The organism is Variovorax sp. dw_308, assembly GCF_019207085.1.
Taxonomy (GTDB): domain Bacteria; phylum Pseudomonadota; class Gammaproteobacteria; order Burkholderiales; family Burkholderiaceae_C; genus Variovorax.
This window is the reverse complement of record NZ_JAATOM010000001.1, coordinates 56,385-112,733: the sequence shown is the minus strand read 5'-3', so window position 1 is coordinate 112,733 and position 56,349 is coordinate 56,385. Positions and strand designations below refer to the sequence as shown.

Annotated in this window: 49 protein-coding genes, 1 tRNA gene and 2 pseudogenes (2 of these 52 running past the window's edge); 22 read left to right on the top strand and 30 right to left on the bottom strand. The window is 65.9% G+C overall.

The annotated features are described in order from the left end of the window. On the top strand, positions 1-345 hold the final stretch of the coding sequence (gene galU, locus HCU76_RS00525) for a UTP--glucose-1-phosphate uridylyltransferase GalU (RefSeq protein WP_213954984.1). 543 nt of this gene lie to the left of the window's left edge; only the last 345 of its 888 coding nucleotides appear in the window; its start codon lies beyond the left edge, outside the window; its stop codon occupies positions 343-345. A gap of 39 nt (positions 346-384) precedes the next feature. On the opposite strand, the gene HCU76_RS00520 is transcribed toward galU, so the two are convergent. The 4 genes from HCU76_RS00520 to cysM all read right to left on the bottom strand — a co-directional run bounded on the left by HCU76_RS00520 (position 385) and on the right by cysM (position 3,302). Then, positions 385-1,467 carry an SGNH/GDSL hydrolase family protein gene (locus HCU76_RS00520; RefSeq protein ID WP_213954985.1) on the bottom strand — a complete coding sequence of 361 codons (1,083 nt, stop codon included), beginning with the start codon at positions 1,465-1,467 and terminating at the stop codon, positions 385-387. A 69-nt stretch (positions 1,468-1,536) separates the two neighbouring features. After that, positions 1,537-1,764 (bottom strand): sulfurtransferase TusA family protein, encoded by a 228-nt coding sequence (locus HCU76_RS00515; protein ID WP_213954986.1) that lies wholly within the window; start codon positions 1,762-1,764, stop codon positions 1,537-1,539. An 84-nt stretch (positions 1,765-1,848) separates the two neighbouring features. Continuing rightward, positions 1,849-2,394, bottom strand: coding sequence for an NUDIX domain-containing protein (locus HCU76_RS00510; RefSeq protein WP_213954987.1), 546 nt, complete (start codon positions 2,392-2,394; stop codon positions 1,849-1,851). Positions 2,395-2,399: 5 nt separating this feature from the next. Continuing rightward, complete coding sequence (gene cysM / locus HCU76_RS00505) at positions 2,400-3,302, bottom strand: cysteine synthase CysM (protein ID WP_213954988.1); 903 nt, start codon at positions 3,300-3,302, stop codon at positions 2,400-2,402. 43 nt (positions 3,303-3,345) lie between these two features. On the opposite strand from cysM, the gene HCU76_RS00500 reads away from it, so the two are divergent. Continuing rightward, positions 3,346-3,430, top strand: a tRNA-Leu gene (locus tag HCU76_RS00500). 27 nt (positions 3,431-3,457) lie between these two features. Here the strand turns inward: HCU76_RS00500 and HCU76_RS00495 are convergent. Then, on the bottom strand, positions 3,458-4,393 hold the full coding sequence (locus HCU76_RS00495; protein WP_213954989.1) for an SDR family oxidoreductase: 936 nt from the start codon (positions 4,391-4,393) through the stop codon (positions 3,458-3,460). 35 nt (positions 4,394-4,428) lie between these two features. Between HCU76_RS00495 and HCU76_RS00490 the strand changes: the two genes are divergently transcribed. After that, entirely contained in the window at positions 4,429-5,493 is a 1,065-nt protein-coding gene (locus HCU76_RS00490) for a CDP-6-deoxy-delta-3,4-glucoseen reductase (RefSeq protein WP_213954990.1), read from the top strand. A gap of 131 nt (positions 5,494-5,624) precedes the next feature. After that, positions 5,625-6,596 (top strand): tripartite tricarboxylate transporter substrate binding protein, encoded by a 972-nt coding sequence (locus tag HCU76_RS00485; protein WP_213954991.1) that lies wholly within the window; start codon positions 5,625-5,627, stop codon positions 6,594-6,596. 52 nt (positions 6,597-6,648) lie between these two features. Here the strand turns inward: HCU76_RS00485 and HCU76_RS00480 are convergent, their stop codons facing one another. From HCU76_RS00480 to HCU76_RS00460, 5 genes are all read right to left on the bottom strand, one after another. Next, positions 6,649-7,413, bottom strand: a complete 765-nt coding sequence (locus HCU76_RS00480; protein ID WP_213954992.1) for an ABC transporter ATP-binding protein — start codon at positions 7,411-7,413, stop codon at positions 6,649-6,651. Between the two features lies 1 nt (position 7,414). After that, positions 7,415-8,185, bottom strand: coding sequence for an ABC transporter ATP-binding protein (locus HCU76_RS00475; protein WP_213954993.1), 771 nt, complete (start codon positions 8,183-8,185; stop codon positions 7,415-7,417). A gap of 19 nt (positions 8,186-8,204) precedes the next feature. Beyond that, complete coding sequence (locus HCU76_RS00470; RefSeq protein WP_213954994.1) at positions 8,205-9,398, bottom strand: branched-chain amino acid ABC transporter permease; 1,194 nt, start codon at positions 9,396-9,398, stop codon at positions 8,205-8,207. Positions 9,399-9,410: 12 nt separating this feature from the next. Further along, complete coding sequence (locus HCU76_RS00465) at positions 9,411-10,340, bottom strand: branched-chain amino acid ABC transporter permease (RefSeq protein WP_213954995.1); 930 nt, start codon at positions 10,338-10,340, stop codon at positions 9,411-9,413. Between the two features lie 243 nt (positions 10,341-10,583). Further along, positions 10,584-11,897 (bottom strand): replication-associated recombination protein A, encoded by a 1,314-nt coding sequence (locus HCU76_RS00460; RefSeq protein WP_213954996.1) that lies wholly within the window; start codon positions 11,895-11,897, stop codon positions 10,584-10,586. Positions 11,898-11,911: 14 nt separating this feature from the next. On the opposite strand from HCU76_RS00460, the gene HCU76_RS00455 reads away from it, so the two are divergent. Then, complete coding sequence (locus tag HCU76_RS00455; protein WP_213954997.1) at positions 11,912-12,154, top strand: hypothetical protein; 243 nt, start codon at positions 11,912-11,914, stop codon at positions 12,152-12,154. Between the two features lie 121 nt (positions 12,155-12,275). Here the strand turns inward: HCU76_RS00455 and lolA are convergent, their stop codons facing one another. The 3 genes from lolA to HCU76_RS00440 all read right to left on the bottom strand — a co-directional run bounded on the left by lolA (position 12,276) and on the right by HCU76_RS00440 (position 16,120). Further along, positions 12,276-12,911 carry an outer membrane lipoprotein chaperone LolA gene (gene lolA / locus HCU76_RS00450; RefSeq protein ID WP_213954998.1) on the bottom strand — a complete coding sequence of 212 codons (636 nt, stop codon included), beginning with the start codon at positions 12,909-12,911 and terminating at the stop codon, positions 12,276-12,278. Positions 12,912-12,950: 39 nt separating this feature from the next. Then, positions 12,951-15,344: a DNA translocase FtsK gene (locus HCU76_RS00445; protein WP_213954999.1), complete on the bottom strand. Its 2,394-nt coding sequence runs from the start codon at positions 15,342-15,344 to the stop codon at positions 12,951-12,953. A 101-nt stretch (positions 15,345-15,445) separates the two neighbouring features. Beyond that, a complete protein-coding gene (locus tag HCU76_RS00440) occupies positions 15,446-16,120 on the bottom strand; it encodes a Crp/Fnr family transcriptional regulator (protein WP_213955000.1) in 675 nt (224 codons plus the stop codon). A gap of 162 nt (positions 16,121-16,282) precedes the next feature. Here HCU76_RS00440 and trxB point away from each other — a divergent pair, with 162 nt between their 5' ends. The 3 genes from trxB (at position 16,283) to rpmG (ending at position 17,981) form a co-directional block, all read left to right on the top strand. Continuing rightward, a complete protein-coding gene (trxB, locus tag HCU76_RS00435) occupies positions 16,283-17,233 on the top strand; it encodes a thioredoxin-disulfide reductase (RefSeq protein WP_213955001.1) in 951 nt (316 codons plus the stop codon). Positions 17,234-17,562: 329 nt separating this feature from the next. Further along, positions 17,563-17,796: a 50S ribosomal protein L28 gene (gene rpmB, locus HCU76_RS00430; protein WP_007830293.1), complete on the top strand. Its 234-nt coding sequence runs from the start codon at positions 17,563-17,565 to the stop codon at positions 17,794-17,796. Between the two features lie 11 nt (positions 17,797-17,807). Continuing rightward, positions 17,808-17,981, top strand: a complete 174-nt coding sequence (rpmG, locus tag HCU76_RS00425; RefSeq protein ID WP_007830291.1) for a 50S ribosomal protein L33 — start codon at positions 17,808-17,810, stop codon at positions 17,979-17,981. Between the two features lie 294 nt (positions 17,982-18,275). Here the strand turns inward: rpmG and HCU76_RS00420 are convergent, their stop codons facing one another. The 3 genes from HCU76_RS00420 to HCU76_RS00410 all read right to left on the bottom strand — a co-directional run bounded on the left by HCU76_RS00420 (position 18,276) and on the right by HCU76_RS00410 (position 22,813). Further along, positions 18,276-19,490: a fatty acid desaturase gene (locus tag HCU76_RS00420; protein ID WP_213955002.1), complete on the bottom strand. Its 1,215-nt coding sequence runs from the start codon at positions 19,488-19,490 to the stop codon at positions 18,276-18,278. Positions 19,491-19,630: 140 nt separating this feature from the next. Beyond that, positions 19,631-20,902, bottom strand: a complete 1,272-nt coding sequence (locus tag HCU76_RS00415; RefSeq protein ID WP_213955003.1) for an RsmB/NOP family class I SAM-dependent RNA methyltransferase — start codon at positions 20,900-20,902, stop codon at positions 19,631-19,633. 54 nt (positions 20,903-20,956) lie between these two features. Beyond that, entirely contained in the window at positions 20,957-22,813 is a 1,857-nt protein-coding gene (locus tag HCU76_RS00410; RefSeq protein ID WP_213955004.1) for a M48 family metallopeptidase, read from the bottom strand. A 21-nt stretch (positions 22,814-22,834) separates the two neighbouring features. Here HCU76_RS00410 and HCU76_RS00405 point away from each other — a divergent pair, with 21 nt between their 5' ends. Then, on the top strand, positions 22,835-23,071 hold the full coding sequence (locus HCU76_RS00405; protein WP_213955005.1) for a DUF1653 domain-containing protein: 237 nt from the start codon (positions 22,835-22,837) through the stop codon (positions 23,069-23,071). Positions 23,072-23,200: 129 nt separating this feature from the next. Here HCU76_RS00405 and purN read toward each other — a convergent pair whose 3' ends face one another. After that, complete coding sequence (gene purN / locus HCU76_RS00400; RefSeq protein ID WP_213955006.1) at positions 23,201-23,785, bottom strand: phosphoribosylglycinamide formyltransferase; 585 nt, start codon at positions 23,783-23,785, stop codon at positions 23,201-23,203. A gap of 162 nt (positions 23,786-23,947) precedes the next feature. On the opposite strand from purN, the gene HCU76_RS00395 reads away from it, so the two are divergent. The 3 genes from HCU76_RS00395 to HCU76_RS00385 all read left to right on the top strand — a co-directional run bounded on the left by HCU76_RS00395 (position 23,948) and on the right by HCU76_RS00385 (position 27,800). Continuing rightward, positions 23,948-25,129: an acyl-CoA dehydrogenase family protein gene (locus tag HCU76_RS00395; protein ID WP_213955007.1), complete on the top strand. Its 1,182-nt coding sequence runs from the start codon at positions 23,948-23,950 to the stop codon at positions 25,127-25,129. Between the two features lie 13 nt (positions 25,130-25,142). Beyond that, positions 25,143-26,258 carry an acyl-CoA dehydrogenase family protein gene (locus HCU76_RS00390; RefSeq protein WP_218508146.1) on the top strand — a complete coding sequence of 372 codons (1,116 nt, stop codon included), beginning with the start codon at positions 25,143-25,145 and terminating at the stop codon, positions 26,256-26,258. 162 nt (positions 26,259-26,420) lie between these two features. Further along, positions 26,421-27,800 (top strand): alpha/beta fold hydrolase, encoded by a 1,380-nt coding sequence (locus HCU76_RS00385; protein WP_218508145.1) that lies wholly within the window; start codon positions 26,421-26,423, stop codon positions 27,798-27,800. On the opposite strand, the gene HCU76_RS00380 is transcribed toward HCU76_RS00385, so the two are convergent. Next, positions 27,801-28,358 (bottom strand): HNH endonuclease, encoded by a 558-nt coding sequence (locus tag HCU76_RS00380; protein ID WP_218508144.1) that lies wholly within the window; start codon positions 28,356-28,358, stop codon positions 27,801-27,803. A 172-nt stretch (positions 28,359-28,530) separates the two neighbouring features. On the opposite strand from HCU76_RS00380, the gene HCU76_RS00375 reads away from it, so the two are divergent. The 4 genes from HCU76_RS00375 (at position 28,531) to HCU76_RS00360 (ending at position 34,818) form a co-directional block, all read left to right on the top strand. Continuing rightward, a complete protein-coding gene (locus HCU76_RS00375; RefSeq protein WP_218508143.1) occupies positions 28,531-29,541 on the top strand; it encodes a bifunctional riboflavin kinase/FAD synthetase in 1,011 nt (336 codons plus the stop codon). A gap of 109 nt (positions 29,542-29,650) precedes the next feature. Next, positions 29,651-32,494, top strand: a complete 2,844-nt coding sequence (ileS, locus tag HCU76_RS00370; RefSeq protein ID WP_218508142.1) for an isoleucine--tRNA ligase — start codon at positions 29,651-29,653, stop codon at positions 32,492-32,494. After that, entirely contained in the window at positions 32,494-33,003 is a 510-nt protein-coding gene (lspA, locus tag HCU76_RS00365) for a signal peptidase II (RefSeq protein ID WP_213955013.1), read from the top strand. Before ileS ends, lspA begins: the two co-directional genes overlap by 1 nt. 150 nt (positions 33,004-33,153) lie before the next feature. Then, a complete protein-coding gene (locus HCU76_RS00360; RefSeq protein ID WP_218508141.1) occupies positions 33,154-34,818 on the top strand; it encodes a Na/Pi cotransporter family protein in 1,665 nt (554 codons plus the stop codon). A gap of 97 nt (positions 34,819-34,915) precedes the next feature. Here HCU76_RS00360 and HCU76_RS00355 read toward each other — a convergent pair whose 3' ends face one another. The 3 genes from HCU76_RS00355 to HCU76_RS00345 form a co-directional block, all read right to left on the bottom strand. Then, positions 34,916-35,953: a bile acid:sodium symporter family protein gene (locus tag HCU76_RS00355; RefSeq protein WP_218508140.1), complete on the bottom strand. Its 1,038-nt coding sequence runs from the start codon at positions 35,951-35,953 to the stop codon at positions 34,916-34,918. A 71-nt stretch (positions 35,954-36,024) separates the two neighbouring features. Then, positions 36,025-36,417, bottom strand: a complete 393-nt coding sequence (locus HCU76_RS00350) for a response regulator (RefSeq protein WP_218508139.1) — start codon at positions 36,415-36,417, stop codon at positions 36,025-36,027. A gap of 104 nt (positions 36,418-36,521) precedes the next feature. Further along, positions 36,522-37,508 (bottom strand): quinone oxidoreductase, encoded by a 987-nt coding sequence (locus tag HCU76_RS00345; RefSeq protein ID WP_218508138.1) that lies wholly within the window; start codon positions 37,506-37,508, stop codon positions 36,522-36,524. A 53-nt stretch (positions 37,509-37,561) separates the two neighbouring features. Here HCU76_RS00345 and HCU76_RS00340 point away from each other — a divergent pair, with 53 nt between their 5' ends. Both HCU76_RS00340 and HCU76_RS00335 read left to right on the top strand, forming a co-directional pair. Then, positions 37,562-37,741: a hypothetical protein gene (locus tag HCU76_RS00340; protein ID WP_218508137.1), complete on the top strand. Its 180-nt coding sequence runs from the start codon at positions 37,562-37,564 to the stop codon at positions 37,739-37,741. Then, positions 37,738-38,275, top strand: a pseudogene (locus tag HCU76_RS00335) (nucleoside/nucleotide kinase family protein). Before HCU76_RS00340 ends, HCU76_RS00335 begins: the two are co-directional and overlap by 4 nt. Before the next feature lie 27 nt (positions 38,276-38,302). On the opposite strand, the pseudogene HCU76_RS00330 reads toward HCU76_RS00335, so the two are convergent. Next, positions 38,303-38,413, bottom strand: a pseudogene (locus HCU76_RS00330) (helix-turn-helix domain-containing protein); the annotation flags it as partial. A gap of 118 nt (positions 38,414-38,531) precedes the next feature. After that, on the bottom strand, positions 38,532-39,335 hold the full coding sequence (locus tag HCU76_RS00325; protein WP_218508136.1) for an SDR family oxidoreductase: 804 nt from the start codon (positions 39,333-39,335) through the stop codon (positions 38,532-38,534). A gap of 249 nt (positions 39,336-39,584) precedes the next feature. Here HCU76_RS00325 and HCU76_RS00320 point away from each other — a divergent pair, with 249 nt between their 5' ends. The 3 genes from HCU76_RS00320 (at position 39,585) to HCU76_RS00310 (ending at position 46,510) form a co-directional block, all read left to right on the top strand. Then, positions 39,585-45,218, top strand: coding sequence for a PA14 domain-containing protein (locus HCU76_RS00320; RefSeq protein WP_218508135.1), 5,634 nt, complete (start codon positions 39,585-39,587; stop codon positions 45,216-45,218). Between the two features lie 279 nt (positions 45,219-45,497). After that, a complete protein-coding gene (locus HCU76_RS00315) occupies positions 45,498-45,944 on the top strand; it encodes a hypothetical protein (RefSeq protein ID WP_213955021.1) in 447 nt (148 codons plus the stop codon). Continuing rightward, the gene (locus tag HCU76_RS00310) at positions 45,941-46,510 is read left to right on the top strand and encodes an SCO family protein (protein ID WP_213955022.1); all 570 of its coding nucleotides are present in this window, start codon (positions 45,941-45,943) and stop codon (positions 46,508-46,510) included. The genes HCU76_RS00315 and HCU76_RS00310 overlap by 4 nt, the downstream gene beginning before the upstream one ends. A gap of 189 nt (positions 46,511-46,699) precedes the next feature. Here HCU76_RS00310 and HCU76_RS00305 read toward each other — a convergent pair whose 3' ends face one another. The 3 genes from HCU76_RS00305 to HCU76_RS00295 form a co-directional block, all read right to left on the bottom strand. Then, positions 46,700-47,575: a DMT family transporter gene (locus HCU76_RS00305; RefSeq protein WP_218628198.1), complete on the bottom strand. Its 876-nt coding sequence runs from the start codon at positions 47,573-47,575 to the stop codon at positions 46,700-46,702. A 128-nt stretch (positions 47,576-47,703) separates the two neighbouring features. Continuing rightward, positions 47,704-49,317, bottom strand: coding sequence for a gamma-glutamyltransferase family protein (locus tag HCU76_RS00300; RefSeq protein WP_213955024.1), 1,614 nt, complete (start codon positions 49,315-49,317; stop codon positions 47,704-47,706). A 230-nt stretch (positions 49,318-49,547) separates the two neighbouring features. Further along, on the bottom strand, positions 49,548-50,510 hold the full coding sequence (locus HCU76_RS00295; protein ID WP_213955025.1) for a tripartite tricarboxylate transporter substrate binding protein: 963 nt from the start codon (positions 50,508-50,510) through the stop codon (positions 49,548-49,550). Positions 50,511-50,642: 132 nt separating this feature from the next. Here HCU76_RS00295 and HCU76_RS00290 point away from each other — a divergent pair, with 132 nt between their 5' ends. Next, on the top strand, positions 50,643-51,545 hold the full coding sequence (locus tag HCU76_RS00290; RefSeq protein ID WP_213955026.1) for a LysR family transcriptional regulator: 903 nt from the start codon (positions 50,643-50,645) through the stop codon (positions 51,543-51,545). Positions 51,546-51,696: 151 nt separating this feature from the next. Here HCU76_RS00290 and HCU76_RS00285 read toward each other — a convergent pair whose 3' ends face one another. From HCU76_RS00285 to HCU76_RS00270, 4 genes are all read right to left on the bottom strand, one after another. After that, a complete protein-coding gene (locus HCU76_RS00285) occupies positions 51,697-53,214 on the bottom strand; it encodes a tripartite tricarboxylate transporter permease (protein ID WP_213955027.1) in 1,518 nt (505 codons plus the stop codon). 13 nt (positions 53,215-53,227) lie between these two features. Beyond that, a complete protein-coding gene (locus HCU76_RS00280) occupies positions 53,228-53,716 on the bottom strand; it encodes a tripartite tricarboxylate transporter TctB family protein (RefSeq protein ID WP_213955028.1) in 489 nt (162 codons plus the stop codon). A gap of 180 nt (positions 53,717-53,896) precedes the next feature. Beyond that, positions 53,897-55,699 (bottom strand): GspE/PulE family protein, encoded by a 1,803-nt coding sequence (locus HCU76_RS00275; RefSeq protein WP_213955029.1) that lies wholly within the window; start codon positions 55,697-55,699, stop codon positions 53,897-53,899. A gap of 112 nt (positions 55,700-55,811) precedes the next feature. After that, positions 55,812-56,349: the 3' portion of a spermidine synthase gene (locus HCU76_RS00270; RefSeq protein ID WP_213955030.1), read on the bottom strand. It continues 218 nt past the right edge of the window; the window shows 538 of its 756 coding nt (coding positions 219-756); its start codon lies off the right edge, out of view; the stop codon is at positions 55,812-55,814.

Genomic DNA, 56,349 nt, shown 5'->3' with positions numbered 1-56,349 from the left:
GGCGACGCCGTCGAAGCCGGCCTGACCAAGATCACGCGCATGGTCGAGAAGCCCAAGCCCGAGGATGCGCCTTCGCGCCTTGGCGTGGCCGGCCGCTACATCCTCACACCGGCCGTGTTCGACGAAATCCGCAACCAGCCCACCGGCGCCGGCGGCGAGATCCAGTTGACCGACGGCATCGCTTCGCTGCTGAGGAAGGAATCGGTCTACGCCTACGCCTACCAAGGCACGCGCTACGACTGCGGCAGCAAGGAAGGCTTCCTGCAAGCCACCGTCGAACTGGCCCTGGCCCACCCCGAGGTCGGCAGCGAATTCCGCGCCTACCTCAAGAGCCTGGCGCTCTGACTGAAACGAGCTGGGCGACACGGCCCGGCGACCACCGCCTCAATGCGTGAGGAACTCGATGACTTCCTCGTCGCTGATCGGCGTCAGCTGCGCGCCGGTCAGTTCGCGCAGGCGCTCGACAAGGTGCTGCGCCCACAAGGTGTTCATCGCGGTGCCGGCATGCCCGTCGCCGAGCCACGCGTTCTCGGGTCCATCGCCCGCGGTGTTGGAGATTTGCAGGGGGCCGATCGCGACCGTGCGATAGGCAGGCTCGCCCCCGGGCCCGCGTTCACCCCAGAGCCGCCTGAACCAGGTGCCGAAATCGACATAGGCGACCCTGGCCGGATGGCGTGTCGCAATGCCGCGCAATGCGTCGTCGAAGTTTTTCAAGGCTTTGCCGATGTTGTCCCTCGCCGCGGCGCTGCGGTACTTGTCGAAGGTGCCGGGATCATCGGCGTCACTGGCGGCGCCCACCACCAGGATGCGCGTGTCCGGATGCGAGGCCAGAATCGTGTCGACCGCCCGCTCGATCTGTCCGCTGCAGTAATCGATGGTTGCACGAAGCTCGGGTGCGGCGGGATCGCTCGCCTGGAGATCCAGCAGCCGGTTCCAGTCGTTGGCGCCGACGTTGATCACCACGGCACCCCGGCGCCAGCGCTCGGGCTCCCGATCCATCAGCGCCACCAGCCGCGGAACCTGCCGATAACGCTGCCCGAGGCGGTCGCCCATGATGTTCTTGCAAGCCGCGCCGGTGTTGGCAAAGTTGTAGAGATAGTCTTCCTTCCTCGGTGCGCGCCCGCCCCCCAGGCCCATCTCGTCCCGCAACCAGGCGGCAATGCCGTTGCGCCCCCAGCGCACCCACGGACCCAGGTCGATTTCCGATCCGCGCATGCGCGCAAGCACCTCGGTCCACTGGAAGGTGCGCTCGCGCAGTGCGGCGTCGCGCAGGCCGCCACCTGGCGGAAAGGTGATCTGGTCCTGGTAGGAATGACTCCCCGAATCGCCGATCACCGCCAAGGGCATCGCCGACGTGATCGGCCGATGGCGTGCATCGTCAGGCAGGTTATCCGGCCACAGTACGGCGCCCGCGAGCAAGCCCACCATGCTCGTCACCAGCGCGATCAATATCAGCCTTGCAATCACCTCACAAGCCTCCCCAGGCAGTCTTAACCCATGCTGACCGGCGAAGGCCCGCGGGTTGAGCGGACGGACTCAGCGCCTTCGCAACACGTGAATGAAATCGTCGCCCTGCGTCTGCTGCTCCACCAGGTCATTGCCGGTCTGGCGGGAAAACGCCTGGAAGTCGCGCACCGAGCCGGCGTCGGTCGAAACGACCCTCAGCAACTGGCCGCTCGTGAGTTCGTTGAGCGCCTTCTTGGCCTTGAGGATCGGCAGGGGGCAGTTGAGGCCGCGGGTGTCGAGCTCTTTGTGGATGTGCATGCGAATCCTTGATCAGACCTGGATTCTAGGTTTTGTCGGCGCTGTTCGCTGTGTCGCGAGGCATGCCGCGGCACGCCGAACGACCTATGCAGCCGCAGCGGGATTCGCAGGCCTCGGCCATTCCACGAAGGTCGGTTCATGGCCGCGGGTGCGCAGCCAGTCCGCCAGCGCATAGCCGGTGCCGGCCGGCCAGCAGCGAAGGTCCGGCAGGTCGTAGAGCCGGTAGTCGACCAGTTCCGGCGACAGGCTCACTTCGCCGTCCGCTACCGCGTGGTAGGCGATGATGATCTGGTTCATGCGCTGGAAGTCGTAGACCCCGACCAGGTTGAGTTCGCTCGTATCGAGGTTGGTTTCCTCCTTGATCTCGCGCGCGATGCCTTCCTGCGGGGTTTCGCCGGCCTCCATGAAGCCGGTGATCAACGCGTACATCTTGTGCGGCCATGCGGCATTGCGCGCCAGCAGCACCTGGCCCCGGTACTCGATGATCGCCGCCAGCACCGGGGTCGGGTTGTTCCAGTGCGTGTGGCCACAGGCCGGGCAACGCAGGCGTGACTTCGGTCCGCCATCTTCATGGAGCGCGATCCATTCGAGTGGCGTGGCGCAGGCGGGGCAGAACTTGGGATCGGGCATGGTGTTCAGGCTGGAAAGACGCCGGTGGAAAGATAGCGGTCGCCCCGGTCGCAGACGACAAACACGATCGTCGCGTTTTGCACCGTCTTTGCAATCTCCAATGCGACCCAGAGCGCCCCGGCGGCGGAGATGCCGCCAAAGATGCCCTCTTCGCGCGCCAGGCGCCGGCACATCTCCTCGGCGCTGTCCTGGCTCACGTTGACGACCTGGTCGACACGGCTCGGGTCGTAGATCTTCGGCAGGTAGGCCTCCGGCCACTTGCGGATGCCCGGGATGCGCGAGCCCTCGTCGGGTTGCGCGCCGACGATCTGGATGGACGGATTCTTTTCCTTCAGGAAGCGCGAGACGCCGGTGATGGTGCCCGTCGTACCCATCGCGCTCACGAAGTGCGTGATGCGCCCGCCGGTGTCTTCCCAGATCTCGGGGCCGGTGGTTTCGTAGTGGATGCGCGGGTTGTCGGGGTTGGCGAACTGGTCGAGCACCCTGCCCTTGCCCTGCACCACCATGCGGTCGGCCAGGTCTCGGGCGTACTCCATGCCGCCGCTCTTGGGCGTGAGGATGAGTTCGGCGCCGAAGGCCTTCATGGTCTGCGCACGTTCCACGGAGAGGTCCTCCGGCATGATCAGCACCATGCGATAGCCCTTGATGGCCGCGGCCATCGCGAGCGCGATGCCGGTGTTGCCCGAGGTCGCCTCGATCAGCGTGTCGCCAGGCTTGATCTCGCCACGCTCCTCGGCGCGCTTGATCATCGACAACGCGGGCCGGTCCTTCACCGAGCCGGCGGGGTTGTTGCCTTCGAGCTTGCCAAGGATCACGTTGCCGCGTTTGTCGTTCTCGGCGGCATCGATGCGCCGCAATGCAACCAGCGGCGTCTTGCCGATCGCGTCTTCAATCGTCGGGTAATTCATGGGGAGTCACTGTGCCATAATTTCGGGCTGCACTTCTCCCGATGCCCGGGTGGTGAAATTGGTAGACGCAGGGGACTCAAAATCCCCCACCGAAAGGTGTGCCGGTTCGATTCCGGCCCCGGGCACCAGCCGATCCCAAGCGGTCCGCTGGCAACTCATCCAGACGCTCCCCCGCTTCGCAACCCGCTTTCCACTGTCGGATAGCGCAGTCGCACGCGCAGTTCGCGCTTCATGCGCGTGTTGTCCAGCCGCCGCGATTCGCCCATGAAACTCAGCAATTGCCCCGGCAACTGCTTCTGCGCGTCGTCGCGCGAAATCCGCGGCGGGCGCGCCATGCCGTAGAGGTCGGCCGCCAGGTCGACGTAATCGCCCATCCGGATGTCGCTGTCGTCGCTCACATGGAAGACACGCTGCGGACCGCCGCGCCACAGCGCCGCGACACAGGCCCGCGCGAGATCGTCGGCGTGAACATGGTTCGTGAAGACATCGTCCTCGCGCCGCAACACCGGCGTGCCCTTCTTCAGTCGTTCGCGCGGCGTGCCGCCTTCACGGTCGGGCGCATAGATGCCGGGAATGCGCAGCACGCGCACAGCGGGACCCAGGCGTCCGAACCAGCGCACGGCGCGTTCGGCATCGACGCGACGGTGCGCACGCGGGGTCCCGGGCCTCACCGCCCGCGCCTCGGTCACGCGCGCGCCGCCGCAATCGCCATAGACACCGCTGGTCGAACCGTAGACCAGCGCCGCGGGCAAGGAGCGCACCGCCAGTGCACGCACGAGCGCGGTGGTACGCGCATCGCGCCACCAGGGCGCGCCTTCCCGCACGGGTGGCGCGAGATGCAGCACGCGCGTAGCGATGCCCGCCAGGCGTCGCAGCGTGTCAGGCGCGTCGAGGTCGCCCGTGATCGGCCTCACGCCGGCATCGCGCAACAGCTGCAACCTGGCAGGCGAGGAAGTCAGCGCCATCACCTGCAAACGTCCTCTCATTTCACGCGCGGCGCGCAATCCGACATCGCCGCAACCGACGATCAAGACACGTTCGCGGCGGAAGCGCGCTGGCAGCGCGCCGAGGGGGCTCTGGTTTGAGGGCAAAATCCGGTTCCTTTTCGCGATTCCGAGAATACCCAATGACGAGCGCAGCCCCGCACGAGGCGGGCTTTCACATCACCGTCGAGCCCAGCGGTCGCCACTTCACGGCACACAGCGACGAAACGATCCTTTCGGCCGCGATACGCCTCGGCGTGGGCTTGCCTTATGGCTGCAAGGACGGCGCCTGTGGCTCGTGCAAATGCAAGAAGCTTTCGGGCGAGGTCACCCTCGACGCGCACCAGAGCAAGGCTCTGAGCGCCGAGGAAGAGCTCAAGGGCTACATCCTGACCTGCCGCGCCCACGCGAAGACCGACGTCGTGCTGGAGTCCCGCCAGGTCACCGAGGCCGGCGCGCATCCGATCCGCAAGATGCCGGCCCGCGTCTTGGCCCTGCAGAAGAAATCGCACGACGTGGTGCTGCTGCGACTTCAGTTGCCGGCCGGCGAGCCGCTTCAGTTCCATGCGGGGCAGTACGTCGAGTTCATCTTGCGCGATGGCGCGCGCCGCAGCTACTCGATGGCCAACGCACCGCACACCCTGGCCACGCCCGGAACCGGGCTCGAACTGCATATCCGCCACCTGCCCGGTGGCAAGTTCACCGACCACGTCTTCGGCGCCATGAAGGAGAAGGAGATCCTCCGCATCGAGGGGCCCTACGGCAGCTTCTTCCTGCGCGAGGATTCCCCCAAGCCGATCGTGCTGCTGGCCTCCGGCACTGGCTTCGCGCCGATCAAGGCGCTGCTCGAGCACATGAAGTTCAAGGGCGTCGATCGGCCGGCCACGCTCTACTGGGGCGGCCGCCGCCCCGAAGACCTCTACATGGACGACTGGGTGCGCGACCATCTGGCCGAGTTGCCGAACCTGCGCTATGTGCCGGTGGTGTCCAATGCCGTGCCCGAGGACAACTGGACCGGCCGCACCGGCTTCGTCCACCGCGCCGTGCTGGAAGACATCAAGGATCTCTCGGGCTATCAGGTCTACGCATGCGGCGCACCCATCGTGGTGGATTCGGCCAAGCATGACTATGTGGCAGAGGCCGGCTTGCCTGAGGAAGAGTTCTTTGCCGACGCATTTACCACCGAAGCCGACAAGGCCCTCCCCTAGAAGTGGTGAATAAACCTACTGCGCGACCCGATCTCGCGCCTGCGGTGCTCACCGTACGTGAGTGCGGTTCCGCTCCTCGACGCGACCTCGGGTCGCTCGCTACGGTTTCTTCGCCACTTCTGCCGCCGCTTATGAAAACCAGACAGATTCTTCTTTCGACATTTGCCGCCTTCGCTTTGCTCGGCGGCGGGCACGCCTTGGCGCAGCAGAAGCCGATACGGCTGATCGTCCCTTACGCGGCGGGTGGTCCCATCGACGTCACGGCGCGTGCGCTCGCGGAGCGCGTGCACGATTCGCTGGGCACGGTGATCATCGACAACAAGCCGGGCGCGGGCGGCAACATCGGGGCCGACATGGTTGCCAAGGCGGCGCCGGACGGATTGACGATCGGCATTGCGGCCACCGCCACCAACGCAGTCAATCCGTGGCTCTACAAGAAGATGCCGTTCAACGCGGCGACCGACTTCGCGCCCATCACGCAGATGGTCCGCGTGCCCAATGTGCTCGTGATGAACGCGCAAACAGCCGAGCGCCTGAACATCCACAACCTGCCCGAGCTGATCGCCTACGCGAAGAAGAATCCCGGCAAGCTCAACTACGGCAGCGGCGGCAACGGCAGCGCCGGCCACCTGGCAGGCGAAATGTTCAAGAAGGAAGCCGGCATCTTCGCGCTGCACATCCCGTACAACGGCGGCAATCCGGCGCAGCTTGCGCTGCTGTCGGGCCAGGTGGATTTCAACTTCGACAACCTCGCCACCGCCGCGCCGAACATCCGATCCGGCAAGCTGAAGGCGATTGCCGTGACCACCGTGCAGCGCAACGCCGCGCTGCCGGACGTGCCGCCCATGGCCGACACGCTCAAGGGATTTTCGATCGACACCTGGTGGGGCCTGGTCGCACCCGCGGGCACGCCACGCGAGGTGGTCATGAAGCTGAATCAGGCCTTCGTGGCCGCACTCAACGCGCCGGAGACCAAGACCCGTTTCGCAGTCCTGCTGGCAGAGCCGGTGCCCACCACGCCTGAACAGTTCGGCGCTTTCATGAAGAGCGAACTCGGCAAGTACGAAAAGGTCGTCAAGGCCACCGGCGCCCAAGTCGACTGACCAGAAGGCGTGAGGAGCGGCACGAAGTGCCGCAGAACCTGGTGACGAGCCTCTATTCCCCGAGGTACGCCGCGCGAACCTTGGGGTCGGTCAGCATGACCCGCGCGTTGCCGTTCATCGAGATCACGCCCGACTCCATCACATAGCCCCAGTCGGCCAGTTGCAAGGCGCGGTTCGCGTTCTGTTCCACCAGCATGATGGTCACGCCCTGCGCCGCCACCGTCTGCACCACCTCGAAGATCTTGTCGCACATGATCGGCGACAGGCCCATGGTCGGCTCGTCCAGCAGCAGGACCTTGGGTCGCGCCATCAGCGCGCGGCCCATGGCCAGCATCTGCTGCTCGCCGCCGGACATCGTGCCCGACAGTTGATCCTTGCGTTCACGCAGGCGCGGGAAGGTCACGAAGACCTGCTCCATGTCCTCGGCAATGGCCGCCTTGTCGCTGCGCAGGTAGGCGCCGATCTGCAGGTTCTCGGTGATCGTCATGCGCGTGAACACGCCACGGCCTTCCGGCACCATGACCAGGCCTTCGCCCACCAGGTCCCACGCGCCACGGCCCTTGATGCTGCGGCCGAGGAATTCGATCTCGCCGGCCACGGCAGGCTGCGTGCCGGTGACGGCCTTCATGGTGGTCGTCTTGCCGGCGCCGTTGGAGCCGATCAACGAGACCAGCTCTCCTTCGCGCACTTCGAAATCCACGCCCTTGACGGCCTGGATCCCGCCATAGGCCACCTTCAGGCCCTTGACCTGCAGCAGTACCTTGCCGGTGCTGCGAGCGGGGGTGGCCGTCGGCGCTGTCATTTCTGCGGTCGTCATCTCAATGCCCTCCGGTGCCGAGGTAAGCCTCGATCACCTTTTCATTCTTCTGCACGTCGGCGGGTACGCCTTCTGCAATCTGCTTGCCGTAGTCGAGCACCGTGAGGCGGTCGCACAGGCCCATGACGAGCTTCACGTCGTGCTCGATGATCAGCACCGTGCGGTTGTCGGCGCGGATGCGGCTGATCAATTCGCGCAGCTGCAGCTTCTCGGTCTGGTTCATGCCCGCGGCCGGCTCGTCCAGCGCGATGAGCTGCGGGTCGGTGGCCAGCGCGCGCGCAATCTCGAGGCGGCGCTGGTCGCCGTAGCTCAGCGTGCGCGCCTTGAAGTCGGCGTACTTGCCCACGCCCACATAGTCGAGCAGTTCCTGCGCGCGCTTCTTGATCGCGGCCTCCTCGGCCTTGAACGCACCCGTGCGCAGGATCGCGCCGACCACACCCGAATGCGTGCGGATGTGGCGCCCGACCATGACGTTCTCGAGCGCCGTCATGTCCTGGAAGAGGCGGATGTTCTGGAACGTGCGCGCGATGCCAGCCTTGGCAACCTCGTGCACCGCCGTCGGACGGTAGGGCTTGCCGGCCAGTTCGAAGGTGCCGCTGTCGGGCGTGTAGAGCCCGGTGATGACGTTGAAGAAGGTGGTCTTGCCGGCGCCGTTCGGCCCGATCAGGCCATACACCTGGCCGCGCTTGATGGTGATGCCGACGTCCGAAAGCGCCTGCAGGCCGCCGAAGCGCTTGGAGATGCCGCGGACATCGAGGATGGTGTCTGTCATAAGTGTTTTCTCGTGCCGCTCAAGGGTTGATCGACATCGGACGGCCGGGTTCGCCCGGCACCTCGTCGGCGGGTGCGTCCAGGATCACGCCGGCGTGGTGATGGGCCGGTGGTGGGGCCGCGCCGCCGCCGCCATTGCCGTTCTTGCGCACCTTGCCATGCTCCGGCGAGGGCCAGAGGCCGCGCGGGCGGACCAGCATGATCACGATCATCGCCAGCGCGATGAACAGCTGCCGCAGGATCGACGAATCGAGCCGCCCGCCGGTCATTTGCTGCAACGGTCCCGCCACGTAGCGCAGTACTTCCGGCAGGGCCGACAGCAGCACGGCGCCCAGGATCACGCCCGGCAAGTGCCCGATGCCGCCAAGCACGACCATCGCGACGATCATCACCGACTCCATCAGGCTGAAGGACTCCGGCGAGACGAAGTTCTGGAACGACGCGAACATCGCACCCGACACGCCGCCAAAGCTCGCGCCCATGCCGAAGGCCAGCAACTTCATGTTGCGCGTGTTGATACCCATCGCCTTGGCTGCGATTTCATCCTCGCGAATCGCCATCCAGGCGCGGCCCACGCGCGACAATTGCAGGCGATGCGAGATGATCACCGTGAAGATCACGAGGATCAGGAACAGGTAGTAGTAGAGCGACACCGACGAGATCGAGAAGTCGCCGAACAGCTTGTGCGGCTTGCCGAAGCTGAAGCCCAGGATGCCCACCGGATCGATCGCGTCGATGCCCTTGGGACCGTTGGTCACATTGACTGGATTGTCCAGCGTGTTCAGGAACACACGGATGATTTCACCGAAGCCGAGCGTCACGATGGCCAGGTAGTCGCCGCGCAGGCGCAAGGTCGGCGCACCGAGCAGCACCCCGAACAAGGCGGCCAGCACCAGCGCCATCGGTATCACGGCAAACAACGAGACGTGCAACCCGCCAGGGAACATGGCCTTGATGGCCGGGAAGGTATCGGTCAGGTGCGGCGAAGCCAGCAGCGCGTACATGTAGGCACCGATGGCGAAGAAGGCCACGTACCCCAGGTCGAGCAGGCCGGCATAGCCCACCACGATGTTGAGGCCCAGCGACAGCAACACGTACAGCAGCGCGATGTCGACGATGCGGACCCAGGCATTGCCCTGCGTCTGCAGCAGCAAAGGCAGGATCAGCAGGCCGAGCCCAGCGACCAGGAACCAGATGAAGTTCTTGTTTTTCATGATGGCGGCTCCTTATGCGCGGTCCGCCACACGTTCGCCAAGCAGGCCAGCAGGCCGCACGGTGAGCGTCAGGATCAGGATGACAAAGGCAAAGATGTCGCTGTGCTGGCTGCCCAGCACGCCGCCGGTGACGGTACCGAGATAGCCGGCGCCGATGGCTTCGATGAGGCCGAGCAGGATGCCGCCCACCACCGCACCGGCGAGGTTGCCGATGCCGCCGAACACCGCGGCCGTGAAGGCCTTGAGGCCGGGGCCGAAGCCCATGGCATGCTGCGCAATGCCGTAGTTGGACGCATACATCACGCCGGCGAGCGCAGCCAGCACGGCGCCGATGATGAAGGTCGCGGAGATCACCATGTCGGGCCGGATGCCCATCAGCGATGCCACGCGGGGGTTCTCGGCAGTGGCGCGCATCGCGCGGCCCAGCTTGGTGTAGTTGACCAGCCAGGTCAGGATCGCCAGCGAGATCGCGGTGAGCACCAGGATCATGATCTGCGTCGGCGATATCGAGGCGCCGCCGATGATGATCGGGTCGCTCGGCAGCAAGGTCGGGTAGGCCTTGTTGGTCGGCCGCCAGACGATCATCGCGATCGTCTGCAGCAGGATCGACATGCCGATGGCCGTGATCAGCGGCGCCAGCTTGGGGCTGTTGCGCAGCGGCCGGTAGGCCACCTTTTCGATCACGAAGTTGAGCGTGGCGGCGACCACGCAGGCAATGATCAGCGCGATGAGCAAGATCAGCCAACCCGGCATTCCGGGCGTGGCGTCTCGGATCAGGCCAATGATCGTCCAACTCGTCAACGCACCAACCATCAGCACTTCGCCGTGGGCGAAATTGATGAGGTTGATGATGCCGTACACCATCGTATAGCCCAGGGCTATCAAGGCGTACATGCTGCCGAGAACCAGACCGTTGATGATCTGCTGCAGCAATATTTCCATAAAGAATCCCTTTTTTAAAGCGCCTGTTGTCAGCGCCGCTCGTATTGCGCTGCACCGATCAGGTGCCATGCACGACTAGCAAAAAGTCAGCCAGCCTAATGAGTTGGCGACGGAGTGGGCGGGATTTTAGTCACGCTCATTCCCCGAATCGGTGCGCGCTTACCCGCGGATGTCCCTGCACCTTGGTCGGGATTTACTTCGCAATCTGCGCGCGGCGCTGGAAGACGGCCATCCGGTCAGCTTTCAATCAGCCTGGCCGTCGTTGAGACGGCGCAATTCGCGCAGCTTCTCGCCAATCCGAATCTCAAGCCCGCGCTCGACGGGCTCGTAGAAACGCTGGCCTTGCAATCCCTCGGGCAGGTAGCGCTCACCGGCCGCGAAACCGCCCTCCTCGTCATGGGCATAGCGGTATCCCTTGCCGTAGTCGAGCTGCTTCATGAGCTTGGTCGGCGCATTGCGCAGGTGCATGGGCACCGGCCGTGTGGTGTCTTGCTTGATCAACGCGCGCACCGCGTTGTAGGCCTTGTAGACCGCATTCGACTTGGGCGCCATCGCGAGATAGATGACGCATTCGGCCAGCGCCAGTTCGCCTTCCGGCGTGCCAAGTCGCTCATAGACCTCGGCGGCATCCAGCGCCAGCCGCAGCGCTCGCGGATCGGCCAGCCCGATGTCCTCGCTCGCCATGCGCACGAGCCGGCGCGCCATGTAGCGCGGATCCGCACCGCCATCGAGCATGCGCACGAACCAGTACAGCGATGCATCCGGGTCGCTGCCGCGCACCGACTTGTGCAGCGCGCTGATGGTGTCGTAGAACTGCTCGCCACCCTTGTCATAGCGGCGCATGCGCTCGCCGAGCACGCGCAAGAGCCATTCATCGCTGATCTGCGCCATCTTCTCGGCGGACGCCGCCACAGCCAGGGTTTCGAGCGTGTTGAGCAGGCGCCGCGCATCACCGTCGGCGTAGGCCACGAGCCGATCGATCGCCGTGTCGTCGATGCCCGGCACCGCATTGATCTGCTGCGCCCGCGCAATGATCTGCTTCAGGTCGTTGTCGTTGAGCGGCTGCAGCACGTAGACAGCGGCACGCGAGAGCAGCGCCGAATTCACCTCGAAGGACGGGTTCTCCGTCGTCGCGCCGATGAAGGTGAACAGCCCCGACTCCACATGCGGCAGGAAGGCATCCTGCTGGCTCTTGTTGAAACGGTGTACTTCGTCGACGAAGACGATGGTGCGTTGCTGCTCCAGTCCGTCGCGGGCGGCAACGGCGCGCTCGACGGCCTCGCGAATGTCCTTCACGCCGCCGAGCACCGCGCTGATGCTGAGGAATTGGGCGTCGAAGGCATCGGCCATGAGCCGGGCGATCGTGGTCTTGCCGGTGCCCGGCGGCCCCCAGAGGATGCAGGAATGCGGTTGCCCCGACTCGAATGCAATGCGCAGCGACATGCCCGGGCCGAGCAGATGCTGCTGGCCGATCACCGCGCCCAGGGTTTTCGGGCGCAGGCGCTCGGCGAGAGGTTGATGCGATGCCGCAGCAGCGGCTCTGGAATTGACGGCCATGGGATCATTTTGCGATGCCGCGCTACAAGAACCTCGAAGGAACTTCCGGCGTCGTCGCGTACGAATGCGCGCCGGGTGCGATCGCGGTCCGCTTCACCGATGGCGATGTCTACATCTACACGGATGCGAGCACGGGTCGCGCCACAGTGGAACAGATGCAGGCGCTGGCGCGAAGAGGTCGCGGCCTCAGCACCTTCATCTCGCGCTACGTGCGCGAACGCTACTTCGAGAAGGTGCCGCGCGAGGAAGGCGGCTGATACAACTTCGCGATCAAGCGCAGAACAAGGCGCAGCGCCGCAGACAGTGCTGTAGCACGGCAAGGCGATCCAGCGCAGTTGTGCGTTTGATTGCGAAGTCGTGTGAGACCGATAGCGCGGACTACTGCTTCAGCACGTCCGCGCCTTTGGGCACCTTGAAGTTGAAGGTGTCGGCGCTCAATGCCGGATTGACTTCGACCTTGCTGAACTTCAGCACCGAGCGCTGACCGAAGCTGTCAAGGATCTCCAGCGCCGAGAGGCTTTGCCCATCGAAACCGACGATCACGCTCTGCAACTGGCCATCCTTGTTCTTTGGCGTGGCCTTGACCCATTCAAGCCCGTCATGTGCAGGCGCGCCTTCGAGCATGAAGTCCGCCTGCAATGCGCGAAGGTCCGGTGCAGCCGCGATCACGGCCGCGGGTGTCGAACCCAGCGCCTGGGCCTGCGCCCGCTGCGTCACCTGGTTCAAGTCGGCGTCGTAGAGCCACAGCGTCTTGCCATCGGCCACGATCAATTGCGCAAAGGGCTTCTGGTAATCGAACTTGAATTTGCCGGGACGCTGGAATTCGAAAGTCCCGGTCGAGGTCTTGCTGCGCGGGGCCGCGCCGTCCTTGGACGGTGAAGTCACGGTCTGCGTGAACTCGGCGCGGCCGGACTTCACGCCCTTCACGAACGCTTCGAGGCTTTCCATGCCGCCGGCCCACGCGGCGCCTGCCGCCAACATCCAGCCCAACGCCACTGCCAACTGTTTCTTCATTCGACTTTCCTGTTCGCCAACTCGGCGATCAATCGGCGATCACTCGGCGCGCGCCGGCACCAGGATCTCGCGCTGGCCGGCGCCGCTCATCGCGCTCACCAAGCCGGCCTTTTCCATGTCCTCGACCAGGCGCGCGGCGCGGTTGTAGCCGATCTTCAGGTGGCGCTGCACCAGCGAAATGCTGGCCTTGCGGTTCTTGAGCACGACCTCGACCGCCTGGTCGTACATCGGGTCCTTCTCCGCATCGCCGCCGCCCTCGCCCATGAAACCGTCCTCGCCATCGACGGTTCCGCCTTCCAGCACGCCATCGATGTAGTCCGGCTCACCCTGCGACTTCAGGTAGGCCACCACGCGGTGCACTTCCTCGTCGCTCACGAACGCACCATGCACGCGAATTGGCAAGCCCGTACCACTCGGCATGTAAAGCATGTCACCCATGCCCAGCAGGGCCTCGGCACCCATCTGGTCGAGGATGGTGCGCGAGTCGATCTTGCTCGACACCTGGAACGCGATACGCGTCGGGATGTTGGCCTTGATCAGGCCGGTGATCACGTCCACGCTGGGACGTTGCGTCGCCAGGATCAAGTGGATGCCGGCCGCACGCGCCTTCTGCGCCAGGCGGGCGATCAACTCCTCGATCTTCTTGCCGACCACCATCATCAGGTCGGCGAGTTCGTCGATGACCACCACGATGTGCGGCTCGCGCTGCAGTGGCTCCGGCGATTCGGGTGTCAGGCTGAACGGGTTGTAGACGAACTCCTCGCGCGCCTTGGCCTCGTCGATCTTGGTGTTGTAGCCTGCAAGATTGCGCACGCCCAGCTTGCTCATGAGCTTGTAGCGGCGCTCCATCTCGGCCACGCACCAGTTCAGGCCGTGCGCTGCCTGCCGCATGTCGGTCACCACGGGCGCGAGCAGATGCGGAATGCCTTCGTAGACCGACATTTCAAGCATCTTCGGGTCGATCATCAGCAGGCGCACGTCGCGCGCCTCAGCCTTGTAGAGCAGGCTCAGGATCATCGCGTTGATACCCACCGACTTGCCCGAACCGGTGGTACCGGCCACCAGCACGTGCGGCATCTTGGCCAGGTCGGCCACCACCGGATTGCCGATGATGTCCTTGCCCAGACCCATGGTCAGGAAGGACTTGCCGTCGTTGTAGATCTGTGAGCCCAGGATCTCGCTGAGCTTGATCGACTGGCGCTTGGCGTTCGGCAATTCGAGCGCCATGTAGTTCTTGCCCGGAATCGTCTCGACCACACGGATCGAGATCAGCGACAGCGATCGCGCCAGGTCCTTCGCCAACCCGACGATCTGCGAACCTTTTACGCCCGTCGCCGGTTCGATTTCGTAGCGCGTGATCACCGGCCCCGGCGAGGCCAGCACGACGCGCACCTCCACGCCAAAGTCCTTCAACTTCTTCTCGATCATGCGCGAGGTCATCTCCAGCGTGTCGGCCGAGACAGTCTCCTGGCGCACCAGCGCCGCGTCGAGCAGATCGACCTGCGGCAGCTTGCTGTCAGGCAGTTCGCGAAACAGGGGCTTCTGGCGCTCCTTGGCCACGCGATCGCTCTTGGGGACGTCGGCTACGGCCGGCTCGATCTTCACCGGTGGCGACGCCGCCCGGCGCTTCGGTCTCGGCTCGATCCGCAATTCCTCGTCGGGCGCTTCCACGCCATCGGGTTGTAGCGCGCGCTCGTCGGACGTCAGTTCGCGCCGCTCGCGCACGGCCTTCTTGCCCAGTGCGATGTCTTCGGCAATCTCGCGCTTTTCGCGGCGCGATTCAAAGAGTGAGTAGACCCTCGCGCCGATGCGTTCGGCCAACTGGCTCCACGAGAAGCGGAACACGAGCGCCGTGCCGATCACGAGCACGGCGATCGCGATCAGCGCCGAACCCGTGAAGCCGACCCACTTGACGAAGAACGGCCCCAGTACGGTGCCCAGCACGCCACCGCCGTGGCCGCCCGGCAGCCGGAATTCCTGCGAGTACAGGCGCGACCATTCGAGCACCGCGCTGGCCGCCAGCAGGAGCACCAAGCCCACCCAGAAGGCGATGCGGCTGCGATTGAAACGCCCCGGCGGCGGTGCATCGGGCGCCCCCGCCTCGCCGCCGCGCAGCCAGGAGGCCAGCGACGAAAGCCAGACGCGTACCCCGGCGGCAAAGCACCACCAGATGGTGAAGCCCGCAAGGAAATAGCTGCCGTCGGCCAGCCACGCGCCGAAGCGGCCGCCCCAGTTCTTGATGTCGCCACCCGTGCCCGATGTGGACCAGGCCGCATCGGACGAGGTGTAGCTGAACATCGACAGCAACCAGAACAGCAGGACGGCAAAGCCGGCGATCAGGCTGATTTCTTGCGCGAAGCGCATGGCGCGCAGGCGAACCGGCTGGCTGTCGGCCGCCGACGAAGAGTGGAGTGTGTTCAACGAATAGGTCATGCAGTAGAGAGCGCCTGCGCCGCACCAGCACGCAGGCAGCAACCCATGACGATAACGGAAACTGGCGCGGCTGCGTTGTCAGTCCGGCGCCCGCAACACCATCAGGTGAGCGAAGAGAGACGGTCCTTGACGATCATCGAGCCATCTGGCTGTGTCTGGACGAAGCCCCGCTCTTCCAGATCCTTCATGACGCGGCTGACCATCTCGCGCGACGCGCCGACCATCTTGGCCAAGTCCTGGCGCGAGATCTTGTCGCGCACCTTCAGGTTGCCGGCACCGTCGTCGACTGCGAACTCCAGCAAGGAGCGGGCGACACGGCCGTAGACGTCCATCAGCGCCAGGGATTCGATCTTGCGGTCCGCATGGCGCAGCCGCCCGACCAGGCCGCGCATGATGTTGTATGACATCGAGGCGTTTTCCGGGAGGCAACGCGAGAAGGCCTCACGTCCCAGCGTGAGCACGTCGGTTTGCACTTCAGTGCGCACGGTCGCGGAATGGGGCTCGTCGTCGATCAGGCTCATTTCGCCGATATAGTCGCCCGGGTGCAAGGTGGCCAGGATCACTTCACGGCCACGGCTGTCGGTGCTCATGACCCGTGCCCTGCCGGTAAGGATGATGTAGAGCGCATCGGATTTCTTGCCCTGCTCCACTACCACCTCGGCACGCTTGAAGCGCTTCTTGATGATCGCATCCGCAATGCTTGCCGATTGCGTGGGCGTGAGCGCGGCGAAAAGCGGCACTCGCCTCAACAATTCAAGATTCGAAAGCATCGACATTCATTAACCCCCGTAGGCCCGCGTCGCATCCCCAATTCCATGGATTCATACAATCGCGCGCATTGAAAACACCATCCCGCGCGGTGAGTCCGAACGGTGGTACTTTTGTTTATCACCCCAAAATGTACACGCTAAGACCGTGTAATTCATAGGCTTTCTATCATGTCTTCCACTCAACACGCCAAGGTCCTGATCCTTGGCTCCGGCCCTGCCGGCTACACAGCGGCCGTCTACGCGGCCCGCGCCAACCTGCAGCCCATGCTGATCACGGGCATCGCACAGGGCGGACAACTCATGACCACCACCGAGGTCGACAACTGGCCCGCCGACGTGCACGGCGTGCAAGGCCCGGAACTCATGCAGCGCTTCCTGGAACATGCGGAGCGCTTCAAGACGCAGGTGGTGTTCGACCACATCAACAAGGTCGATTTCAGCAAGCGCCCGTTCACCCTGACCGGCGATAGCGGCACCTACACCTGCGACGCGCTCATCATCGCCACCGGCGCGTCCGCCAAGTACCTGGGCCTGCCCTCGGAAGAGACGTTCATGGGCCGAGGCGTTTCGGGTTGCGCCACCTGCGACGGCTTCTTCTACCGCGAACAGGAAGTCTGCGTGGTCGGTGGTGGCAACACCGCCGTCGAGGAAGCGCTCTACCTCTCCAACATCGCGAGCAAGGTCACGCTGGTCCACCGCCGCGACAAGTTCAAGGCCGAGCCGATCCTGGTCGACAAACTCAACGAGAAAGTCGCCGAGGGCAAGATCGAGCTCAAGGTGCACAACACCCTCGACGAGGTGCTGGGTGATGCCTCCGGCGTGACCGGCATCCGCGTGAAGAGCACGCTGAGCGGCGCCACCGAGGACATCGACCTCAAGGGCTGCTTCATCGCGATCGGCCACCATCCGAACACCGACATCTTCGAAGGCCAACTCGACATGAAAGGTGGCTACATCGTGACGCGTTCCGGACTGCAGGGCTTTGCCACGATGACCAGCGTGCCCGGCGTGTTTGCGGCGGGCGACGTGCAGGACAACATCTACCGCCAGGCCATCACGAGTGCCGGCACGGGCTGCATGGCGGCGCTGGACGCGCAACGCTTTCTCGAACAAGAGTAATTGCGCGCCCCGCCAGGACTGCGCGTCACTTCGCTACGCGTCTCCCACCCCTATCGTGGGCAATACCAGCAGCCCGGCATAGTTCTGCGGTGTTTCCGGCAAATTCGCGGGCCCGCGGAAGGCACGAGGCCTGCGAGCGCCCAGCATCGCCGGGGGTTTCGCGCTATAATCTTTGGCTTTGCTGAATTTGACGCCTTGGCGTCGTTGCGGCAAGCCGGGGTACCGCCACCCGATTCTTGGCGAGGTCAAGCTGCAAAACACCCCGCGACGCCCTGTTGCGAGAGCCTCCCGGTTCATTGGGTGCCAGCTGTTCATGAAAGAGTGTCCACATGGCACGCGTATGTGACGTAACGGGCAAGGGCCCGATGGTCGGGAACAACGTTTCCCACGCCAACAACAAAACCAAGCGCCGGTTCCTGCCGAACCTGCAATACCGTCGTTTCTGGGTCGAAACGGAAAACCGCTGGGTTCGCCTGCGTGTTTCGAGCGCTGCCCTGCGCCTGATCGACAAGAACGGCATCGACGCCGTGCTCGCAGACCTGCGCGCACGCGGCCAAGCTTAAGGAGCTGAATCATGGCAACGAGCAAAGGCGGACGCGAAAAGATCAAGCTGGAATCCACCGCGGGTACCGGCCACTTCTACACGACCAGCAAGAACAAGAAGACGATGCCTGAAAAGATGTCGATCATGAAGTTCGACCCCAAGGCGCGCAAGCACGTCGAATACAAGGAAATCAAGCTGAAGTAATTCGGCCTGTTTGTTTCCCAAAAGCCCGCTGTGATCCAGCGGGTTTTTTGTTGCCCAGGCCTTTTCGCCGTCCCATGAAGCAACGCTCGACTTTCTTGACTCCAGCTCCGGTCGACAAGGCATTGCCTTGTCGACTTGTTCGCTTGATTGCTTGATCCGCGGAGCGACTGGGGCCGGGGCCGGGCCGCGGCTTGAAAGCAAGGTAAATGGCGCGCAGCAAAAAGCCGGCGCTGGGCCGGCTTTTCTGGGCAAGGGCAGCGGTCGTGCCGCTTCGCTTGCGTGTCTTCTCGCCTGTCAGCCGCGCGCAGCGCGCAGGCGAATCGAGAACTCGCGCAGGGCAGCGATGCCACTGGCTTCCGCACGGCGGCACCAGCCTGCCAGGTCAGCCGCGAGTTGCTCACGAGACTGCGTGGTGTTGAGCCAGAGCTGGCGCAACTCTTCGCGCATCGTGACCATCTTGTCGATCACCGGAGACGCGGCACGGGCCTGCACCAGGTTCGGACGGGCATCCGCCGGCACCTTGTCGTCGTCGCGATGCAGCCAGCGATTGGCCGCCTTCAGCACCGACAGGTCGGCGCCCTTGGCCTTGAGCTGGGCCAGTTCATCGTTGACGGTACGACGCATCTGGCTGGCATAGCCGGCCATGACTTCGTATCGGTTGGCGATGACTGCCTCAAGCGTCTTCTCGTCGGCCACGGGCTGGATGTCGCCAATCAGCATCTTCGGCGGAACCTTCTTGACCTTGGCCCAGCCGATCTTCTGCATCATCTGGATGTAGACCCAGCCGATGTCGAACTCGTACTTCTTGACCGAGAACTTGGCCGAGGTCGGGTAGGTGTGATGGTTGTTATGCAGCTCTTCGCCGCCGATCAGCAAGCCCCATGGCGAGATGTTACGGCTGGCGTCAGGCGCCTCGAAGTTGCGATAGCCCCAATAGTGGCCGATGCCGTTGATGACGCCGGCGGCCGTGACCGGGATCCAGAGCATCTGGACCGCCCACACCGCCATGCCGAGCGCACCGAAGAGCGCCAGGTTGAGCACCAGCATCAGGCCGACGCCCTGCCAGCTGTAGCGGCTGTAGAGGTTGCGCTCGATCCAGTCGTCCGGCGTGCCATGGCCATAACGGTCGATGGTTTCCTTGTTCTTCGATTCCGCGCGATACAGTTCGGCGCCGCGCCAGAACACTTCGTCGATGCCCTTGACTTGCGGGCTGTGCGGATCGTCCACGGTTTCGCATTTGGCGTGGTGCTTGCGGTGGATGGCGACCCATTCCTTGGTCACCATGCCGGTGCCGATCCACAGCCAGAAGCGGAAGAAGTGCGACGGGATCGGACCCAGATCCATGGCGCGATGGGTTTGCGTGCGATGCAGGAAGATGGTGACCGCGGCAATGGTGATGTGCGTGGTGGCGAGCGTGTACAACACGATTTGCCACCATGTGAGGTCCCACAATCCGTGTCCGAGCCAGTCGATGGCCGCGCTCAGAACGGCAGAGTCAGGAAGCATCATTGATTTAATTACTCCGTAGCCACACGAAGGTGCGGCTTGCTTGGTAGCCTTCTATTTTAAGGGTTTGTGCCCAAAAAAGGGGCTAAATCCTTGATCTGTCAGACGTTTCCCGCGTCTTTGGGGTTACTTCCCTAACACGGCTACTTGCGCTCCCACACCGCCGCAAAGAAGCCGTCCGTCGAATGAACGTGCGGCCAAAGGCGCAGGTAACGCAGGCCGGAGTCGCCACCTGAGCACAGGTTGGCCGCGTTTTCCACCTTGAGGCCGGCGAGCAGTTCACCTGCCTCCTGCACCATGAAATCCGGGTTGGCCGCGGAGAACGCCTCGGCGATGGCCTCGTTTTCCTCCGGCAGTACGCTGCAGGTGGCATAGATCAGCCGGCCGCCAGGTTTGAGCAGTCGGGATGCGCTTTGCAGGATCGCTGTCTGCTTGGCCGTCAATTCAGCCACCGACTTGACCGATTGACGCCATTTGAGGTCGGGATTGCGACGCAGGGTTCCAAGCCCGGAACACGGCGCATCGACCAACACGCGATCGATCTTGCCGGCGAGGCGCTTGATCCGATCGTCGCGCTCGTGCGCGATCGCTGCCGGGTGGACGTTCGACAGCTTGCTGCGTGCCAGCCGCGGCTTGAGCGCGTCGAGACGGTGGGCCGAGGTGTCAAAGGCATAGAGGCGACCGGTGTTGCGCATGGAGGCGCCGATGGCCAGCGTCTTGCCACCGGCGCCAGCGCAGAAATCCACGACCATCTCGCCGCGGTGCGCGTCGAGCAGCAGGGCGAGCAACTGGGAACCTTCGTCCTGCACCTCGATGGCGCCGCGGGCAAAAGCGTCGATCTTGTTGATGGCCGGCTTGCCGTCGATGCGCAGGCCCCAGGGGGAAAAGTGCGTGGGCTTCGCGGCAATGCCAGCCAGCTTGAGTTCCTTCTGCACATCGGCGCGCTTGTCGTTGAGCATGTTGACGCGCAGGTCCAGCGGCGCAGGTTGCTGGAGGCTTTGCACCAACGGCCAGAAGCCGTCGCCGAGTTGCGCTTTCAGCGGGTTCACGAGCCATTCCGGCAGGTTGTGACGATGGCGCTCGAGCAGGTCCGCCTCGTTGACCGCGTCGCAGTTGTCGAGCCAGCGCTTCTCGGTGTCGTTGAGCGCGCTTTTCAGGAAATCGCGCGGTCCATGAAAGCCGAGGATGGCCATGCGGCGCTCCTTGGCGCCACTGCCCGAAGGCGACAGGTGGTCGAACAGAAGCTTCTTGCGCAGCACGGTGTAGACGGTTTCGGCCAGTGTGGCGCGCTCGCGCGGACCAAACTCCCGGTGCTCGCGAAAGAAGCGCGAGACGACAGCGTCAGCGGGATGATCGAACTTGAGGACGAGGCCGACCAGATCGGCGGTCGCCTCCAACAGGGCTTTGGGATGCATGGGGCGATTGTCCCATTGCGACCCGTTCGCCCCGCTTTCCGCGGATGGGTGATGTCAGAGGCCGCGGGCCCAGACAGGTTCGAAGGCCTGGCGCTCGATCTCGTCGAGCGTGGGCGAGTGGCCGGCCCAGAGCACCAGCGCCGTTCCGGGAAGGCTGGCCGTGCGTTCGAGGGAGCGGCACAGGTCGTAGCGATCGCTGTCGTCCATCTCTTCGGGCAGTTGGAGGAACACGATGTAGCAGCGCCGCCAGGGGAACTCGCGCAGGTTCTTGCGCACCACCCATGCCGTCTGGATCGGTTTGCAGCGCACGAAGTCGGCGCGCAGCTCTCCCAGCTCGAAATCGCTGAGGTCGTGCCGCGCGATCTGGCTGAAGTACTGCGTATCGACGACCTCTTCCCACGCGCGCGTCTCGGCATCTTCCGCATCCTTGCGGCGGGCGCGCCAATGCTTCAGCGCGATGGCATCGTGCGGCCCACCGTCGGGGTTCTCCAGCAGGCCGACCGCGTGTTGCGCGGCCCACCAGCGGCTGGGCGCGTCGGCGGCATGCAGTTCCTCGAGCAGCCGCAGGCCGCCTTCCCGGTCATGCACCGGCAGAAGCTGGATCAGCCCGCGCAGCGCGCCGGCATGGTTGGGCGTGAGGGCCAGTGCGCGTTCGTAGCGGTCGCGCACCGGTGCGTTGCGGTCGAGCCGGCGTTCCAGGTCGGCCCATTCGACCATCTCGTCGGCGCTGTGACGTGCCGCACCGGCGGCCAGCACCGCGACGCGCTCGCGGATGCGACCCAGCCAGGCGCGGTGCTGCTTCCAGTCTTCTGCATGGCGCAGGCACCATTGGCGATCGAAATGGGCGATCCAGCGTTCCGGGTCCGCAAGCAGGTGCAGCGCGGACTTGGCCGACCACGACGGCAGTTCCGGCCGCCGGTCGAAGGCTTCCAGGCGGTCGCGCAGTGCCGGGTGCGTGTCGTCGATGTCGCTCACGCGGCTCAATACATTGCGCAGGGCCTGGCTCGCAAAAGCGGGCGCCGGCGCCCCGGCCATGCGCTCGCGCAGCGCGACGAAGGGTCCGACCACGACGTCGTCCTTCGCAGCGCGTGCCCAGTGCTCGGCCCAGAAGTGATCGGCATACCACTGGCCCTTGATGGCGATCTCCGTCAGCGCATAGGCCGCGACCTTGCTGCCCAGCAGCCAGGAGGAGATGCGGTCGGCTTCATACTCGTCCTGGCGGGCGAGCGCGAAGGTGCGCGCCGCAAAGCGCGGGAAGTACCAGCGGAAAAAGGCCTGCGATGCCAGCGCCATCACGCCTTCGTCGCGTTGCAGGCTGGCGTCGAGTTTCAGCCACGACAGGCGCGTTCGGTAGATCCACGCGCTGAGGCGACCGTGGTTGCCGCGCAGGTGGCCGTATTCGTGGGCCAGCACCGACAGCACCCGGCGCCGGTCCAGCGCCATCAGCAGCGGCAACCCGACGCACAGGCAGTTGACCGCGCCGCCAAAGATCCCGTAGCGCGGCGTCTGGCGGATGCTGGCGTTGAACTGGTCGTCGACGTAGACCTCGTGGATCGGCGGGCCGCCGATCTTGTGGCGGATGCGATCGAGCGCCTCGAACAAGCCTGGGGCATCCGCGCGTTCGAGTCGCATTCCGTCCGGCGCGTCGAAACGCACCCACAGCGCACGCAAGGTGACCCAGAACAGGCCCGCGCCAAACGCCAGCGCCCACAGTCGGCCGACGTGGAATCTTCCATGGACCACCGAGCCGAGCGCCCAGGCGAACACGGCCAAGGCGAGCACCAGGCAGGCGATGACCCACAGGTAGCCGAGCGCCGCGAACAGCGCCACGCCGCGCCGGTAGCGCACACTGTCTTCCGCGCTGGCATGCTCGCTCAGCCGGACGAGGTGAATGAAATCTGCCCGTTCCACAAACCACTTTCACGAAGCTACATGCAAGACGCCGACCTGCCGCCGTTCATTGAAACCCCGCCCGGCCGCTACCGCCACTACAAGGGCGGCGAATACGAGGTCCTCGGCACCGTGCGCCACAGCGAGACGCTGGAGCCCATGACGCTCTACCGCGCCCTCTACGGCAGCCATGGCCTCTGGGTGCGACCGGCGGCGATGTTCGGCGAGACGGTCGAAATCAACGGCGTCGCGCAAGCGCGCTTCGCCAGGATCCCGTGAAGGCGCGGCCGGGACGCCCGTCGGTGCAGGCGAATCCGGCCATGATCTTCCAGGGATGCGATCTCGATGTTTCCCGGTCAACACCCGGTGAGCCCAGTCGGCCCACCGTAGTTGAAACATTTTGTCACATTACCGGGTAGCGAGCCATCCCTCGATCGCGTGAGGGTAGATGCGGTGCTCCTGGGTGAGCACGCGCGCGGCCAGTGTCGCGGCATCGTCGTCTGGCAGGACGGGCACCACCGCCTGCGCGAGGATCGGTCCGTGGTCCAGTTCCGTCGTCACCTGGTGCACCGTCACGCCGGCCACCTTGCAGCCAGCCTCGAGGGCGCGCCGATGCGTGTGCAGGCCGGGAAACGCCGGCAGCAAGGACGGATGGATGTTGATGAGTCGTCCGGCGTAGTGGTTGACGAAGCCCGGCGTGAGAATCCGCATGAAGCCCGCGAGCACGACGAGCGCCGGTGCGTGCTGGTCGATTTCCCTGGAGAGCGCGGCGTCGAAATCCTCGCGCGCTGCGAAGCCACGATGGTCCACCGCTGCAGTGACGACGCCCAGGTCTTTTGCGAACTGCAAGCCGCCGGCCGCCGGCTTGTTGCTGATCACCGCCGCCACGCGCGCATCGAATCGCTCAGCCCAGCGACCCCGAGTGGCCGCGCGCACGATGGCCGCCATGTTGGAGCCGCCGCCGGAAATCAGGATCACGATGTTCTTCTGCATTGGGCCCGGATTATCCCGGCACGGCCTCGGGCGAAGCCCCGGCCTAAACTGCCGGTCCTTGTCGCCGCGCGGACACCTCGCATTCGCACGCTCGTGCTAAAACGCTGGCCGGCACGGAGACAGCCGCCCTTCGGCGGCACCGGACAAATTGGAGAGGCAAGCATGGATTTGAGCTTCACGCCCGAAGAACAGAAGTTCCGCGAAGAGATTCGCGCCTGGGTCAAGGAAAACCTTCCGAAGGAGACCGCCCACAAGGTCCACAACGCGTTGGAATTGACGCGCGACGATCTGCAGAACTGGGCCAAGATCCTTGGCAAGAAGGGCTGGCTGGGCTACGGCTGGCCCGCCAAGTTCGGCGGCCCGGGCTGGACCGCGGTGCAACGGCACTTGTTCGAGGAAGAGTGCGCGCTGGCTGGCGCGCCCCGCATCATTCCCTTCGGCCCGGTCATGGTCGCGCCGGTGATCCAGGCTTTCGGCAATGAGGAGCAGCAAAAACGCTTCCTGCCCGGCATCGCCAGCGGCGAAGTCTGGTGGAGCCAGGGCTACAGCGAACCGGGCTCCGGTTCCGACCTGGCATCCGTCAAGACCAAGGCCGAGCGCAAGGGCGACAAGTACATCGTCAACGGCCAGAAGACCTGGACCACCCTCGGCCAGCATGGCGACTGGATGTTCAACCTCGTGCGCACCAGCAGCGAAGGCAAGCCGCAGACCGGCATCAGCTTCCTGCTGCTCGACATGAAGTCGCCCGGCGTGACGGTGCGCCCGATCAAGCTGATCGACGGCAGCGTCGAAGTGAACGAAGTGTTCTTCGACAACGTCGAAGTGCCGGTCGAGAACCTGATCGGCGAGGAGAACAAGGGCTGGACCTATGCCAAGCACCTGCTCTCGCACGAGCGCACCAACATCGCCGACGTGAACCGCGCCAAGCGCGAGCTGGAGCGCCTCAAGCGCATCGCGAAGCAGGAAGGCGTGTGGGAAGACCAGCGCTTCCGCGACGAGGTCGCCAAGCTCGAAATCGACGTCGTCGCGCTCGAGATGATGGTGCTGCGCGTGCTGTCGGCCGCAACCTCCGGCAAGAACTCGCTCGACGTGGCTGGCCTGCTGAAGATCCGTGGCAGCGAGATCCAGCAGCGCTACAGCGAACTCATGATGCTCGCCGGCGGCCCGTACTCGCTGCCGCTCATCCGCGAAGCGATGGAAGCCGGCTGGCAAGGCAACTTCCCGGGCGGCCATCCAAACCTGGCGCCGCTGGCATCGACCTTCTTCAACATGCGCAAGACCACCATCTACGGTGGCAGCAACGAAGTGCAGCGCAACATCGTGGCGCAAACCGTCCTGGGCTGAGGAGACCAAAACAATGGATTTCAATTTTTCTGACGACCAGGAACAACTGCGCGACGCCGTTCGCAAGTGGGTCGACAAGGGCTACGATTTCGCACGCCGCAGTGCCACCGAAGCAGCGGGCGGCTTCTCCCGCGAAGCCTACGAGGAACTGGCCGGCCTCGGGTTGGCCGGCCTCTACATTCCCGAAGACGATGGTGGCATGGGCATGGGTCCGGTCGAAGGCATGGTCGTGATGGAAGAACTGGGCCGCGGCATCGTGCTTGAGCCCCTGGCCCAGGCGCTGATTTCCGGCGCGGTGCTGGCCGCCCACGGCGACGAAGCCCTGAAGGAAAACTGGTTGCCGCGCATCGCCGGCGGCCAGGCCATCGTGGTGCTCGCCTACCAGGAGCGCAAGGCCCGCTACAAGCTCGACCAGTGCGCCGCCCAGGCCACTGCGGCCGGCAGCGGCTACACGGTGACCGGCGAGAAGAGCATCGTGCCGGTCGGCGACGAAGCCGACGCGTACCTCGTGCCCGCGCAACTCGACGGCAAGATCGCCCTCTTCCTGGTCGAGCGCTCGGCCAGCGGCGTCGAGGCACGCGGCTACGGATTGCAGGACGGCAGCCGTGGCGCCGAAGTGGTGTTCGACAAGGCTGCGGGCACCCTGATCACCAGGGACGGCCTCGCGGCCCTCGAACACGCAGTTGACGTCGGCATCGCCGCCACCTGCGCCGAAGCGGTCGGCGTGCTGGACAAGACGATGGACATCACCGTCGAATACCTGAACCAGCGCAAGCAGTTCGGGGTGACGATCGGCAGCTTCCAGGCCCTGCGCCACCGCGTCGCGGACATGAAGATGCAACTGGAACTGGCGCGCTCGATGAGCTACTACGCCACGCTCAAGCTCAACGCCCCCACGGCCGAACGCCGCCAGGCGATGGCGCGGGCGAAGTACCAGCTTGGCGTGGCCATGCGCTTCGTCGGCGCCAACTCGGTTCAGTTGCACGGCGGCATCGGGGTGACGGACGAGTACATCGGCAGCCACTACTTCCGCAAGCTGACGCAAATGGAGATGACCTTCGGCGATTCGATGCATCACCTGGGCGAGGTGTCGGCACGCATGAACGACACCGCTGGCGTCTTCGCCTGAGGCCTTTGATCGCCCCGAGGATCGCGGTATTGCGTGCCGCTTTCGCTCCTCGGGAAGAGCAAGACCAGCGCGCCGGCAAACCGGTTCCGCTGCACCGTCAAAATGAATCAACGCCCGTTGGCAAATGCTGACGGGCGTTGTTGTTTGCACTTGAGGAACACCATGCACACTCGCCGTCACATCCTCGCCACCGGCCTGGTCACGTCCTTGCTTGCCGCCTGCTCCACCATGCCTTCGTCCGCTGACCGACCGCCCATCGTCTTCGTCCACGGCAACGGCGATTCAGCGGCGCTGTGGCAGACGACGATCTGGCGCTTTGAAACAAATGGCTGGCCGCGCGACCGGCTCATCGCGCTCGACCAGCCGATGCCGCTGGCGCGCGACAACGACAACGTGCCGCAGGCGGGTCGCTCTTCGACAGCCGAGTCGATGGCTTTCCTGCAGGGCGAAGTCGATCGCGTGCTGAAGGCAACCGGCGCCAGCAAGGTCATCCTGATCGGCAATTCGCGCGGCGGCAACACGATCCGCAACTATGTGCAGAACGGTGGCGGCGCGAGCAAAGTGAGCCAGGTCGTGCTGGGCGGCAACCCGGCGCATGGCATCTGGGCGATCCCGGGCTTCAACGAACAAAGCGAGTTTTCTGCGCTGTCGACGTTCATCCTGCGACTCAACGCGCCGAAGGGCCCGAACGGGGACGAGGTCACGCCCGGCGTGAAATGGCTGACGCTGCGCTCCGACAACAACGACAAGTTCGCGCAGCCCGACGGTGTCTGGATCGGCGCACCGGGCAAGGCGACCAACGTGCCCTACGACGGCCCCGCTCTGAAGGGCGCGACCAACCAGGTGCTGCAGCGCGTGGACCACCGCGAGACCTCCTTCTCGCCGGCCGCCTTCGCCGCGACCTGGCAGTTCCTCACGGGCGCGCCACCGAAGTCCATGGACATCGCGCCGGAATCCGCCCTGACGCTCGACGGGCGCGTGACCGGCTTCGGCCTTTCCAGCACTGACCCGGCCAGCGGCCAGTTCACGAACAACCTGCCGCTGGTCGGCGCACAGGTCGCGGTCTACGCCACCGACCCAATCACGGGCGTGCGCCGAGGTGATGCCGCGCATCGCAAGACCGTCGGCACGGATGGCCGGTGGGGGCCGTTCGCGTCACAGCCCGGCACGGCCTACGAATTCGAGGTCATCGCCCCCGGCTATGCCACGACGCACATCTACCGCAGCCCGTTCCCCCGCAGCAGCAGCGTAGTCAATCTGCGCCCGGACCGCATCCTGCCCGCGGACCGCGACGCCCAGGCCATCGTCATCCTGACCCGCCCACGCGGCTACTTTGACGCGCAGCGCGACACCATGCGCTTCGACGGACAGACTGTGCTTCCCGGCGTGCCGCCCAGGGGCGCAGGCGTCTCCAGTTCAAAGATCAAGCTCGACAACGGCGCGCAACGCGCCATCACCGGCGAGTTCAACGGCGAGCGCATCACGGGCCTGACGTGGCCAGCAGCGCAAGGTCACATGACGCTCTTGGAGCTGACCTACTGACTACCCGTGCAGGCGCGAAGACTGCGGCAAGTGCGCCATGAGAAATTCCATCTGGTCCGCCAGGATGCGCCGGTTGCGCAGAATGAAGTCTTCCCACAGGCTGGGCACATAAGGCGCGTAGAGAAGGGGCATGTTGGCCTGCTCGGGCGTGCGGCTGCTCTTGCGATGGTTGCAGGGCTTGCAGGCCGTGACCACGTTCATCCACACGTCGACGCCGTTCTGGGCGAAGGGAATGATGTGCTCTCGCGTCAGGTCGTCTTCATGGAAGTGGCCGCCGCAGTACGCACAGATGTTGCGGTCGCGGGCGAAGAGCTTGCTGTTGGTGAGGCCCGGGCGCTGCTTGAAGGGATTGATGCGCGGCACGCCCTTGGTGCCGATGATGCTGTTGATGACGATCTGCGACTGCTTCCCCGTCAAGGCGTTGTGCCCGCCGCGGAACAACGCGATCTCGCCGCCGGCTTCCCAGCGCACTTCGTCCGCGGCGTAGTGCGTCACCGCCTGTTCGAGCGAAATCCACGATTGGGGCAGCCCTTGGGCTGACAGCTTCAAGACCTTCACCACCACGCCTCCAGAAAAGACGGACCACGGAGAGAGACCAGCTACCGGTGCAAGGAACGGGCCGCGACCGCCTGCTTTCGTTGCACTGCGTCACAATATACCGGCTTTATGACAATATGCCCCGTGTGTGCCCATTCCGCGGGCGCAGCGTGCTATCAAAAAGATACCAACCATGCAGGTTTTCCGCGGGTTCCGGCATCCCGGCATCGCGCCGGCATGCGCCCTCACCATCGGCAATTTCGACGGCGTGCACCGTGGCCACCAGGCCATGCTGGCGCTGCTCGACACCGAGGCGCGTCATCGCGGCCTGCCGAGTTGCGTGCTGACCTTCGAACCCCATCCGCGCGACTACTTTGCCGCGATCATGAAAAAGCCGGACCTGGCGCCGGCCCGCGTCGGCACGCTGCGCGACAAGCTCACCGAGCTGGCCGCCTGCGGCGTGGCGCAGACCGTGGTACTGCCCTTCGATGCCCGCCTGGCCGGCCAGACGCCAGACGAGTTCGTCGACCGCGTGCTGGTCAAGGGCCTGGGTGCGCGCTATGTGCTGGTGGGAGACGATTTCCGCTTCGGCGCCAAGCGGGCCGGTGACTACGCGACGCTCGATACGGCTGGCGACCTCCGGGGCTTCGACGTGGCGCGCATGCAGAGCTACGAGGTGCACGGCATGCGCGTGTCGAGTTCCGCGGTTCGGGAAGCCTTGGGCAAGGGCCGCATGGCCGAGGTTCAATCGCTGCTGGGCCGGCCCTACAGCATCAGCGGCCATGTCGTGCATGGGCGCAAGCTGGGCCGTACCCTCGGTTTTCCCACGCTCAACTTGCGCTTCAAGCACTGGAAGCCAGCCGCCAACGGGATCTTCGCGGTGCTGGTGCACGGGCTGGTCGACCGGCCGATCCAGGGCGTGGCCAACCTGGGCGTGCGTCCTTCGCTCGACGCCAACGACGTGAACGCCGGGCGGGTGCTGCTGGAGACACATTGCCTCGAATGGCCCGCAGAGCTCGCTGCTGAACTTGGCAGCCAGGGGGCCTACGGTAAAATCGTCCGCGTGGAACTGCTGCACAAACTGCACGACGAATTGCGCTATCCCAGCCTCGAGGCCCTGATGTCGGGCATCGCCAAGGATGGCGACGATGCGCGCGCGTTCTTCGCCTCCACCCATCGCCAGACCACGCGCGACCGAATTTAGAGCGGAACCTTCGCTTCCGCCGCGTGCGGCGCGCGCCTTGATCAGACGCGCCTCACGCCCCATCGATTCTTCGAGCGTTGCATGTGCAGCGCAGATTTCTGGAACCCCCATGTCCGACAACAAAACCGCTGGCGCCACCGACTACCGCGCCACCCTCAACCTGCCCGACACCCCCTTCCCGATGCGCGGCGACATGGCCAAGCGCGAGCCGGGCTGGGTCAAGCAATGGGAAGACGAAGGCCGCTACCACCGCCTGCGCGACGCACGCGTCGGCGCGCCCAAGTTCATCCTGCACGACGGCCCGCCGTATGCCAACGGACAGATCCACATGGGCCATGCGGTCAACAAGATCCTGAAGGACATGATCACCAAGGAGCGGCAGCTCGAAGGCTTCGACGCGCTCTACGTGCCGGGCTGGGACTGCCACGGCCTGCCGATCGAGAACGCGATCGAGAAGAAGTACGGCCGCAACCTGAGCCGCGACGACATGCAGGCCAAGAGCCGCGCCTTTGCCACCGAGCAGATCGCGCAGCAGATGGTCGACTTCAAGCGGCTGGGCGTGCTGGGCGAATGGGACCATCCCTACAAGACGATGGACTTCGCCAACGAGGCCGGCGAACTGCGTGCGTTCAAGCGCGTGATCGAGCGCGGCTTCGTGTATCGCGGGTTGAAGCCGGTGTACTGGTGTTTCGACTGCGGCTCGTCGCTGGCCGAGTTCGAGATCGAGTACGCGGACAAGAAGTCGCAGACCGTCGACGTGGCCTTCAAGGCGCACGACCTGGCCAGGCTCGCCGCCGCCTTCGACCTGCCTGCCTTGAGCAAGGACGCCTTCGCCGTCATCTGGACGACGACCGCATGGACGATCCCGGCCAACCAGGCGATCAACCTCAACCCCGAGTTGGACTACGCGCTGGTCGACACCTCGCGCGGCCTGCTGGTGCTGGCCGCCTCGCTGGTCGAGATGTGCATGAACCGCTGGGCGCTCGATGGCGAGGTGCTGGCGACCGTCAAGGGCGAGAAGCTCGGTGGGCTCGAGTTCGAGCATCCGCTGTACGACGTCGATGCCGGCTACAGGCGCCTGTCGCCGGTTTACCTGGCCGACTACGCCACCGCCGACGACGGCACCGGCCTGGTTCACTCCTCGCCGGCCTATGGCGTGGATGACTTCAACTCCTGCATCGCGCACGGCGTGGCCTACGACGACATCCTGAACCCGGTGCAGGGCAACGGCAGCTACGCGCCGGAGTTCCCGCTGTTCGGCGGCCAGAACATCTGGAAGGCGGTGCCAGTCATCATCCAGGCACTGCGCGACGCCGGCCGCCTGATGACGACCGAGGCCATCACCCACAGCTACCCGCACTGCTGGCGCCACAAGACGCCGGTGATCTACCGCGCGGCGGCCCAATGGTTCGTGCGCATGGACGAGGGCGAAGGCGTGTTCACCAAGGACAAGGCGCCGAAGACCCTGCGCCAGACCGCACTCGAAGCCATCGAGCAGACCAGCTTCTACCCCGAGAATGGCAAGGCGCGCCTGCACGACATGATCGCCAACCGGCCCGACTGGTGCATCTCGCGCCAGCGCAGCTGGGGCGTGCCGATCCCCTTCTTCCTGCACAAGGATTCGGGCGAGCTGCATCCGCGCACGATGGAGATCCTCGACCAGGCCGCCGACATCGTGGAAGAAGGCGGCATCGAGGCCTGGAGCCGCGTGACGACCGAGGAGATCCTCGGCGCCGAGGACGCGCCCCACTACACGAAGAGCACCGACATCCTCGAAGTGTGGTTCGACTCCGGCTCGACCTTCTGGCACGTGCTGCGCGGCACGCATCCGACGGTGCATCACGCGACGGGCCCCGAAGCCGACCTGTACCTCGAAGGGCATGACCAGCATCGCGGCTGGTTCCATTCCTCGCTCTTGATCGCCTGCGCATTGGAAGATCGCGCGCCCTACCGCGGCCTGCTGACGCACGGCTTCACCGTCGACAGCCAGGGCCGCAAGATGAGCAAGTCGCTCGGCAACGGCATCGACCCGCAGGAGGTCAGCAAGAAGCTGGGCGCGGAAATCATCCGACTGTGGGTCGCAGCCAGCGACTATTCGGGCGACATCGCCGGCGACGACAAGATCCTCGCGCGGGTGGTCGATGCGTATCGGCGCATCCGCAACACGCTGCGCTTCCTGCTGGCGAACACCAGCGACTTCGACATCGTGAAGGATGCCGTGCCGCTCGACCAGTTGCTGGAGATCGACCGCTATGCCTTGAGCCGCGCCGCGCAGTTCCAGGCCGAGATCCTGGCGCACTACAAGGTCTACGAGTTCCATCCGGTCGTGGCCAAGCTGCAGGTGTACTGCTCGGAAGACCTGGGCGCGTTCTACCTCGACATCCTGAAGGACCGGCTCTACACGACCGCCGCGGGCTCGCACGCGCGCCGCAGCGCGCAGACCGCGCTCTGGCACATCTCGCAAGCCATGCTGCGCTGGATGGCGCCGTTCCTGAGCTTCACGGCCGAAGAGGCCTGGGCGCTGGTGGGCGACGGCCAGTCGATCTTCGCGCAAGTGTTCAGCCGCTTCGACGCGCCGGACGAAGCGCTGCTCGCCAAGTGGAACCGCCTCCGCGAGATCCGCGACGACGTCAACAAGCAGATCGAGGCGGTGCGGGCCGACGGCAAGGTCGGCTCGTCCTTGCAGGCCAACATCGAACTCACGGCCGGACCGGAAGACCATGCACTGTTGGCCAGCCTGGGCGATGACCTGAAGTTCGTGTTCATCACGTCGGCCATCATGCTGGTGGCGGGCAGCGCCGTGCTGACGAAGGTGATGGTCAGCACCGACACCAAGTGCGAGCGCTGCTGGCACTACCGCGCCGACGTCGGCCACGATGCGGCCTACCCGACGATCTGCGGCCGCTGCACCAGCAACCTGCATGGCGCCGGCGAAGCACGGAGCTATGCCTGATGGCCGGTAAGCGTTCTACTTCCTCCGCCTCCGCCTTCGGCGCCGGCGTCTGGCCCTGGCTGGGACTGGCCGCGATCATCCTGATCGTCGACCAGTTCACCAAGACGCTGATCCTCGGCTACTACCAGTACGGCGGCGTGACCGAGGTCACGGGCTTCTTCAACATCGTTCGGGCGCACAACACGGGCGCTGCGTTCTCGTTCCTGGCCGATGCGGCGGGCTGGCAGCGATGGATGTTCACCGCCATCGGGGTGGCGGCCGCCGTGTTCATTTTCTGGATGCTCAAGAAGCACGCGGGGCAGAAGCTGTTCTCCTTTGCGATGGCCTGCATCCTGGGCGGCGCCATCGGCAATGTGATCGACCGCATGATGCACGGCTACGTGGTCGACTTCCTCGACTTCCACCTGGGCGGCAAGCACTTCCCGGCCTTCAACGTGGCCGACAGCGCGATCACCATCGGCGCGGTGTGCCTGGTGCTGGACGAATTGCGGCGCGTCAGGAAGACCTGAGCCCGAGGGGCCGGGTCAGGCCCGGTCCGCACCGCCCGCGCGGCCGACGCCGAAGCGTTGTCGCCGGGCCACTTGCAGCATCGCGTCAGGCGCCGCGGGGGCGGCAAGACACGAGCACGGGGCAGGCGTGCCCTATAGTGGCCCTGCTACATGAAACATTTGTTGAACTTGTTGGCAGCGGTTGCGCTGCTGGTCTGGGGGACCCAACTCGTTCGCACCGGCGTGCTGCGGGTGTTCGGGGCCAACCTGCGCAAGTTCCTCGCGCGCAGCATGCGCAATCGCTTCACGTCCGCCCTGTCGGGCATCGCGGTCACGGCGCTGGTGCAGTCGAGCACGGCCACCTCGCTGATGACTTCGTCCTTCGTCGGGCAAGGGCTGGTGACGTTGCCGGCCGCGCTGGCCGTGATGCGCGGCGCCGATGTGGGCACCGCCCTGATGGCGGTGCTGTTCTCCACCGACCTGTCGTGGCTTTCGCCATTGTTCATCTTCGTGGGCGTGGTGCTGTTCATCACCCGCTCGGCCAGCGCGGCGGGGCGCATCGGGCGTGTGTTGATCGGGCTCGGATTGATGCTGCTGGCGCTGCAGCTGGTGGTGCAGGCGACGGGTCCGCTGTTCTCCGCGCCCGCGGTGCGCGCACTGCTGGCCTCGCTCAACAGCGATGTGCTGCTGGAGATCACCATCGGCGCGGCGTTCGCGGTGGTGGCCTATTCGAGCCTGGCCGTGGTGCTGCTGGTCGCGGCCATGGCCAGTTCGAACCTGGTGCCGCTCGACGTCGCGCTGGGGCTGGTGCTCGGCGCCAACCTGGGCAGCGGCGTCCTGGCCGTGCTGACGACGGCGAAGTCCAGCGTTCCGGTGCGCCACGTGACCGTCGGCAACCTGGTGTTCAAGCTGTTGGGCGTGGCTGTCGCCGCGCCGTTCGTCGGGCTGTATCTCAAGCACGTGAGGCCCTATGTGGCGGACGCGACGCACCTGGTGGTGCTGTATCACCTGGCCTTCAACGTGGTGGTGAGTGTCGGTTTCATCGGGCTGACAAGCCGCGTGGCCGCGCTGGTGACGCGGCTGATGCCGGTGCCGGTGGAGTCCGTTGCCAGGCAGCGGCAGCATCACCTGGACCCGTCCGCGCTGTCGACGCCCAGCCTCGCCATTTCGAACGCGGCGCGCGAGGCGCTGCACCAGGCCGACATCGTCGAGACCATGCTGATCGGCATGCTGAACGTGATCCGGAACAACGACCTGCAACTGGCGCAGGAGTTGCGCCAGCTCGACGACACGGTGGACGAGCTGTACTCATCCATCAAGTACTACATGACGAAGATTTCGCGCGAGGCGCTCGGCGAGGACGAGAGCCGGCGCTGGACCGACATCATCAGCTTCACCATCAACATGGAGCAGATCGGCGACATCATCGAGCGCGTGATCATCGACATCGAGGACAAGAAGATCAAGCCGCAGCGCAATTTCTCCGAGGCCGGGATGGCCGAGATCGCGGAGCTGCACCAGCGGCTGGTGGCCAACCTGCGGCTGGGCATGAGCGTGTTCCTGAACGGCAATGTGCGCGACGCGCAGAAGCTGCTGCAGGAAAAGGCGCGCTTCCGCGACCTGGAGCGCGCCTATGCATCCACCCACCTGGACCGGCTGTCGGAACAGACCGCGCTGAGCATCGAGACCAGTTCGCTGCACATCGACCTGATCAGCGACCTCAAGCGCATCAACTCGCACATCTGCTCGATCGCCTACCCCATCCTCGATCTGGTCGGGGCGCTGACGCCAAGCCGGCTGCGGACGTCGCGGCTGGGCGAACTGGAGGAGTCCTGAAGGGTGCGGAATTTTCGCGATGCCTTCGCCGGTGACACCCACCGGGATTTCGCGCGAGTGGCCGAGGGCCTATGTCACGCCATCAATGGGCCTTATATTAATCAGCCGTGGCCTCTGCAGCCGCTTCCGCCGGACTGACAAGCGGCGCCGCTGAACCAGCCGCCGGCTCGACACGCCGGGCATAGCGCTGCGCCAGCACCGCGCACACCATCAGCTGGATCTGGTGGAACAGCATCAGCGGCAGCACGATGGCGCCGACCGCATGCGACGCGAACAGCACCTTGGCCATGGGGACGCCGCTGGCCAGGCTCTTCTTGGACCCGCAGAAAACGATGGTGATCTCGTCGGCCTTGTCGAAGCCGAGCTTGCGTGCGATCCAGGTGGTGCTGGCGAGCACCACCGCGAGCAGCACCGCGCACACGACGACCAGGCCGGCCAGTGCGCTCAGGGGCACCTGCTTCCACAGGCCTTCGATCACGGCCGCGCTGAACGCGGTGTAGACCACCAGCAGGATCGAACCCTGGTCGACGAACTTGAGCACGTGTGCATGCTTCTTGGTGAAGCCGCCGATCCATGGACGCGCGAAATGGCCGACCGCAAAAGGCAGCATCAGTTGCAGCAGGATGCGGCCGATGGCGTCGAGCGCGCCGCCGGCACCACCGCCGCCGTGCGGAACGACGAGCAGGTTGACCAGGATCGGCGTGACGAACACGCCCAGCAGCGTGGACGCCGAAGCGCTGCACACAGCCGCCGGGATATTGCCGCGCGCCATCGACGTGAAGGCGATGGCCGACTGCACCGTGGCTGGCAAGACGCAGAGGAACAGCACGCCGGTGTAGATCTCGGGCGTGACCAGCGGGGATAGCACCGGCTTGAGCGCAAAGCCGAGCAGCGGGAACAGCGCGAAGGTGCAGGCGAACACCAGCAGGTGCAGCCGCCAGTGCGCGATGCCGGCCAGGATGGCCTCGCGCGACAGCTTGGCGCCATGCAGGAAGAACAGCAGGCCGATCGCGAAGGTGGTCAGTCCTTCGAAGAAGCTGGCCGTCGCCCCGCTGGCCGGCAGCAGGCTGGCAAGCACCACCGTGGTCACCAGGGCGAGCGTGAAGTTGTCGGGGAGGAAGCGTGATCGGGCCATAGGCGCAATTGGAAACGCGCGCCATTCAAAAGTGAAATGGATTTATCTGATAGATATATTCATCGCCCGCATCAATAGGCGCTTTGCGGCTCCTCGCGGCGGCGCAGGCAGAAGTCGATGAGGTCGTCGAGTTCGCTGGCCTTGTCGAACACGGCGTCGGCGCCGAGTTGGGCACACTTGCGGCGCATGTCGGTCGACGTGTGGTTGCTCAGCACGACGATCTTTTGCGCAGGATCGCGGTCGCGGCAGGCCTCGAGAATGCGCAGGCCGGTGCCTTGTTTCAGGAACAGGTCCACGATGGCCAGGTCCCACTCGTCAGCGTGCGCTAGGAGCCAGCGCGCGCCGTCCTCCTCCGAATCGGCCGTGCCGACGGGGTCGACATGCGCCACCACGCGCAGCGTCTCGACGAGGTGATGACGAATCGTCGCGTTGTCCTCGACGATGAATGCTCTGACTGCAGCCATGGGTCTCCTTATCGGGCGGGAGGCTATGACTCGGTCGCACAGCGATACGCCGTCCCTGCGCGCTACCGAAAGTAGGAGAACTCCCCGTGCTCGAGACTACGCTGTCAAAGTGTCAGTACGGTGCAACCGGTGGTCTTGCGCGCTTCGAGGTCGCGATGCGCCTGCTGCACATCCGCCAGCGGGTAGCGTTGCTCGACCGGAATCTTCACGGCTCCGCTCTCGACCACGGCGAACAGGTCGTCCGCCATGGCTTGCGTGGTCTCGCGCGTGGCAATGTGGGTGAAAAGCGTCGGCCGCGTTACATAAAGCGATCCCTTGGACGCCAGCAGGCCCAGGCTGACCGGCGGCACCGGCCCGGACCCGTTGCCGAACACAGCCAGCAGGCCGAACGGTCGCAGGCAGTCGATCGAGCCCTCGAAAGTGTCCTTGCCGACCGAGTCATAGACCACCTTCACGCCCTTGCCGCCGGTGATCTCCCTGACCTGCTCGGCAAAGTTGCCGGTGCTGTAGTTGATCGCATGGGCGGCGCCATGGTCCAGCGCCAGCTTGCACTTGGCGTCGGTGCCGGCGGTGCCGATGAGTTTCAGCCCGAGCGCCCTCGCCCACTGGCAGGCAATCAGGCCCACGCCGCCTGCGGCCGCGTGGAAGAGGATGTGGTCTCCGGCCTGCAATCCTTCCGCGGGCAAGGTCTTCTTCAGCAGGTATTGCGCGGTCAGGCCCTTCAGCATCATGGCCGCGCCAGTCTCGAAGGAGATGCTGTCGGGCAACTTGCAGACGCTCTTGGCCGGCATCACGCGTAGCTCGCAATACGCGCCCGGGGGCTGGCTCGCGTAGGCGGCGCGGTCGCCGGCCTTGAGGTGCGTGACGCCCTCGCCCACCGCCTCGACCACGCCGGAAGCCTCCATGCCCAGCAGCAGCGGCATCTGGAACGGATAGAGCCCGCTGCGTTGGTAGGTATCGATGAAGTTCAGGCCCACCGCCTTGTGGCGAATGCGGATCTGGCCTGGGCCCGGATCGCCCACATCGACCTCGACGATCTTCAGTTCTTCCGGGCCGCCATGGCGGTCGATACGGACGGCTTTGCTCTGCATGTGCGGGAGTCCTCGCAGTGGTCAGGTGAACGGGGGATGGATCGTGCCACGAAATGAAAACCAATGTCGCAGCAGCGAGACAGGCCTGCGGGAAAGTCCTTGCTTCCGCCACGGCGGCGCACGGCCACGCGCTCCGTCCGTACAAGAGCTTCACGGCGCGCGCACAAAAAGCGAAGAACGACGGCGATTTCGGCGAAGCCTGCCGCGGCGCAGCCTGTACGCTGCGTCGATGAACACCCTGCCGACCCTGCCCTCCGTTCCCGCGGATGCCCTGCTGCGCCTGGACGCCCTGCTGGCCAGCGGCCAGCGCAAATTGCTGGGCTTGATCGGCGCACCGGGCTCGGGGCAAGTCCACGTTGGCGGCGGCACTGCTCCAGGCGGTCGGAACGGACCGGGCCCAGGTCGTGCCGATGGATGGCTTCCACCTCGCGAACGTCGAACTCCAGCGCCTCGGCCGCGCCGGGCGCAAGGGCGCCCCCGACAGCGGCGCCATCGCAGTGCTGCCTTCCACGCAACTGGTCATCACCGAAGGCAACTACCTGCTGCATGACGTGGGGCCTTGGGCGGGTGCCGCGCGGCTTCTCGACGAGACCTGGTATGTGGACATCGAGGACACGGTGCGTGAGCAACGCCTGGTCCGGGGCCATCGGCAATTCGGCCGCAGCGCGGAGGCCGCACTGGCCTTGGTGGCCAGCACCGACGCGCCGAACGCCCGGCTCATCGTCGCCACGAAGTCGAGCGCCGACCACGTGCTCGCATGGTCCTGAGTCTCGTTCGCCTCGCCTGCAGGCGCGTCAGCGATCGCCGCCGAACTTCTTGCGAAACGCGGAAGGCGTCATGCCCTTCACGTCGAGGAATCGGCGATTGAAGTTGGCGACGTTGTTGAATCCGACATCGCAGCAGATCGTCGGAGAGGGTTGGCGTGAGGGCATGCGGCGCTTGAATGGTGACGCCGCCGCGCCCTCATCCCAGCCTTCTCCCCGAGGGGAGAAGGAGCAAGACATGGAGCGCAGTCGCAGGCGTTCAGTACGTCCCGGGATACGCCCCGCCATCCGTCAGCACGTTCTGGCCGGTGATGTATCCGGCCTGCATGCTGCACAGGAAGGCGCAGGTCGCCCCAAACTCCTCTGCGTTACCGAATCGGCCTGCCGGAATGGTCCGGGCCCGGGCGGCGCGGATGGTGTCGATGTCCTGGCCGGTCTTCTTCGCGGTGCCTTGCATCGTGCCCTTCAGGCGGTCGGTGTCGAAGGCGCCCGGTAGCAGGTTGTTGATGGTCACGCCCTTGGCGGCGATGGAGGTGCGCGCCACGCCGGCGACGAAGCCTGTGAGCCCGCTGCGCGCGCCGTTCGACAGGCCGAGGATGTCGATCGGCGACTTCACCGAACTGGAAGTGATGTTGACGATGCGCCCATAGCCGCGCGCGGCCATGCCGTCGACCGTGGCCTTGATGAGTTCGATCGGCGTGAGCATGTTGGCGTCCACGGCCTTGATCCACGCGTCGCGGTCCCAATCGCGGAAGTCACCCGGCGGCGGTCCGCCCGCGTTCGTGACGACGATGTCGTAGTCGGCATGCGCGGCGAAGGCTGCGGCGCGTCCTTCGACCGTGGTGATGTCGGCCGCCACATGCTTGACGAAGGGCGCGGCGGCGCCCGTCCCGGCGGCTCGCAGCGCGGACAGCTGCGCCGCTGCCGCCTGCAACGCGTCGGCGCCGCGCGCCACGATCACCACGTTCACGCCCTCGCGCACCAGCGCTTGCGCGCATCCCAGGCCCAGGCCCTTGCTCGCGCCACACACCAGGGCCGTCTTGCCCGCAATCCCGAAATCCATTGTTGAAATCCTCTTGCTCGTTGAAGGGAATAGTTCCGCGCGCCGAAGCCTTGGACACGCAAAAGAGCGGTGATGATCGTCCTAACGTGGTTCTGTGTCGACACTCAATCGATGAACACCGCAATACGTGCGAAACGTATTGGTTGTCCGCGCATTGATTCGATAGCATGTGAAATTAGTCACGAATCGCGGCCTTTGATTGAACAGGCCCGCCGGTTTGGTGCTAACTAAAAGACTCAGGGAGAAAGCGTGAATTTGCGATGGGTAGGCTTGGGCGCCGGCGTGGCCGCGGCATTGTTGTTGGGCTCCTGCGGGGGCTCGTCGGACCGGGAGGGCGGCCAGTTCGGCGGAATCACCGGGCAGCCGGCTTCCGCGGATTTTGCCGCGACCTTCGAGAAGCAGCGCGAACTCCGCCGCAAGATCGCCGCCCCTGCGCAGGCCCAGTGGTCCGCCGTGACCGACCTCTCCCTGGTGCCAGCCTCGGCCTCCGCCCTGCCCGACGGCAAGGTCTTGCTGTGGGCCGGTGAAAGCCGCTTCGCCGTGTCGAGCGACAGCAGCCGCACCTATTCGACCCTGTTCGATCCGGTCGCCATGACCGCGACCGACCGCCTGGTCAGCGAGACCGGGCACAACATGTTCTGCTCGGGCACGACCACCCTGGCCGACGGCAGCCTGCTCGTGGCCGGCGGCAGCGGTGAATCGAACACCAGCATCTACAACCCCGGCACCGCCCAGTGGACCACCGGCCCGGCACTGAAGATCAGCCGCGCCTACAACGCCAACACGATCCTGTCGGACGGCTCGGTGCTGACCATTGGCGGCTCCTGGGACCTCGGCAACGCCGGCGGCAAGGATGGCGAGGTGTGGAACGCGGCCACCGGATGGCGCAAGGTTCCGGGGCTGAAGATCGATTCCATGCTCTCGCCCGGCGGCGCGGAATACTGGGTGTCCGACAGCCACTTCTGGCTGCACCCGGCCGGCAACGGCAAGGTGTTTCATGCCGGTCCGGGCCGGCAGATGCACTGGCTCGACACGCGTGGCGAGGGCTCCGTCGAAGCCGTCGGCCCGCGCGCCGACGATGCGTTCAGCATCACCGGCAGCGCGGTCATGTACGACACCGGCAGGATCCTGAAGGCCGGCGGCGTCGACATGGCCACGACGGACAAGTCCAGCAACCAGAGTTACGTGATCGACCTCAACGCCGGCGTGTCGGTGCGCAAGATCAATCCGATGGCCTACCCGCGCGCCTACCACAACGCGGTGGTGCTGCCGAACGGGCAAGTGGTCGTGATCGGCGGCCAGACCATCGCGCTCGGCTTCAGCGACAGCAATGCGGTGATGGTGCCGGAACTGTTCGATCCGATCACCGAGACCTTCACGCCCATGCCCGCGATGTCGGTGCCGCGCAACTATCACAGCGTCGCGGTGCTGCTGCAGGACGGCCGCGTGATGTCCGCCGGCGGCGGCGTGTGCGGCGAAGGCTGCGCGGCCAACCACGCCGACCTCCAGATCCTCTCCCCGCCCTACCTGTTCAATGCGGACGGCAGCACCGCCACCCGCCCGGTGCTGCTGAGCGCACCCGCACGCGCGGTGTACGGCAGCACGGTGACCGTGAGCACCGACAGCCCGGTCGCGGCGTTCTCGCTGGTGCGCATGTCCTCGACCACCCACACGGTCAACAACGACCAGCGCCGGCTGTCGCTGGCCTTCACCAGCCTCGGCGACAATAATTACAAGATCGACGTGCCGAGCAATCCCGGCTGGGCGCTTCCCGGCGTCTACATGCTGTTTGCGATGAACGCGAACGGGACGCCTTCGGTCGCGAAGATGGTCACCATCGACGGCACCGGCGCACCGCAAATGGCCGCGCCCAACGATCAATTGAGCGCGGTCGGCTCGACGCTGAACCTGCCGGTTCGCGCCACCAATCCGGGCGGCGCGCCGGTCAGCTACAGCGCCGACGGCCTGCCTGACGGCCTGCGCATCGACGCGGCCACGGGCGTCATCAGCGGCAGTCCGAGCCGCATCGGCACCTACGTGGTCAAGGTAACGGCAGCCGCCTCCGGCAGCGCGGTGAGCTGGCAGTTCCAATGGGTCGTCAACGATTCGAATCCGGCTTCGCGCTACGTCAAGCTGGTGTCCAACAGCTCGTTCAACGACAGTCCTCTGGCTTCGATCGCCGACCTCGACCTGTTGAACGAGGAAGGCGCCATCCTGCCCCGGGACCTCTGGACGGCCACCGCAAGCAGTGCAGAGACGCGCGGCGAATACGCGCCCGCGGCATTCGCGATCGACGGGAGCCCCGACTCCTACTGGCTCTCTCAGTGGTCGGATCCGCTGGCGGTGCAGCCGCATTCCTTCGTGATCGACATGGGCACGATGCAGCGCGTCGGCGGATTCGCCTACCGGCCGCGCCAGAACAGCGACAACTCGACGATGGCGCGCTACGAGGTCCATGTCAGCGCCGACGGGGTGAACTGGGGCCCGCCCGTCTCGCAAGGGGATCTCCGCGACTACGGACCCAACCTCGGGCGCAAGACGGTGTACTTCAACAACGTCGCACTGGGCAGGCCGGCCAGCGCGTCGTCCGAACAGGCAGGCGGCGCCGCCGCGCGCGCCGTCGACGGGGTAAACGACGGCAACTGGGCCTTCAGCTCGACCACCCTGACCGAGAGCAGCGCAAACCCGTGGTGGGAAGTGGACCTCGGCGCCGACTTCCGCATCCACGCGTTGCGACTGTGGAACCGCACCGATTGCTGTGCCGACCAACTGGGCAACTTCCAGGTGATGGTCTCGTCTGCGCCGATGTCCGGCAGGAGCTACGAGGCATTGATGGCCGACGACAGCGTGGGCAAGACGCTGGTGCCGGGCACTGCCGGACGCCTGACCACCTTGACCCCCGGCGCGACCGGGCGCTATGTGCGCGTGCAGCTTGCCGGCACTGGCGCCCTGAGCCTTGCGGAGGTCGAGGTGTTCGGCGTACCGGCGGCCAATCGACCGCCATCGCTGGGCGCGGTGGCGCCCCCCGCCACGCACCAGGGCGAGCAAGCCGCCTTCGCACTCGCCGCCAGCGACCCCGATGGCGACCCGCTCGCCTTCGAAGTGAGCGGCCTCCCCGCTGGCGTCAACTACGACGCCGCCAGCGGCATGATCGCCGGCTATCCATCGCAGAGCGGAAACTTCAGCGTGACCGCCACCGTCAGCGACGGCCGCGGCGGCACCGCCTCCAGCCGTTTCGACTGGCGCATCCTGAACCCGCTGCCCGTGATCGAGCCCATTGCCGCACCCGCGGTGGGCGCGGGCCGAAGCGCAAGCTACACGGCCAGCGCGGGCGCTGACGGCAGCCTCCAATACAGCTGGGTGTTCGGCGATGGCAGCCCTTCCACAGGCTGGATCGCCGACGGCGGCGCCAACACGACCCATGCCTTCGCGGCGCCGGGGGTCTACAACGTCACCGTCTCGGCCCGCAGCGCGGACGGCACGGTCGTGACACGCAGCTTCATGCAGGCCGTCATCGGCAGGGAAGGCCCACCGGCGGGCGCGCCGGGGGGCCCACCCGCCGGCACCGGCGCCACCAGCGCCATTGCCAGTTCCATCCTGGCGGTGGAGCCACGCGCGGGCGCCAGCGAGCGCGTCTGGGTGCTCAACCAGGATGCGGACACCGTATCCGTCTTCGACTCCAGCGACGGCTATCTGGTGGCCGAGATCGCGGTCGGGGTCCAGCCGCGCAGCGTGAGCCTCGGCAAAGGCATTGCCGTCGTTGCCAACAAGGGAGCGGCCAGCCTCAGCGTGCTGGGCACCGGCACGCTGAAGGCAGTGCGAACGGTGGACTTGCCGCGCGGGTCACAGCCGTACGGCGTGCTCGTCGCGCCTGACGGCAGCACCTATGTGGCGCTCGAAGCTACCGGTCGCCTGCTCAAGTTCGACAATGCCTGGACCCAGACTGCCGACGTGGCCGCCCCCGGCGTGCGCCACCTCGCCCTGTCGGCTGACGGCAAGCGCCTGCTGGCCACGCGCTTCATCACCGCACCACAGCCCGGCGAAGGCACGGCCAGCGTGCGCGGCGACGTCGACGGCATGAAGACCGGCGGCGAGGTCACCGAATTCGACCCCGCCACGCTGGCCGTGGTCCGCCGCTTCGTGCTGCAGCACAGCGACAAGGCGGACGGCTCGGTGCAGGCGCGCGGCGTGCCCAACTACCTCGGCGCGCCCGCCATCGCACCCGACGGCCAGAGCGCGTGGATCCCGTCCAAGCAGGACAACATCCGGCGCGGCGGCCTGCGCGACGGCCAGCCACTGAGCTTCGAGAGCACCGTGCGTGCCATTTCCTCCCGCCTGGACCTGGCGACGAACACCGAGGACTATCCCGGCCGCGTCGACCACGACAACAGCGGCGTGGCCAGCGCCGCCGTCTACCACCCCAACGGCGCCTACATTTTCGTGGCGCTCGAAAGCTCGCGAGAAGTCGCTGTGCTCGACGCCGCCGGCAAGCGCGAGCTGATGCGCCTGGCGGTGGGCCGGGCGCCGCAGGGCGTGGCAGTGTCGACCGACGGCATGCGCCTCTACGTCAGCAACTTCATGGACCGCACGGTCGGCGCCTACGACCTGGGTCGGCTGCTGCAATACGGCGAGCCCACCATCGGCCTGATCGGCGCCGTGCCTGGCACGACCACCGAAAGGCTGGCGCCCGAGGTCCTGCGCGGCAAGCAGTTCTTCTACGACGCCAGGGACCCGCGCCTGGCCCGCGACGCCTACCTGAGTTGCGCAAGCTGCCACAACGACGCGAGCCATGACGGCCGCACCTGGGACTTCACCAGCCTTGGGGAAGGCCTGCGCAACACGATCTCGCTGCGCGGCCGGGCCGGCGGCCAGGGCCGGCTGCACTGGAGCGGCAACTTCGACGAGCCACAGGACTTCGAAGGCCAGATCCGCAACCTCGCCCGCGGCACCGGGCTCATGACCGATGCCGCATTCAACGCCGGCACCCGCAGCCAGCCGCTGGGCGACCCGAAGGAGGGTCAAAGCGCGGACCTGGATGCGCTGGCGGCCTACCTGCGCTCGCTCAACGCATTCAGCGCGAGCCCGCTGCGCAGTGCAGACGGCAGCCTCACCGCGCAGGCCGTCAATGGCAAGACAGTGTTCGCCGCGCAGTGCGCCACATGCCACGGCGGCCCCGCCTTCACCGACAGCGCGACCAATCGCCTGCACAACGTCGGGACCCTCAAGCCGGGCAGCGGCAAGCGCCTCGGGGCACCACTCAACGGGCTCGACACGCCCACGCTGCGCGACGTCTGGGCCACCGCGCCGTACCTGCACGATGGCACGGCGGCCACTGTCGAGGACGCCGTGCGCGCCCACGCAAACCTGAGCCTGAGCGACGCGGACCTGCTCGCCGTCAGCGCCTTCGTCAAGCAGATCGGCAACGAGGAGACCCGCGCGCCCCACGTCCCGGGCAGCGGCACCGGGCTGTTGGGCAGCTACTTCAACAACATCACGTTGAGCGGGCAGCCGGCGCTCGTGCGCGTCGAACCGGTGGACTTCGACTGGGGCCTGGGCTCGCCCGGCGCGCCGATCGGCGTCGACTTCTTCTCGGCACGCTGGACCGGCATGATCGAGGCGCCCGCCACGGGCAGCTACCAGTTCCGTACGCTGCTGGACGACGGCGTGCGGCTGTGGATCGACGACAAGCTGATGATCGACCACTGGACGTACCACCCGGACTACGACACCACCGCGCCGCTGAACCTGGTGGCCGGTCGCCTCTACCGCATACGCGTCGAGTACTTCGAATGGACGCACGGCGCGTCGATGCGCCTGGAATGGAAGCCGCCCGGCGCGGGCGCGTTTTCGACGACGCCTGCCGAACGCCTTTATCCAGGCTGAGCACCGCGCGGTGAGACTGCCGGGGCGAGATCCTTCGTGCCCCGGCCCAAGTTCGTCACGCAAGTCGCACCGCCAGTCGGTGGCAGCCCTGCAGGTCTTGTTACGATGAAAAGTCATCCTTTCGTTTGCCGCGCGTTGCATCGGCCAGCGATGCCGAAGGTGGGATGAACAAGAAAATCAGGGAGAGGAAGAAGTGAAGCTACGTTCAATTGGCAGGGGGCGGGTGTGGCCTTGCGCAGTGACAGGGCTTGTCCGGCACGGCGTCGACGGGCATCCGTCATGAAGCGCGGCCTGATCCTCCCGGTCGTGGTGCTGGCGATGATCGCCGTGGCGAGCGGACTGTCGTCAGGAGCCGATGCGCCGTTGCCATCCGGTGTCGCCACCGCGGGGCGCAGCGCATTCGTCGGCGAAAAGCCGCTGGTGGCGCGCCTGCCGGGCCACACCTTCGACCTGCCGGCAGAAGCCGTGCGATGCATCAACTGCCACGCGCCCTCCACCGGCACCACCGGGCAGACGGCATTCGCACCGCTCCTCACCTCCAGGTATCTCAATGAGTTGCGCTCCCGGCGCGGCGGCCCCGGCAGCCGCTATGACCCCGCCTCGTTCTGCCGGCTGCTGCGCGAGGGCCTCGACCCGGCCGGCGTGATGGTCAACACCGCCATGCCGCGCTACGACATCTCGCCCCAGGGATGCGACGACTTGTGGGCGCACCTGAGTTCGCAATGAAGCGCCGCGCCATCCTGCGCGCCAGCATGGCCGCGCTCCCCGCGCTGTGCTTCGGGACGGCGCGCGCGCACAACGCGGCCGGCGAAGTGCGCCCGCCGCTGCCGGCGCCCGACATCCAGGTGACATCGAATGGCGGCAGCAAGTCGCAGCTGCGGGACCTGCTCGCAGGCCGGGCCACTGCGCTGCAATTGATGTTCACGGGTTGCAGTTCGGTGTGTCCGATCCAGGGCGCGTTGTTCGCGCAAGTGCAAGCCGCATTGCCGCGCGGCGATGCGCCGCTGCAATTGCTGTCGGCCAGCATCGACCCGCTGGGCGACGACCCCAGGGCATTGACCGCATGGCTGGGCCGCTTCGGGGCGGGTCCGCGCTGGAGCGCTTTTTCGCCCGCGCCCGCGTCGCTCGACCGCTGGCTGGACTTCCTGGCCGGCCGCAGCGTGGGCCCCGACAAGCACACGGCCCAGGTCTACTTCTTCGATCGCCAGGCCCGGCTGGTGCTGCGCACCGTTGATTTCCCCAGGCCCGCCGAGGTCGCGCGCCTGCTGGCCCAGTTGGTCGCACTGAAATGACCAACGTGCCAAGAAGGTGCGAAGATTTCGTAGCGAGGGCGCCGAGCTCGGGTTGAGGAGCGGAACCGTACTCAGGTACGGTGACAACGAAGTTGCGGCAAAGGCTAACAATTGCGCGAAGCGCTTGTTATGCCGGAGTCAACACCGGAGGCCCGGGATCGGTGGCCGCAGTAGAAAGATTCGTACCGTCTAGCGACCGGTGCGCGTGAACACGAAGATGCCAGCGATCACCAGCACCGTGCCCGCCGCGATCCAGACGGTGAAGGGCTCGCCCAGGATGACGATGCCCATCAGGATGGTCGACATCGGCCCGATCATGCCGGTCTGTGCCGCCACCGCGGCGCCGATGCGTTCGACGGCCATCATCACCATCAGCACCGGCACCGCGGTGCAAGCGGTGGCGTTGAGCACCGACAGCCAGATCACCTCGGGCGCCACCGCAAAGGCCGCGCTCACCGGCCGCAACACGGCGAACTGCGCGATGCAGAAGAGGCACGCCACGCTGGTCGCCAGGCCCACCAGGCGCAGCGACGCCAGCCGCTTGACGAATTCGCCGCTGTACACGAGGTAGCCGGCATAGCTCACCGCACTGAGGAAGCAAAGGAACGCGCCCCACGCCGCCGTTCCGCCGCCCGCGCCCGTGCCGCCCCAGATCTCGTGGCCGAACACCAGCGCGACACCGGTGTAGCTGATGGCCATGCCGACGAGTTGCGCGCGCGATGCGCGGCGCCGGTACAGCACCCAGCCGAACAGCAGGACCAGCGTCGGATTGAGATACAGGATGAGCCGCTCGAAGCCGGCGCTGATGTACGCGAGCCCCGCAAAGTCGAGGAAGCTGGCGAGGTAGTAGCCGGAGAAGCCAAGGCCCAGCACGCCGAGCCAGTCGCGCGTCGTGAGCGCGGGCTTGCCGCGCCCCGCCCACCAGGCCATGAGCGCGAACAGCGGCAGTGCGAACAGCATGCGCAGCATGATCAGCGTGACCGCGTCCACCCCATGGCGGTACGCGAGCTTGACGATGATCGCCTTGCCGCTGAACGCGATCGCGCCCACTGTCGCAAGCACCAGGCCGGCTGCGCGGCCGGCGCTCCTGGGCTGTGCGGGGAACGCAAGGCCGACTGCGTCAGTCTGCGGGTGTGGCCCCCTCGAAGGGCTTTGGGGGAGCGACACGAAGGGCGCGGATCCTGTGGGTGGGCCTAGTAACCGGCGGCGAGGCCGTCGCGCCGCGGGTCGCTGGCCGCCACATACCCTTCAACGCCGGGATCGCCCTTGCGCCAGATGAACTGGCCGGCGCCGAAGTCCTGGTACGAATCGTTGATCACGTCCATCTCGTGCCCGAGGTTGCTCAGGCCCTGGATGGTCTGCGCGTTCATCGCGGACTCGACGTTGATGTTGAGGCCCGCATTGAAGCGCCAGCGCGGTGCGTCGCATGCCGCCTGCAGGTTCTGCCTGTAGTCGATCATGCGCACCAGGGTCTGCATGTGCCCTTGCGGCTGCATGTTGCCGCCCATCACGCCGAAGCTCATCACCGGCTGGCCGTCCTTCGTGAGGAAGGCCGGGATGATCGTGTGGAACGGCCGCTTGCCCGGCGCCACGACGTTGGGGCTGTCCGCCTTGAGGCTGAAGCCGTGGCCGCGGTTCTGCAGGCTGATGCCGAACTCCGGCTCCACGCAACCCGAGCCGAAGCCCATGTAGTTGCTCTGGATGAAGCTGACCATCATGCCGCTCTCGTCCGCCGCGGTGAGGTAGATGGTGCCGCCCTTGACAGGGTTGCCCGCCTTGAAGTCCTGTGCCTTGTTCACGTCGATCAGTCTGGCACGCGAAGCCAGGTACGCGTCATCGAGCATTTGCGCGGGGGTCACCGTCATCGACGATGGCTCCGACACATAGCGGTAGACATCGGCGAAGGCCAGTTTCATCGCCTCGATCTGCAGGTGCTGCGACGCGACCGAGTCGACCGGCAGCGAGGCGATGTCGAACTTCTCGAGGATGCCGAGCGCGATCAACGCCGCGATTCCCTGGCCGTTGGGCGGGATCTCATGCAGCGTGTAGCCGCGGTAGTCGCGCGAGATCGGCGTGACCCATTCGGGCTGGTAGGCCGCGAGGTCGGCCACGGTGAGTGCGCCGCCGTGCTCCCTGGAAAACCTGGCGATGGCCTCGGCGATTTCGCCGCTGTAGTAGGCCTCGCCCTTGGTTCGCGCAATCGCCTTGAGGGCGCGCGCGGCGGCGGCAAAGCGGAACAGTTCGCCCACTTCGGGCGCGCGGCCCCACGGCAGGAAAGCCTGCGCGAAGCCGGGCTGCGATTGCAGCAGTGGCGTGGCGGCCGCCCACTTCTGCTGCACCACGGGCGGCATCAGGTAGCCGCGCTCGGCGATGTCGATGGCCGGCGCCATCAGGTCGGCAAACGGCAGCTTGCCGAAGCGGTCGCTCATCGCGACCCAGCCCCGCACCGCGCCCGGCACCGTCACCGAGTCGATGCCGCGCTGCGGCGGCGCGGTCTTGTCGGTGCCGTACTTGTTGATGAAGTAGTCGGGTGTCCAGGCCTTGGGCGCGGGGCCGGAGGCGTTGAGGCCATGCAACTGCTGGCCGTCCCAGAGGATGCAGAAGGCGTCGCTGCCCAGGCCATTGCTCACCGGCTCGACCAGCGTCATCACGGCGGCTGCGGCGATCGCCGCGTCCACCGCATTGCCGCCCTGGTAGAGGATGCGCAGGCCGGCCTGCGCGGCGAGCGGATGCGAAGTCGACACCACGTTGCGCGCGAACACCGGGATGCGGGTGGAAGGATACGGATTGGCGTAGTCGAATTTCATGCAGGGCCTCGTCGATGAGCAACTGATTATTCGGGAAACACCGTAGAACCGGCTTTGCCGGGCCACCGGTGTTGCCCCCGGTGGGGGGTGGGCGGCCTACACGAAGTGAGGCCAACCTGGGGAGGAGCAACTGTTCTTACCGCGGAACCGGCTTCGCTGAGCCGCTGGGGTTGCCCCCGGTCGGGGTGGGAGTCGCGCACGCAGTGCGCAGCGACCTGGGGCGAGCCTACTTATTCGCTCGTGATCTTGCGTTCGACAATGATCTTCTTCCACTTGGCTGTGTCGTCGGCCATGGTCTTGGCCAGTTGCGCCGGCGTGCTGGTGACCGGTTCGATGCCCAGGCGCGAGAGCTTGTCCTTCATGTCGGGATCCGCCAGCGCCGCGTTGGCAGCGGCGTTGATGCGCGCCACCATCTCGGGCGGCATGCCCTTGGGACCGTACAGGCCGAACACGGTGTTGGACTCGTAGCCGGGCAGCGTGTCGGCCACCGCCGGCAGGTCAGGCGCGAGCGGACTGCGCTTGAGCGACGTGACGCCCAGCGCGCGAATGCGCCCGTCGCGCACATAAGGCAGGCCGGTGGGCAATGAATCGAACAGCAGGTCGATCTTTCCGCTCATCAGGTCGGGCATGGCGAGTGCGGTGCCCTTGTACGGGATGTGCGTGACCTGCACGCCGGCCTGCGCCTTGAACAGCTCTGCCGAGAGCTGCACGATGGTGCCGGGGCCGCTGGACGCGTAGTTGAGCTTGTCGGGGTTCTTCTTCGCGTAGTCGATGAATTCCTTCACCGTCTTCGCGGGCGAGCTGGTTGGCACCAGCATGATGCTCGGCGCATTGCCGACGTGGGCGATGGGCGTGAAGTCGGCCACCGTGTCGTAGGGCAGCTTGTTGGGCAGCGCGGGACCGATGGCATGCGTGCTGGTGGTGGCCAGCAGCAGCGTGTAGCCGTCGGCCGGCGCCTTGGCGGCAGCGTCGGATCCGATGGCGCCGCCGGCGCCCGGCTTGTTGTCGATGACGAAGGTGGCGCCCAGCTTCTCGCCCATCTTGTGGGTCAGCGTGCGCGCGAACAGGTCGGTGGCGCCGGCCGCCGGGAAGGGCACGATCAGGCGAATCGGCCTCGACGGATAGTTCTGCGCCCATGCGGGCAGGGTCGACATGAGCAGCGTGGCCGCCAGCGCGAAGCTTCTACGTTTCATTGGAATCGGTTCTTTCATGGACATCTGGAGGGCATGGCGCGCTCGCCTCCCCGCGAGCCGCAGGCTCCGATTGGACACGCCGCCGATTCAAACGGGAAATGGATTTATCTGATAGATATATGATCGTCCCGCATGAATGTGACGCTGCGCCAACTTCGGGTTTTCCTGGCCGTGGCCGAGACCCGCAACTTCAGCCGCGCGGGTGACCAGATCGGCTTGACGCAGCCTGCGGTCAGCCGGTCGATCCTGGAATTCGAAGCGCAGTTCGGTCTCAAGCTGCTGGATCGCACCACGCGTGAAGTCTCGCTCACCGAGGCTGGGCAAACACTGGCGGCGCGGCTCGACCGGGTGCTCGACGAACTGGAGCAAACCCTGCTCGACGTGCAGGGCATGTCGAACGCACGCCGCGGCAAGGTGCGCGTGGCCAGCAGCCCGACGCTGTCGGCCAACCTCATGCCGGCCTGCATTGCGGCCTGTGCGCGCATGGAGCCGGACATCGAACTCGTGCTGCTCGACCGCATCCAGCAGGATGTGCTCGACAGCGTGCGCGCCGGCGAGGTCGACTTCGGCGTGGTTATCGAGCCGGCGTCGCAGGACGACCTGCAGTGCGAGACCATCCTGTCGGACCCCTTCTGCCTCGTAGTGCCGCCCGGCCATCGGCATGCGGAGCGCAAGCAACTGCGCTGGTCGGCGCTCGACGGCGAGGCGCTGGTACTGCTCGACCATGCCTCTGGCAGCCGCCGCCTGATCGACCAGGCGTTGCTGCGTCACGGCGCCAATTGCACGGTGCGCCAGCAGGTCGGCCATCCGACGACCGCCTTCCGCATGATCGAGGCCGGCCTCGGCATCAGCGTGATGCCATCGCTGGCGGTGCCGCCCGCGGGCTTTCGCAACCTGCAGGTGGTGCAACTCATCCCGCGCGTCGAGCGCGCCGTGATGCTGGTCCACCGCCGCAACCGTGCCCCCGCCCCGCTGGCGCAACGCGTGTGGAGCCTGATCCGGGACACCGCCGCCGAGACCCGCCCCGCCCCATAGAAAACGGCGCCAAAGGCGCCGCCGTATTCATCCAGAGGTCACGAGCCCATTCCAGAAACACCGTGGAACCGGCTTTGCCGGGCCACTGGTGTTGCCCCCGGTAGGGGGTGGGAGTCGCGACACGAAGTGGCGCAGCGACCTGGGGGCGAGCTTAGTCCTCTTCTTCGTGGAACGCCTCTTCGCGCTTCGCCTTGATCGACGGCATCAGCACGATGATCAGCAGCAGCGCGGCAGCAGCCAGCAGCACCGCCGAGATCGGACGCAGCACGAACACGCTCCAGTCGCCGCGCGACAGCAGCAGCGCGCGGCGCAGGTTCTCTTCCATCATCGGCCCGAGGATGAAGCCCAGCAACAGAGGCGCAGGCTCGCAACCCAGCTTGTAGAACAGGTAGCCGATGAAGCCGAAGCCGCCCACCATCCAGATGTCGAAGGTGTTGTTGTTGGTCGAGTACACGCCGATCGCGCAGAACAGCACGATCGCCGGGAACAGGAACTTGTAGGGCACCGACAGCAGCTTGATCCACATGCCGATCAGCGGCAGGTTCAGGATGATCAGCATCGCGTTGCCGATCCACATCGAGGCGATCAGGCCCCAGAACAGCTCCGGGTTGCTGGTCATCACCTGCGGGCCAGGCTGGATGTTGTGGATGGTCATCGCACCCACCATCAGCGCCATCACGGCGTTGGGCGGAATGCCCAGCGTCAGCAGCGGGATGAACGAGGTTTGTGCGCCGGCGTTGTTGGCCGCTTCCGGCGCCGCCACGCCACGGATGTTGCCCTTGCCGAACGGCACTTCGCCCGGTTGCAGCTTGGTCTTCTTCTCGATCGTGTAGGCCGCGAAAGCCGCCAGCAGCGCACCGCCGCCGGGCAGGATGCCCAGGGCCGCACCCAATGCCGTGCCGCGCAAGACCGCAGGCGTCATGCGCTTGAAGTCTTCGGCGGTCGGCATCAGGCCCGACACCTTGGCGGTGAACACCTCGCGCTCATGCTCCGGACGCGAGAGGTTGGCAATGATTTCGCCGTAGCCGAACACGCCCATCGCGATGGCGACGAAGCCGATGCCGTCGGTCAGTTCAGGGATGTCGAAGCTGAAGCGCGCCACGCCCGAATTCACGTCGGTGCCGACCAGGCCCAGGCACAAGCCCAACACGATCATCGCAATGGCCTTGAGCAGCGAGCCTGAAGCCAGCACCACCGCGCCGATCAGGCCCAGGATCATCAGCGAGAAGTATTCGGCCGGGCCGAACTTGAAGGCCAGTTCGGTCAGCGGCGGCGCAAAGGCGGCCAGGATCAAGGTGCCCACGCAGCCCGCGAAGAAGGAGCCCAGGCCGGCGGCAGCCAGCGCTGGCCCGGCCCGCCCCTTTCGCGCCATCTGGTAGCCGTCGATCACGGTCACCACCGATGACGATTCCCCCGGCAGGTTGACCAGGATGGCGGTGGTGGAGCCGCCGTATTGCGCCCCGTAGTAGATGCCGGCCAGCATGATCAGCGCCGACACGGGTGGCAATGCATAGGTGGCGGGCAGCAGCATCGCGATGGTCGCGACGGGGCCGATGCCCGGCAGCACGCCGATCAGCGTGCCCAGGATGCAACCAACCAGGCAATACAGCAGGTTGGTGAAAGTGAACGCGACGCCGAAGCCCAGCGACAGGTTGTTGATCAAATCCATGGTCTGCTTTCTCTCAACCCGTGATGAAGGTCGGCCAGACCTGGATCTGGAGCTTGAGCGCCCAGATGAATGCGATGTAGCTGCCGATGGCGAGCACGGTGGCCAGCACGAGGACCTTCTTCAGGTCGAACTCGTGGCCGGCCAGGCTGGCGATGATGACCAGCGCATAGATCGCGACGATCATGCCCATCGCCGGGATGCCGATGCTCGGCAGGCCGCCGAGCAGCACGCCGAACGCGAGGTTGGCGCCGATGATGAAGACGATCTGCCGCCAGGCCCATGACCCGATGGGATCGCCGTCCTCGGTCTCGGCCGTCATGCTGGTGAACATGATCACGAGGCCGATCAGCCCCATGACGATGCCCAGCATCAGCGGAAAGTAGCCTGGCCCCATGCGCGCGCCGTTGCCGACGTTGTAGGTGCTGGCCCCCCATGCGAATGCCGCACCCATCACGGCAAACATCAGCCCAGAGAAAAAGTCTTTTTGACTCTTGATTTTCACGAACGGTCTCCTCGAATGAATCGAGCAGACATTGTCCGGTCAGCTTCCGGTCAGCTTGATGTGGATTTCACTAACCGACAGGCTAGGGATTACCCGAGACGCGCAGGGCGCGCAGAAGGTGTGAAAAGTTCGCAGCGCAGGCCCGAGGTCGGTGGCCGCAGTGGAAAGATTCGCAGCCTCTCACTCGAGCGGCGGTGTCGCGGCCAATACTTCCTCGATGGTGGTCACGCCTTCGGCCACGCGCAGCGCGCCGGCCAGTCGCAAGGGCCGCATGCCGTCGGCCACCGCCTGGCGGCGCAGGCCCTGCAGGTTGGGCTCCTTGTTGACCAGACCCTTGAAGGTCTCGCTGACGGAGAGCAGTTCGTAGAGGCCCATGCGCCCCATGTAGCCGGTCATGCGGCAATCGACGCAGCCGACCGCCTTGCAGGGGCGCATCGAGCCGCTGATCTGCCAGGGCGCGACGAACTCGGCGAGCTTCTCGCGCGTCATCTCCTCGTCGGGCTTCTTGCAATGCGGGCACAGCGTGCGCACCAGCCGCTGCGCCAGCACGCCGAGCATCACCGCGTTGATGAGGTACGAGGGCACGCCCAGCTCCATGAGGCGTGTGATGGCGCTGGGTGCATCGTTGGTGTGCAGCGTGCTGAACACCAGGTGGCCGGTGAGCGCGGCCTGCACGGCCATGTCGGCGGTGGGCAGGTCGCGGATCTCGCCGACCATGATGATGTCCGGGTCCTGCCGCATCAGGGCGCGCAGGCCCTCGGTGAAGCCGAAGTCGAGTTGCGGCTGCACCTGGGTCTGGTTGAACGAGGGCTCGATCATTTCGATCGGGTCCTCGATGGTGCTGACGTTGACCTCCTCGGTCGCCACGCGCTTGAGCGTCGAATAGAGCGTGGTGGTCTTGCCCGAGCCGGTCGGCCCCGTCACCAGGATGATGCCGTGCGGCCGCGTCACCAGTTGCTGCCAGCGTTGCGCATCGTGCTGCGCGAAGCCGAGCGCGTCGAGGTCCTTGACCGCGGTGTCGGGATCGAAGATCCGCATCACCATCTTCTCGCCGAAGGCGGTCGGCAAGGTGGACAGGCGCATTTCGACTTCATCGCCGCGCATGTTGCGGGTCTTGATGCGGCCGTCCAGCGGGCGCCGCTTCTCGACCACGTCCATGCGGCCGAGCAGCTTGATGCGCGCGACCATCGCGTTCATCACGCCCATCGGCATCTGGTAGGCCGGATGCAGCACGCCGTCGATGCGGAAGCGGATCACGCCCTGCTCGCGGCGCGGCTCCAGGTGGATGTCGCTGGCACGCTGGTCGAAGGCGTATTGCCAGAGCCAGTCCACCACCTGCACCACGCTCTGGTCGTTCGCGTCGAGCTGCTTGTTGCTCTTGCCCAGTTCCACCAGTTGCTCGAAGCTGGCGCTCGCGCTGGCGCCGCCGCTGCCGGCCTTCTGCGCGGCCCGCACCGACTTGGCCAGCGCGAAGAACTCGGCCCGGAAGCGCTGGATGTCGGCCGGGTTGGCCACCACGCGGCGCACCTTGCGGCGGGCCTGGCGCTCGACCTCGGGAACCCAGTCGGTGATGAAGGGCTCCGCCGTGGCGACCACCAGCTCGGTGGGCGAGACCTGCACCGGCAACACCTTGTGCCGCTCGGCATAGGCTGCGCTCATGGTGTCGGCCACCTTGCCCACGTCGACCTTGAGCGGATCGATGCGCAGGTAGGCGAGGCCCGCGCGACCGGCCAGCCACTGCGTCAGCATTTCAAGATCGAGCGGCTTGCCGTCCTGCTCGCGCGTCATCGCGACATTGGCGAGCCGCACGATGGGCGCCTGCTTGCTCTCGGCCTGGGCGCAGCGTGCGATGGTGCGCTTGGCCTCCTCGCGCGAGATGACGCCGTCCAGCGCCAGCCATTCGATGAGCTGGCGCAGTTCGAGCGGACCCTCGTGCGGGACCGACGCGGGATTCGTGGGATGCAACGGCGTGACTGCGCTCATTGGAAAACCTTCATGCTGCGCACTGCGATACGAGTGACTCGGGCGGCCTGGCGGCGCTCATTGGACAACCTCCGCGCTACGGTGCGAGCGCCTTCGGGCGGCCGGGCGACGCTCATGGATTCAGGGGTTTGAACACCCGCAGCCACTTGGGCGCGGGCAGGCTCCAGCGAGTCTGGATGGTTTGTGCCCGCTCGGCAAGCAGCGGGCGCTTCGGACGTTGCGGCGTGCGATGCGCGAGCACCACGGTGTTGCCTTCGCGCGTCGGCTTGAAGGTCCAGACTGCATCGGCGCCGAAGGCACCGACGATCTGCTCCAGGCTGCGCGCGTAGCTCGACGAGCGGCCGAACAGGTTGACCGTCATCGCGCCGTCTTCGGTGAGGAGGTGGCGGCAATCGGCGTAGAAGGCTTCGCTGTCGAGCACCGGCGCGGCGGCTTCATGGTCGTACAGGTCGACCTGCAGGGCATCCACCGTGCCGAGCCACTGCGGCTTGCGGATCTCGGCGCCGGCTTCGGCGATGACGACGCTCAGCTTCAGGTCGTCGGCCGGCAGCTTGAACCAGCCGCGGCAGGCCGCGACCACCTGCGGGTTGAGCTCGATCGCCGTGGTGCGCATGCGCAGGGTCTTGCGGCTGAACTTGGTGAGCGTCGCG

What these genes read in the sequence shown, in the direction of transcription:
- rpmB (WP_007830293.1), top strand. Translation starts at nt 17,563, where the DNA reads ATGGCACGCGTATGTGACGTAACGGGCAAGGGCCCGATGGTCGGGAAC.
- trxB (WP_213955001.1), top strand. Translation starts at nt 16,283, where the DNA reads ATGTCTTCCACTCAACACGCCAAGGTCCTGATCCTTGGCTCCGGCCCT.
- HCU76_RS00310 (WP_213955022.1), top strand. Translation starts at nt 45,941, where the DNA reads ATGAAGCGCCGCGCCATCCTGCGCGCCAGCATGGCCGCGCTCCCCGCG.
- HCU76_RS00405 (WP_213955005.1), top strand. Translation starts at nt 22,835, where the DNA reads ATGCAAGACGCCGACCTGCCGCCGTTCATTGAAACCCCGCCCGGCCGC.
- lolA (WP_213954998.1), bottom strand. Translation starts at nt 12,911, where the DNA reads ATGAAGAAACAGTTGGCAGTGGCGTTGGGCTGGATGTTGGCGGCAGGC.
- HCU76_RS00515 (WP_213954986.1), bottom strand. Translation starts at nt 1,764, where the DNA reads ATGCACATCCACAAAGAGCTCGACACCCGCGGCCTCAACTGCCCCCTG.
- HCU76_RS00460 (WP_213954996.1), bottom strand. Translation starts at nt 11,897, where the DNA reads ATGGCCGTCAATTCCAGAGCCGCTGCTGCGGCATCGCATCAACCTCTC.
- HCU76_RS00325 (WP_218508136.1), bottom strand. Translation starts at nt 39,335, where the DNA reads ATGGATTTCGGGATTGCGGGCAAGACGGCCCTGGTGTGTGGCGCGAGC.
- HCU76_RS00455 (WP_213954997.1), top strand. Translation starts at nt 11,912, where the DNA reads ATGCCGCGCTACAAGAACCTCGAAGGAACTTCCGGCGTCGTCGCGTAC.
- ileS (WP_218508142.1), top strand. Translation starts at nt 29,651, where the DNA reads ATGTCCGACAACAAAACCGCTGGCGCCACCGACTACCGCGCCACCCTC.
- HCU76_RS00285 (WP_213955027.1), bottom strand. Translation starts at nt 53,214, where the DNA reads ATGGATTTGATCAACAACCTGTCGCTGGGCTTCGGCGTCGCGTTCACT.
- HCU76_RS00440 (WP_213955000.1), bottom strand. Translation starts at nt 16,120, where the DNA reads ATGTCGATGCTTTCGAATCTTGAATTGTTGAGGCGAGTGCCGCTTTTC.
- HCU76_RS00420 (WP_213955002.1), bottom strand. Translation starts at nt 19,490, where the DNA reads ATGATGCTTCCTGACTCTGCCGTTCTGAGCGCGGCCATCGACTGGCTC.
- HCU76_RS00510 (WP_213954987.1), bottom strand. Translation starts at nt 2,394, where the DNA reads ATGCCCGATCCCAAGTTCTGCCCCGCCTGCGCCACGCCACTCGAATGG.
- HCU76_RS00490 (WP_213954990.1), top strand. Translation starts at nt 4,429, where the DNA reads ATGACGAGCGCAGCCCCGCACGAGGCGGGCTTTCACATCACCGTCGAG.
- HCU76_RS00340 (WP_218508137.1), top strand. Translation starts at nt 37,562, where the DNA reads ATGAAAACCAATGTCGCAGCAGCGAGACAGGCCTGCGGGAAAGTCCTT.
- HCU76_RS00375 (WP_218508143.1), top strand. Translation starts at nt 28,531, where the DNA reads ATGCAGGTTTTCCGCGGGTTCCGGCATCCCGGCATCGCGCCGGCATGC.
- HCU76_RS00275 (WP_213955029.1), bottom strand. Translation starts at nt 55,699, where the DNA reads ATGAGCGCAGTCACGCCGTTGCATCCCACGAATCCCGCGTCGGTCCCG.
- HCU76_RS00470 (WP_213954994.1), bottom strand. Translation starts at nt 9,398, where the DNA reads ATGAAAAACAAGAACTTCATCTGGTTCCTGGTCGCTGGGCTCGGCCTG.
- HCU76_RS00480 (WP_213954992.1), bottom strand. Translation starts at nt 7,413, where the DNA reads ATGACGACCGCAGAAATGACAGCGCCGACGGCCACCCCCGCTCGCAGC.
- HCU76_RS00485 (WP_213954991.1), top strand. Translation starts at nt 5,625, where the DNA reads ATGAAAACCAGACAGATTCTTCTTTCGACATTTGCCGCCTTCGCTTTG.
- HCU76_RS00415 (WP_213955003.1), bottom strand. Translation starts at nt 20,902, where the DNA reads ATGCATCCCAAAGCCCTGTTGGAGGCGACCGCCGATCTGGTCGGCCTC.
- HCU76_RS00360 (WP_218508141.1), top strand. Translation starts at nt 33,154, where the DNA reads ATGAAACATTTGTTGAACTTGTTGGCAGCGGTTGCGCTGCTGGTCTGG.
- HCU76_RS00290 (WP_213955026.1), top strand. Translation starts at nt 50,643, where the DNA reads ATGAATGTGACGCTGCGCCAACTTCGGGTTTTCCTGGCCGTGGCCGAG.
- HCU76_RS00345 (WP_218508138.1), bottom strand. Translation starts at nt 37,508, where the DNA reads ATGCAGAGCAAAGCCGTCCGTATCGACCGCCATGGCGGCCCGGAAGAA.
- HCU76_RS00300 (WP_213955024.1), bottom strand. Translation starts at nt 49,317, where the DNA reads ATGAAATTCGACTACGCCAATCCGTATCCTTCCACCCGCATCCCGGTG.
- lspA (WP_213955013.1), top strand. Translation starts at nt 32,494, where the DNA reads ATGGCCGGTAAGCGTTCTACTTCCTCCGCCTCCGCCTTCGGCGCCGGC.
- purN (WP_213955006.1), bottom strand. Translation starts at nt 23,785, where the DNA reads ATGCAGAAGAACATCGTGATCCTGATTTCCGGCGGCGGCTCCAACATG.
- HCU76_RS00355 (WP_218508140.1), bottom strand. Translation starts at nt 35,953, where the DNA reads ATGGCCCGATCACGCTTCCTCCCCGACAACTTCACGCTCGCCCTGGTG.
- HCU76_RS00350 (WP_218508139.1), bottom strand. Translation starts at nt 36,417, where the DNA reads ATGGCTGCAGTCAGAGCATTCATCGTCGAGGACAACGCGACGATTCGT.
- HCU76_RS00445 (WP_213954999.1), bottom strand. Translation starts at nt 15,344, where the DNA reads ATGACCTATTCGTTGAACACACTCCACTCTTCGTCGGCGGCCGACAGC.
- HCU76_RS00315 (WP_213955021.1), top strand. Translation starts at nt 45,498, where the DNA reads ATGAAGCGCGGCCTGATCCTCCCGGTCGTGGTGCTGGCGATGATCGCC.
- HCU76_RS00390 (WP_218508146.1), top strand. Translation starts at nt 25,143, where the DNA reads ATGGATTTCAATTTTTCTGACGACCAGGAACAACTGCGCGACGCCGTT.
- HCU76_RS00295 (WP_213955025.1), bottom strand. Translation starts at nt 50,510, where the DNA reads ATGAAACGTAGAAGCTTCGCGCTGGCGGCCACGCTGCTCATGTCGACC.
- HCU76_RS00465 (WP_213954995.1), bottom strand. Translation starts at nt 10,340, where the DNA reads ATGGAAATATTGCTGCAGCAGATCATCAACGGTCTGGTTCTCGGCAGC.
- rpmG (WP_007830291.1), top strand. Translation starts at nt 17,808, where the DNA reads ATGGCAACGAGCAAAGGCGGACGCGAAAAGATCAAGCTGGAATCCACC.
- HCU76_RS00385 (WP_218508145.1), top strand. Translation starts at nt 26,421, where the DNA reads ATGCACACTCGCCGTCACATCCTCGCCACCGGCCTGGTCACGTCCTTG.
- cysM (WP_213954988.1), bottom strand. Translation starts at nt 3,302, where the DNA reads ATGAATTACCCGACGATTGAAGACGCGATCGGCAAGACGCCGCTGGTT.
- HCU76_RS00475 (WP_213954993.1), bottom strand. Translation starts at nt 8,185, where the DNA reads ATGACAGACACCATCCTCGATGTCCGCGGCATCTCCAAGCGCTTCGGC.
- HCU76_RS00395 (WP_213955007.1), top strand. Translation starts at nt 23,948, where the DNA reads ATGGATTTGAGCTTCACGCCCGAAGAACAGAAGTTCCGCGAAGAGATT.